At 68.5% G+C, this 55,827-nt stretch carries 53 protein-coding genes and 1 tRNA gene (2 of these 54 running past the window's edge); 25 read left to right on the forward strand and 29 right to left on the reverse strand.

Annotated elements, in window-relative coordinates; genetic code table 11:
* A protein-coding gene (locus tag AZOLI_RS11860) for an ABCB family ABC transporter ATP-binding protein/permease (protein WP_014248890.1) crosses the window boundary here: on the reverse strand, positions 1-575 show its start. Its footprint begins 1,300 nt before the window's first position; 575 of the gene's 1,875 nt are visible here — the first part of the coding sequence; its start codon is at positions 573-575; its stop codon lies off the left edge, out of view.
* Positions 576-850: 275 nt separating this feature from the next.
* Here AZOLI_RS11860 and AZOLI_RS11865 point away from each other — a divergent pair, with 275 nt between their 5' ends.
* Together AZOLI_RS11865 and AZOLI_RS11870 are read left to right on the forward strand one after the other, a co-directional pair.
* On the forward strand, positions 851-3,385 hold the full coding sequence (locus AZOLI_RS11865; RefSeq protein WP_014248891.1) for a methyl-accepting chemotaxis protein: 2,535 nt from the start codon (positions 851-853) through the stop codon (positions 3,383-3,385).
* Between the two features lie 114 nt (positions 3,386-3,499).
* On the forward strand, positions 3,500-3,688 hold the full coding sequence (locus tag AZOLI_RS11870; RefSeq protein ID WP_014248892.1) for a hypothetical protein: 189 nt from the start codon (positions 3,500-3,502) through the stop codon (positions 3,686-3,688).
* Between the two features lie 9 nt (positions 3,689-3,697).
* On the opposite strand, the gene AZOLI_RS31110 is transcribed toward AZOLI_RS11870, so the two are convergent.
* The 3 genes from AZOLI_RS31110 to AZOLI_RS11885 form a co-directional block, all read right to left on the reverse strand.
* A complete protein-coding gene (locus AZOLI_RS31110; RefSeq protein WP_162488066.1) occupies positions 3,698-7,060 on the reverse strand; it encodes a leucine-rich repeat domain-containing protein in 3,363 nt (1,120 codons plus the stop codon).
* Positions 7,061-7,219: 159 nt separating this feature from the next.
* Complete coding sequence (locus AZOLI_RS11880) at positions 7,220-7,801, reverse strand: tyrosine phosphatase family protein (RefSeq protein WP_244442477.1); 582 nt, start codon at positions 7,799-7,801, stop codon at positions 7,220-7,222.
* Between the two features lie 334 nt (positions 7,802-8,135).
* On the reverse strand, positions 8,136-8,783 hold the full coding sequence (locus AZOLI_RS11885) for a DTW domain-containing protein (protein ID WP_014248896.1): 648 nt from the start codon (positions 8,781-8,783) through the stop codon (positions 8,136-8,138).
* Positions 8,784-9,216: 433 nt separating this feature from the next.
* Here AZOLI_RS11885 and AZOLI_RS11890 point away from each other — a divergent pair, with 433 nt between their 5' ends.
* A complete protein-coding gene (locus AZOLI_RS11890; protein WP_014248898.1) occupies positions 9,217-9,399 on the forward strand; it encodes a hypothetical protein in 183 nt (60 codons plus the stop codon).
* A gap of 20 nt (positions 9,400-9,419) precedes the next feature.
* On the opposite strand, the gene AZOLI_RS11895 is transcribed toward AZOLI_RS11890, so the two are convergent.
* Positions 9,420-10,283, reverse strand: coding sequence for an ImuA family protein (locus tag AZOLI_RS11895; protein WP_014248899.1), 864 nt, complete (start codon positions 10,281-10,283; stop codon positions 9,420-9,422).
* Between the two features lie 123 nt (positions 10,284-10,406).
* The gene (locus AZOLI_RS11900; RefSeq protein WP_244442478.1) at positions 10,407-10,847 is read right to left on the reverse strand and encodes an SH3 domain-containing protein; all 441 of its coding nucleotides are present in this window, start codon (positions 10,845-10,847) and stop codon (positions 10,407-10,409) included.
* A 351-nt stretch (positions 10,848-11,198) separates the two neighbouring features.
* Between AZOLI_RS11900 and AZOLI_RS30360 the strand changes: the two genes are divergently transcribed.
* Entirely contained in the window at positions 11,199-12,008 is an 810-nt protein-coding gene (locus AZOLI_RS30360; RefSeq protein WP_014248901.1) for an EF-hand domain-containing protein, read from the forward strand.
* Positions 12,009-12,139: 131 nt separating this feature from the next.
* Here the strand turns inward: AZOLI_RS30360 and hemN are convergent, their stop codons facing one another.
* From hemN to nhaA, 3 genes are all read right to left on the reverse strand, one after another.
* Positions 12,140-13,567, reverse strand: coding sequence for an oxygen-independent coproporphyrinogen III oxidase (gene hemN, locus AZOLI_RS11910; protein ID WP_014248902.1), 1,428 nt, complete (start codon positions 13,565-13,567; stop codon positions 12,140-12,142).
* Between the two features lie 68 nt (positions 13,568-13,635).
* The gene (locus AZOLI_RS11915) at positions 13,636-14,073 is read right to left on the reverse strand and encodes a DUF4112 domain-containing protein (protein ID WP_014248903.1); all 438 of its coding nucleotides are present in this window, start codon (positions 14,071-14,073) and stop codon (positions 13,636-13,638) included.
* 209 nt (positions 14,074-14,282) lie between these two features.
* Positions 14,283-15,482 (reverse strand): Na+/H+ antiporter NhaA, encoded by a 1,200-nt coding sequence (gene nhaA, locus AZOLI_RS11920; RefSeq protein ID WP_014248904.1) that lies wholly within the window; start codon positions 15,480-15,482, stop codon positions 14,283-14,285.
* Between the two features lie 331 nt (positions 15,483-15,813).
* Between nhaA and AZOLI_RS11925 the strand changes: the two genes are divergently transcribed.
* Positions 15,814-16,032 carry a hypothetical protein gene (locus AZOLI_RS11925; protein WP_014248905.1) on the forward strand — a complete coding sequence of 73 codons (219 nt, stop codon included), beginning with the start codon at positions 15,814-15,816 and terminating at the stop codon, positions 16,030-16,032.
* A gap of 210 nt (positions 16,033-16,242) precedes the next feature.
* A complete protein-coding gene (locus tag AZOLI_RS11930; RefSeq protein ID WP_014248906.1) occupies positions 16,243-16,962 on the forward strand; it encodes a TerC family protein in 720 nt (239 codons plus the stop codon).
* A gap of 61 nt (positions 16,963-17,023) precedes the next feature.
* Here AZOLI_RS11930 and AZOLI_RS11935 read toward each other — a convergent pair whose 3' ends face one another.
* Entirely contained in the window at positions 17,024-17,434 is a 411-nt protein-coding gene (locus tag AZOLI_RS11935; RefSeq protein ID WP_044550860.1) for a CBS domain-containing protein, read from the reverse strand.
* A 133-nt stretch (positions 17,435-17,567) separates the two neighbouring features.
* A complete protein-coding gene (locus AZOLI_RS11940; RefSeq protein WP_014248908.1) occupies positions 17,568-18,782 on the reverse strand; it encodes a YbfB/YjiJ family MFS transporter in 1,215 nt (404 codons plus the stop codon).
* Positions 18,783-18,975: 193 nt separating this feature from the next.
* Here AZOLI_RS11940 and AZOLI_RS11945 point away from each other — a divergent pair, with 193 nt between their 5' ends.
* The 5 genes from AZOLI_RS11945 to AZOLI_RS11965 all read left to right on the forward strand — a co-directional run bounded on the left by AZOLI_RS11945 (position 18,976) and on the right by AZOLI_RS11965 (position 23,588).
* Positions 18,976-19,896: a LysR family transcriptional regulator gene (locus AZOLI_RS11945; RefSeq protein ID WP_014248909.1), complete on the forward strand. Its 921-nt coding sequence runs from the start codon at positions 18,976-18,978 to the stop codon at positions 19,894-19,896.
* A gap of 135 nt (positions 19,897-20,031) precedes the next feature.
* Complete coding sequence (gene fdxA, locus AZOLI_RS11950) at positions 20,032-20,361, forward strand: ferredoxin FdxA (RefSeq protein ID WP_014248910.1); 330 nt, start codon at positions 20,032-20,034, stop codon at positions 20,359-20,361.
* A gap of 385 nt (positions 20,362-20,746) precedes the next feature.
* Complete coding sequence (locus tag AZOLI_RS11955) at positions 20,747-21,247, forward strand: CarD family transcriptional regulator (protein WP_014248912.1); 501 nt, start codon at positions 20,747-20,749, stop codon at positions 21,245-21,247.
* Positions 21,248-21,457: 210 nt separating this feature from the next.
* The gene (locus AZOLI_RS11960) at positions 21,458-22,408 is read left to right on the forward strand and encodes a hypothetical protein (protein ID WP_014248913.1); all 951 of its coding nucleotides are present in this window, start codon (positions 21,458-21,460) and stop codon (positions 22,406-22,408) included.
* Positions 22,409-22,691: 283 nt separating this feature from the next.
* Complete coding sequence (locus AZOLI_RS11965; RefSeq protein WP_014248914.1) at positions 22,692-23,588, forward strand: RNA polymerase factor sigma-32; 897 nt, start codon at positions 22,692-22,694, stop codon at positions 23,586-23,588.
* A gap of 139 nt (positions 23,589-23,727) precedes the next feature.
* Here AZOLI_RS11965 and purH read toward each other — a convergent pair whose 3' ends face one another.
* The 4 genes from purH to AZOLI_RS11985 form a co-directional block, all read right to left on the reverse strand.
* On the reverse strand, positions 23,728-25,332 hold the full coding sequence (gene purH / locus AZOLI_RS11970) for a bifunctional phosphoribosylaminoimidazolecarboxamide formyltransferase/IMP cyclohydrolase (protein ID WP_014248915.1): 1,605 nt from the start codon (positions 25,330-25,332) through the stop codon (positions 23,728-23,730).
* Between the two features lie 272 nt (positions 25,333-25,604).
* Positions 25,605-27,272, reverse strand: coding sequence for a heparinase II/III family protein (locus tag AZOLI_RS11975; RefSeq protein ID WP_014248916.1), 1,668 nt, complete (start codon positions 27,270-27,272; stop codon positions 25,605-25,607).
* A 195-nt stretch (positions 27,273-27,467) separates the two neighbouring features.
* Positions 27,468-28,763, reverse strand: a complete 1,296-nt coding sequence (gene rsmB, locus AZOLI_RS11980; protein ID WP_014248917.1) for a 16S rRNA (cytosine(967)-C(5))-methyltransferase RsmB — start codon at positions 28,761-28,763, stop codon at positions 27,468-27,470.
* A gap of 162 nt (positions 28,764-28,925) precedes the next feature.
* Positions 28,926-29,000, reverse strand: a tRNA-Gly gene (locus AZOLI_RS11985).
* Positions 29,001-29,200: 200 nt separating this feature from the next.
* On the opposite strand from AZOLI_RS11985, the gene AZOLI_RS11990 reads away from it, so the two are divergent.
* The 3 genes from AZOLI_RS11990 (at position 29,201) to AZOLI_RS12000 (ending at position 32,718) form a co-directional block, all read left to right on the forward strand.
* Positions 29,201-29,992, forward strand: a complete 792-nt coding sequence (locus AZOLI_RS11990) for an enoyl-CoA hydratase/isomerase family protein (RefSeq protein WP_014248918.1) — start codon at positions 29,201-29,203, stop codon at positions 29,990-29,992.
* 123 nt (positions 29,993-30,115) lie between these two features.
* Positions 30,116-31,573, forward strand: a complete 1,458-nt coding sequence (locus tag AZOLI_RS11995; RefSeq protein WP_014248919.1) for a DHA2 family efflux MFS transporter permease subunit — start codon at positions 30,116-30,118, stop codon at positions 31,571-31,573.
* Between the two features lie 254 nt (positions 31,574-31,827).
* Positions 31,828-32,718, forward strand: a complete 891-nt coding sequence (locus AZOLI_RS12000) for a LysR family transcriptional regulator (protein ID WP_044550099.1) — start codon at positions 31,828-31,830, stop codon at positions 32,716-32,718.
* A gap of 334 nt (positions 32,719-33,052) precedes the next feature.
* Here AZOLI_RS12000 and AZOLI_RS12005 read toward each other — a convergent pair whose 3' ends face one another.
* Positions 33,053-33,241: a hypothetical protein gene (locus AZOLI_RS12005; RefSeq protein WP_014248921.1), complete on the reverse strand. Its 189-nt coding sequence runs from the start codon at positions 33,239-33,241 to the stop codon at positions 33,053-33,055.
* Between the two features lie 159 nt (positions 33,242-33,400).
* On the opposite strand from AZOLI_RS12005, the gene AZOLI_RS12010 reads away from it, so the two are divergent.
* The 4 genes from AZOLI_RS12010 to AZOLI_RS12025 all read left to right on the forward strand — a co-directional run bounded on the left by AZOLI_RS12010 (position 33,401) and on the right by AZOLI_RS12025 (position 36,709).
* A complete protein-coding gene (locus AZOLI_RS12010; protein WP_014248922.1) occupies positions 33,401-33,670 on the forward strand; it encodes a ribbon-helix-helix domain-containing protein in 270 nt (89 codons plus the stop codon).
* Between the two features lie 184 nt (positions 33,671-33,854).
* Complete coding sequence (gene trhA, locus AZOLI_RS12015; protein WP_014248923.1) at positions 33,855-34,505, forward strand: PAQR family membrane homeostasis protein TrhA; 651 nt, start codon at positions 33,855-33,857, stop codon at positions 34,503-34,505.
* 73 nt (positions 34,506-34,578) lie between these two features.
* The gene (locus AZOLI_RS12020; protein WP_244442479.1) at positions 34,579-36,129 is read left to right on the forward strand and encodes a lysozyme inhibitor LprI family protein; all 1,551 of its coding nucleotides are present in this window, start codon (positions 34,579-34,581) and stop codon (positions 36,127-36,129) included.
* Positions 36,130-36,265: 136 nt separating this feature from the next.
* Positions 36,266-36,709 carry a MarR family transcriptional regulator gene (locus AZOLI_RS12025; protein ID WP_014248925.1) on the forward strand — a complete coding sequence of 148 codons (444 nt, stop codon included), beginning with the start codon at positions 36,266-36,268 and terminating at the stop codon, positions 36,707-36,709.
* 90 nt (positions 36,710-36,799) lie between these two features.
* On the opposite strand, the gene AZOLI_RS12030 is transcribed toward AZOLI_RS12025, so the two are convergent.
* A complete protein-coding gene (locus tag AZOLI_RS12030) occupies positions 36,800-37,789 on the reverse strand; it encodes a 2-hydroxyacid dehydrogenase (RefSeq protein ID WP_014248926.1) in 990 nt (329 codons plus the stop codon).
* Between the two features lie 206 nt (positions 37,790-37,995).
* Between AZOLI_RS12030 and AZOLI_RS12035 the strand changes: the two genes are divergently transcribed.
* The 4 genes from AZOLI_RS12035 to AZOLI_RS12050 all read left to right on the forward strand — a co-directional run bounded on the left by AZOLI_RS12035 (position 37,996) and on the right by AZOLI_RS12050 (position 42,623).
* On the forward strand, positions 37,996-38,607 hold the full coding sequence (locus AZOLI_RS12035) for an SH3 domain-containing protein (RefSeq protein ID WP_014248927.1): 612 nt from the start codon (positions 37,996-37,998) through the stop codon (positions 38,605-38,607).
* 135 nt (positions 38,608-38,742) lie between these two features.
* On the forward strand, positions 38,743-40,119 hold the full coding sequence (locus tag AZOLI_RS12040) for an HdeD family acid-resistance protein (protein ID WP_014248928.1): 1,377 nt from the start codon (positions 38,743-38,745) through the stop codon (positions 40,117-40,119).
* 34 nt (positions 40,120-40,153) lie between these two features.
* Entirely contained in the window at positions 40,154-41,326 is a 1,173-nt protein-coding gene (locus AZOLI_RS12045; RefSeq protein ID WP_014248929.1) for an MFS transporter, read from the forward strand.
* Between the two features lie 61 nt (positions 41,327-41,387).
* Positions 41,388-42,623 (forward strand): argininosuccinate synthase, encoded by a 1,236-nt coding sequence (locus AZOLI_RS12050; RefSeq protein WP_014248930.1) that lies wholly within the window; start codon positions 41,388-41,390, stop codon positions 42,621-42,623.
* 71 nt (positions 42,624-42,694) lie between these two features.
* On the opposite strand, the gene AZOLI_RS12055 is transcribed toward AZOLI_RS12050, so the two are convergent.
* From AZOLI_RS12055 to AZOLI_RS12070, 4 genes are all read right to left on the reverse strand, one after another.
* On the reverse strand, positions 42,695-43,438 hold the full coding sequence (locus tag AZOLI_RS12055; RefSeq protein ID WP_014248931.1) for an RES family NAD+ phosphorylase: 744 nt from the start codon (positions 43,436-43,438) through the stop codon (positions 42,695-42,697).
* Complete coding sequence (locus AZOLI_RS12060; protein WP_014248932.1) at positions 43,398-43,778, reverse strand: antitoxin Xre/MbcA/ParS toxin-binding domain-containing protein; 381 nt, start codon at positions 43,776-43,778, stop codon at positions 43,398-43,400. The genes AZOLI_RS12055 and AZOLI_RS12060 overlap by 41 nt, the downstream gene beginning before the upstream one ends.
* Before the next feature lie 339 nt (positions 43,779-44,117).
* Positions 44,118-44,672, reverse strand: a complete 555-nt coding sequence (locus AZOLI_RS12065; protein WP_014248934.1) for an NADPH-dependent FMN reductase — start codon at positions 44,670-44,672, stop codon at positions 44,118-44,120.
* 40 nt (positions 44,673-44,712) lie between these two features.
* Positions 44,713-45,753 (reverse strand): aldo/keto reductase, encoded by a 1,041-nt coding sequence (locus AZOLI_RS12070; protein WP_044550873.1) that lies wholly within the window; start codon positions 45,751-45,753, stop codon positions 44,713-44,715.
* Between the two features lie 246 nt (positions 45,754-45,999).
* On the opposite strand from AZOLI_RS12070, the gene AZOLI_RS12075 reads away from it, so the two are divergent.
* Positions 46,000-46,197, forward strand: a complete 198-nt coding sequence (locus AZOLI_RS12075; protein WP_014248936.1) for a hypothetical protein — start codon at positions 46,000-46,002, stop codon at positions 46,195-46,197.
* Between the two features lie 87 nt (positions 46,198-46,284).
* Here AZOLI_RS12075 and AZOLI_RS12080 read toward each other — a convergent pair whose 3' ends face one another.
* The gene (locus AZOLI_RS12080) at positions 46,285-47,046 is read right to left on the reverse strand and encodes an SDR family NAD(P)-dependent oxidoreductase (RefSeq protein ID WP_014248937.1); all 762 of its coding nucleotides are present in this window, start codon (positions 47,044-47,046) and stop codon (positions 46,285-46,287) included.
* A gap of 221 nt (positions 47,047-47,267) precedes the next feature.
* On the opposite strand from AZOLI_RS12080, the gene AZOLI_RS12085 reads away from it, so the two are divergent.
* Positions 47,268-47,666 carry a YkvA family protein gene (locus tag AZOLI_RS12085; protein WP_014248938.1) on the forward strand — a complete coding sequence of 133 codons (399 nt, stop codon included), beginning with the start codon at positions 47,268-47,270 and terminating at the stop codon, positions 47,664-47,666.
* On the opposite strand, the gene AZOLI_RS12090 is transcribed toward AZOLI_RS12085, so the two are convergent.
* The 7 genes from AZOLI_RS12090 to AZOLI_RS32975 all read right to left on the reverse strand — a co-directional run bounded on the left by AZOLI_RS12090 (position 47,663) and on the right by AZOLI_RS32975 (position 55,154).
* Positions 47,663-48,607, reverse strand: coding sequence for a DMT family transporter (locus AZOLI_RS12090; protein ID WP_244442480.1), 945 nt, complete (start codon positions 48,605-48,607; stop codon positions 47,663-47,665). The two genes, AZOLI_RS12085 and AZOLI_RS12090, sit on opposite strands and share 4 nt — an antisense overlap.
* Positions 48,608-48,847: 240 nt before the next feature.
* Entirely contained in the window at positions 48,848-50,647 is a 1,800-nt protein-coding gene (locus AZOLI_RS30365; protein WP_014248940.1) for a sensor histidine kinase, read from the reverse strand.
* Between the two features lie 163 nt (positions 50,648-50,810).
* Positions 50,811-51,770 carry an ornithine cyclodeaminase family protein gene (locus tag AZOLI_RS12100; RefSeq protein ID WP_014248941.1) on the reverse strand — a complete coding sequence of 320 codons (960 nt, stop codon included), beginning with the start codon at positions 51,768-51,770 and terminating at the stop codon, positions 50,811-50,813.
* Positions 51,771-51,870: 100 nt separating this feature from the next.
* The gene (locus AZOLI_RS12105; protein ID WP_014248942.1) at positions 51,871-52,266 is read right to left on the reverse strand and encodes a lipopolysaccharide assembly protein LapA domain-containing protein; all 396 of its coding nucleotides are present in this window, start codon (positions 52,264-52,266) and stop codon (positions 51,871-51,873) included.
* A 49-nt stretch (positions 52,267-52,315) separates the two neighbouring features.
* Positions 52,316-52,597, reverse strand: coding sequence for an integration host factor subunit beta (ihfB, locus tag AZOLI_RS12110; protein WP_012972825.1), 282 nt, complete (start codon positions 52,595-52,597; stop codon positions 52,316-52,318).
* Between the two features lie 295 nt (positions 52,598-52,892).
* Positions 52,893-54,170 carry a pentapeptide repeat-containing protein gene (locus AZOLI_RS12115; RefSeq protein WP_014248943.1) on the reverse strand — a complete coding sequence of 426 codons (1,278 nt, stop codon included), beginning with the start codon at positions 54,168-54,170 and terminating at the stop codon, positions 52,893-52,895.
* Between the two features lie 6 nt (positions 54,171-54,176).
* Positions 54,177-55,154: a hypothetical protein gene (locus tag AZOLI_RS32975; protein WP_014248944.1), complete on the reverse strand. Its 978-nt coding sequence runs from the start codon at positions 55,152-55,154 to the stop codon at positions 54,177-54,179.
* 261 nt (positions 55,155-55,415) lie between these two features.
* Between AZOLI_RS32975 and AZOLI_RS12125 the strand changes: the two genes are divergently transcribed.
* Positions 55,416-55,827 carry the 5' portion of a Do family serine endopeptidase gene (locus AZOLI_RS12125; protein ID WP_014248945.1) on the forward strand. Its footprint extends 734 nt past the window's final position, so the window shows 412 of its 1,146 coding nt (coding positions 1-412); it begins with the start codon at positions 55,416-55,418; the stop codon falls past the right edge of the window.

Here is a 55,827-nt window from a genome sequence, read left to right on the forward strand (position 1 = left end):
CTGAACAGCTTCCACAGGATGGCGCAGACCAGCGCGATCTCCACCAGCGTCGGCACGATGGAGAACAGGGTGTAGCGCAGCAGCGACTCGATGGCCCGGGTCCCGCGCTCCAGCGAGCGGGTCAGGCCGCCGGTCTGGCGTTCCAGATGGAAGCGCAGCGACAGCGCGTGCAGGTGCCGAAACACCGACAGCGCCACCTTGCGGATGGTCCGCTGCGCCACCGTGGCGAAGACGGCGTCGCGCAGCTCGGCGAAGATCAGCGAAGTGACGCGGGCAAGGCCGTATGCGACGATCAGTCCCAGGGGGATGGCGACGGCCGCTCCCACCCCCGCCCCGCCGGCCGGGGTCAGGGCGTCCACCGCATGCTTGTAGAAGATCGGCACATAGACGTTGGCGACCTTCGCCCCCACCAGCAGGAGCATCGCCAGCACCACCCGCACCCGCGTTTCCACGGACTCTTGCGGCCAGATGTAGGGGGCAAGCGAGCGGATCGCCGCGCGCAGATCGCCGGAAGGACGGGAGAAGGCGCTGGAATCGGGGCTGGCCGGGGGGCTTGGCGGAAGACTGCGGCGCATCGGTCTGTTCAGGTCTCGGGGACTGTTCGGGAAAATGTGCCGGGGATGGCGCCCTTCCGAAGAGCCGTCGCGAATGGTTGGGATCAGGCGACCTAACCTAGGGATCCGTGCAGCGTCGTCAAAGGGGCATGTCACCTCTTTGGCACGTTTTTGGCGCGGCATTGGGCAGCCTGCGGTGCATTTCCTATCGCCATGGCAACGGACTGGAAACCATCTTCCTCTACCCTGCCGGGCGTATCGCGTTCGATCCGCACCGCAGACCAAGGCATTTGACCATGCAGAACGCCAGTTTCGCCGGCCGCTTCAAGGTGGGTACCCGCATCCAGGTGGGTTTCCTTCTGATCCTTGCCCTCCTCGTCCTGGTGGCCGCGCTGGGAGTCCGGTCACTGTCGACGGTGGAGGCGGGCTTCACCCGCTACGCGTCGATTTCGGACAACTCGCTCACGATCTCCGACATCGACGGCTCGGTCGCCAACATGCGCCGGAACGTGGTCAACTATTCCTTCTCCGGCAACAACGCCCTGATCGCACCGATCCAGGCGCAGCAGAAGAAGCTTGCCGAATCGCTGCGCATCGCGCGCGATGCCACGCTGGACCCCGGCCGCCGCGCCAACATCGAGCGGATGATCCAGCAGTTCGACGCTTACAGTGTCGATTTCGGCAAGCTGGTGAAGCTGCGCGAACAGCGCGACCGGCTGGTGTCCGAAGAACTGATGCCGCTGGGCATCAAGGCGCGTGAGGGGCTGAGCCAGGTCACCGCCACCGCCATCGCCGCCGGCGACTTCGAATCCGCCGCCTATGCCGGGCAGGCGCAGGAAACCCTGATTCTCGCCCGCCTCAGCGCACAACGCTACCTGACCGACCCGAATGCGAAGTGGGAAGGGGAGGTGCACACCCGCTTGGACGGCTTCATCAAGACCGCCACCGCGCTGGCCGCCCGCCTGACCGATCCGGCGCAAAAGCGCGCCGCCGAGGATTCGGCGCAGACCGCGAGCCGCTATCTGGACAGTTTCAAGCGCGTGGTCACCGCCCTCGGCGACGCCCAGACGCTGGCCTTCAGCACCATGGCGAAGGAGGCGGAGGAATTCGCCGATCTGGTCGAGAAGACCGTCGCCTTGCAGTCCGATGTGCGCAAGACGGTGCTGACCGGCGCGCAGGCCGACATGGAGAAGACCTCCACCCTGCTGATCGGCATGGCGGTCGGCGCCGTCGCCCTCGGCATCCTGATCGCGCTGGTCACCGCGCGTTCCATCGTCCGCCCGGTGGTCCAGATGACCGGCACGATGACCGAACTGGCCGCCGGCAACCTCGCCGTCGACGTTCCCGCCCTTGAGAACCGCGACGAGATCGGCCGCATGGCCAAGGCGGTCCTGGTGTTCAAGGAGAACGCCATCGAGAAGAAGCGGATGGACGAGGCCGAGCGCGAACGGCTGGAGGCCGAACGCCGCACCGCCGAGGCCCAGCGCGCCCGCGAACAGGCCATCGGCGAGGAGATCGCCGGCCTGATCGACGCCGTGTCGAAGGGCGACCTGGAACGCCGCATCGATCTGGCCGGCAAGGACGGCTTCTACAGGACCATGTCGGAGGGCATCAACCGCCTGACCGACACGGTGGAGGCGGTCATCGCCGACCTGGGCGAGGTGCTGAGCGCGCTGGCCCAGGGCGACCTGAACCGCCGCGTCACCCGCGACTATCAGGGTGCCTTCGAGCGGGTGAAGACCGACGTCAACGCCACCTCCACCCGGCTGGCCGAGATCGTCGGGCAGATCACCCAGGCGGCCGAGACCATCGCCGCCGCCGCCGCCGAGGTGTCGCTCGGCTCCTCCGACCTCGCCGACCGCACCGAGCAGCAGGCTTCTTCGCTGGAGGAGACCGCGGCCAGCATGGAGGAACTGGGGGCGACCGTGCGCTCCAACGCCGACAACGCCCAGCGTGCCAACGTGATGGCGACCCAGGCCCGCAGCTCCGCCGAATCGGGCGGCGGCGTCGCCGGCTCCGCCATCGAGGCGATGCGCCGGATCGAGGAATCGAGCCGCAAGATCACCGACATCATCGGGGTGATCGACGAGATCGCCTTCCAGACCAACCTGCTGGCGCTGAACGCGGCGGTCGAGGCGGCCCGTGCCGGCGATGCCGGACGCGGCTTCGCCGTGGTGGCGCAGGAGGTGCGGCAGCTCGCCCAGCGTTCCGCCCAGGCGTCGAAGGAGATCAAGGGCCTGATCCTGGACAGCGACGCCCAGGTCAAGGACGGCGTCGATCTGGTCAGCAAGGCCGGCGAGGCGCTGCAGGGCATCGTGTCGGGCGTGCAGCAGGTGGCGACCCTGATCGCCGAGATGGCCTCGGCCTCGGCCGAGCAGGCGACGGCGCTGGACGAGATCAACTCGACCGTCGCCAACATGGACGAGATGACGCAGAAGAACGCCGCCCTGGTGGAGGAGACCACCGCCGCCGCCCAGGCGATGAGCGGTCAGGCCGGCGACCTGAAGGCGCTGGTCGGCTTCTTCAAGTTCGATCAGGCCGTCGGTTCCGGCTATGCCGCGGCACCCCACGCCATGACCGGCGCCTACTCCGCCCCGGCCACCCGCCGCGCCCCGGCCCATACCTCCACTCAGGCCTCCACCCAGGCCCCGGCGCGCGCTACGGCCGCCAAGCCGGCGGCGAAGCCTGCCGCCCGCGGCGCCGGCACCGCCCACGGCCATGTCGCGGCCAAGCCCGCGGCCCGCACCGACGCCCCGGCGCGCGGCACGGCGACGGCGGTCCCGGTGCTGAAGCACAGCGTCAGCGACGACGACGACTGGAAGGAGTTCTGAGCGGCGGGGACAAGCCGGCCTTTGCGCTAAAAGCCTGAATTAACGAATCGGTGGGGATTGCGTGCTGCAATTCCCACCGATTTCGTTTTTAGGCTCTCGTTCCTGGAGGACGCCATGTCCCGCCGCCCCATCAGGCACCGCCTTCTCCCCCTCGCCGCCCTGCTGCTGGGCGGTTCGCTGGCTGGCTGCGGTGCCGTCACCGGCGTGGCCGGCGGCGCCGTAAGCCTCGCCGGCACCGCCGCGGACATCGCCGGCACGGTGGCCGAAACCTCGGTCGACGTGGTGACCTACCCGCTGCGGTGAGGCGGAGCGTCAGGCCGGCGGATCGTCGAAGCCATAGGCCAGCAGCTCCTCAAGATTGCCCGGCCGCAGGATGCTGTTCATCGTCGCCAGGATGTCGGCGACGTAGAGGTAGTAGGCCTGCATCCGGCGCAGTTCATTCATACCGTCCTGCCCCAGCTTTGTTGCCCCATCTTGGGTAAAGCTGTTCAGTTCCTTGAACTCAGCCTGCCAGTAAGCCCCCCATTTGACACGATCCACTGCTTTTCTTATCGAGAAGCCCGGCACGATGTAGACGCGGACGCGCTTCAGGAAATCGCCACTGTCCTGACAACTGGTCCGCCATATCTCGCTGAGTTCGAACATACAGTTCGGCGATTCCAGATATCCTTTGCTGAGAATGACAAAGATACGGTCGCCCGCACCGATCCGGCGCATGAAGTCGGTGATGCTGTCGCCGATCTTCAACTCGTTCTTGTCGCGCCGGATGATGTGCCCGCGCTCTTTCGCCTTCGCGCACAGATCGTCGATGAGCTTTGTGTGTTCCCTGCCTTCCGGACTGTCATCGCCCCAGGAATAGGACACGAAGCATTCCGGCCCCTGCGGCGGCTTATCGAAAACCAAGGGTGTTTCCTCCCGTTCGGGTTTGCTGCGCTTGGGATGGTCCACATTCTCGGCCCGCAGGCCGATGCGGCTTTGCGCCCGCTCGACGATCCCGATCAGGCGGTCGAGCAGCAGGGCGGCCTGCCCCTTCTGGGTCCGCACCCGGATTTCGCCCTGCCAGGACTCGGGACCGGTCGGCACCTGTTCGATGCGCAGGCGGCTGCCGCAGGTCTTCTCATAGCCGCAGAGCCCGCCCTTCCAGTAGAGCGCGCGGTCGCCGGCCTTTTCGCCGATCTCCGCCATGATGGTGCGGATCAGGCCGTCATGCAGCAGGGGATAGCGGAAGACCGCCTGCTCCGTCGGCAACTCCTCGTCCCACAGCCCGCCGAGATCGTCGCGGACGCTGTCCTCCGCCGGCAACAGGTCGGGGGCGATGTATTCCACCACCCGCTCCCGGCCGTCCGGGATCTCGCGGTGTTTGAAACAGATGCCGCAGGACAGCATCATGCTGACGAACAGCGCCCGGTCGGCCGGCAGATGATCCGCCCACACCAGCCGGTCGAGCAGGTCGCGGGTGAAGCGGCCGTTGTTGTGGCGGATCTGCTGCAAGGCGCCGCGGTCGCGGTCGAAGACGGCATAGATCGCCTCCAGCGCCCAATTCTGGTCCAGCACGACATGGTTGTGGAACAGGCCGGGCCGATGGAACACGGTGCCTTCGGCGTCCAGCCAGACCAGCAGAGCCTCCGGCGAGGACACGTCGTCCTTTTCGGCACAGATCGCCGTGAACGCCTCCATGGTCAGCAGGCGGTGGCGCCGTTCGGCTGGCGGGCGGGCTTCGTCCTCGTCCCGCATCTGCTCCAGCCGGCGCTGGACCCGCAGACGGCCGGCACCGACCTTCGCCACCCCCAGCCGTTCCGAATCGCGCATCCACTCGACGGCATCGCGCAGGCAGTCCCTGAGGGCGTCGAAACGCCGTCCGGTCTCGGCGCTGACCCTCAGGATGTCGCAGTAGCGGTCCGGGGCGTTCAGCAACCCGTCCGGGGCGGGGGGACGGGCCTCCTCCTGGTCCTTGCGTTCGCACCGGGTCTGGATCACCAGACGCGGGCTGTAGCGGTGCCCCTGGTGATGCGCCACAGCCAGCCAATAGGGCAGCGGCTGGTTGCGGAACTCCAGCCCGCCATACGTATGGGTCGGCTCGTTTTCGACCTTGCGCGCCCACACCACCGCCAGCAGGGCCGGGCTGCTCAGGAACAGGGCATGCGCGCCGTGATAGATGTCCTGGCCGCCGAAATCCCAGACATGCAGACGGATCTGCGACTCCCCATCCAGATCGATCCGCCCGATCCGGATGCCGTGGGTCGAGACCGACTCGGACTCGAACGGCAAGCCGGCCAGTTTGCGGGCGATCTGCGTCTTGCCGACCCGGCCATTGCCGAGCAATAGCAGCTTCACCGTTGGGACGGCCTCCTCACCGGCCGCAAGGTCCGCCCAATGGGCACGCAGCCGATCCAGGCAGTTGTCATCAGGTTCCTGAGACAAGACCCCTGCCGTGGGAATGCCCGGGATTTCGACATTGTAAAGATACAACTCCTGCAAACTGCTCAGACCGCTGAGCGGGAACAGGTCGCTCACAGACGTGTCGGAACAGGATAGCTCCTGCAAGCCGCTCAGACCGCTGAGCGGGGATAGGTCACTCACCGACGTGACGGAACAGTACAACTGCTGCAAGCCGCTCAGACCGCTGAGCGGGGACAGGTCATTCACCGACGTGCCGGAGCAGGACAACTGCTGCAAGCCGCTCAGACCGCTGAGCGGGGACAGGTCGCTCACTGACGTACCGGAACAGTACAACTGCTGCAAGCCGCTCAGACCGCTGAGCGGGGACAGGTCGCTCACAGACGTGCCGGAGCAGGACAACTCCTGCAAGCCGCTCAGACCGCTGAGCGGGGACAGGTCGCTCACAGACGTGCCGGAGCAGGACAACTCCTGCAAGCCGCTCAGACCGCTGAGCGGGGACAGGTCGCTCACAGACGTGAGGGAACAGTCCAACTGCTGCAAACCATTCAGACCGCTGAGAGGGGACAGGTCGCTCACCGACGTGCCGGAACAGGACAACTCCTGCAAGCCGCTCAGACCGCTGAGCGGGAACAGGTCGCTCACAGACGTGCTGGAGCAGGACAACTGCTGCAAGCCGCTCAGACCGCTGAGCGGGAACAGGTCGCTCACAGACGTGCTGGAACAGTCCAACTGCTGCAAGCCGCTCAGACCGCTGAGCGGGGACAGGTCGCTCACAGACGTGCTGGAACAGGATAACTGCTGCAAGTCGCTCAGACCGCTGAGCGGGGACAGGTCGCTCACAGACGTGAGGGAACAGTCCAACTGCTGCAAGCCCCTCAAACCATTGAGCGGGGACAGGTCGCTCACCGACGTGCCGGAACAGTTCAACTGCTGCAAGCTGTTCAGGCCGTTGAGCGGGGACAGGTCGCTAACCGACGTGAGGGAACAGTCCAACTGCTGCAAACCATTCAGACCATCGAGCAGGACTAAATCGGCGATGTCCGACGCATCAATTATTAAAGTTCGGAGAAGTCCAAAAGATGAAAATCTATGTTGCTGGGCGCAAATTTTGTTCCCAGCAAAATCACTCCACCAATCCGCCCCCAAATCCAATTCTTGGAGATGCTTTAGGGCGAACAATTCCTCCGGCAGCCATTCCAGTTCCAGGTTCCGCAGGCTCAGCCGTCCGGTCCGCTGCTCCGCTTCCTCGGCGATGCGCTCCAGTGCGATCGCCATGCCGTCCTGCTTCGGAGTCTTCTCAGTTACCATAAGTTTCACTGCCCGGACCTTCGACGCCGCCGCCGTTCGATCCGGTCAGTTTAGCACAATCCCCGCATACCCCACATGGGCGGATCATCGTCTTGAGGTGATCCGCCCCTGCGGCGGTTGCAGCCGTCAGTCGATCAAATCCTCGACCTCGCGGATGCGGCCGTTGTCGATCATGAACTGGACCAGTTCGGGGCGCTGCTTGCCCAGCGTGACATGGCGCTGGCGCACGGCGGCGACCAGTTCGCCCCGGCGGCCGAGGATGTCGTCGGCGAATTCGGTCATGCGCAGGTTGGGCCAGGTCTGGGCGCGGATGGCGACCACGGCGGCGACGGCGTCGGCGGCCGGGCGGTCGGGCTGGGCCTGGGCCAGGATCATGGTCAGGGCGGCGGTGGAGCGCGACACGCCGGCATGGCAGTGGACCAGCAGATGGCGGCAGTCCACCGGCTCGGCCAGCAGGTCGCGGCCGAAGGCCAGGATGCGCTCCACGTCCGCGCGTTCCGGCGCGATCTGGCCGCGGGCCGGCTCGATGATGTCGTGGAAGCGCAGTTCCAGCCGCTCATGCTCGCCGTAATCGCCGAAGTCGCTCGGCTCCGTCATCTCGGGGTCGAGGATGGACAGCACATGGCTGACCTTGCCGCCGCCGAAATTGCAAAGCTCGCTGAGACCGCAGACGGTCAGGCCGAAGGGAACGAAATCGCTGGCCATCATTCTCTCGTTCGATTGCGGATAAGGGGGGAAGCGCGGGGTCGGGGCCTGCATTTGGCACCCCGCGCCGCGCCCCCGTCAACCCGGCAACCCTTCGCATGTGGGCCACTTCGCCCGGATAAGCCCGATCAGAACACGTTGAACAGGTACAGCAGGATGATGATCGGGATCGGAATGCCGACCAGCCACAGCAGGATGCCTCGCACGGCGCGTCTCCTTCCTTCGGTCCGATGGATGTTCCGGCCGGCTCGGTCCCGGCCCAGCAACCATCGTCAACGGCCGAGTCGCCGGTTCGTTGCAGCGGCACGACCGAGCGAAGGAGATGCGCCGAAGGAGATCAGTCCTCCCCGCCGCCCTCCCCTCCGTCCTCGCCATCCGCAGCTCCGCCGGCATCGTCGCGCGGGGGCTGCGCGGCAGGGCGCGGGCGGGGCTGGCGCAGCTTCTTCAGCAGCAGGGAGAAGGGCTTCAGCGCGGTGTCGAGGATCGCCTGATCGCCCTCCAGCCGCGACAGCAGGAAGGCGCCGGCCTCCAGGGTGGAGACGCTGTCGCGCCGCGGCTCCTTGCGCGCCTGCCCGTAGAGCGAGCGGAACTGCGGGTTCAGCACGATGCGGCGGCACTTCAGCAGCCAGGCATTGCGCCACCACAGGGTCTTGGCCTGGCTCCAGGTGCCGTCCAGGACGATGACGCCCTCCAGCTCCTCCAGGATCTCGGCGCTGTCGCGCAGCGGCTGGCCGTTCTTGTCGACCACCGCCACCTCGGCCCGCGGAGCGCCGCCCTCCTGCACCGGGCCGAGATACAGCACGCCCCAGCGCTTGGGATCGACCTCGCGCCCCAGGATGCGCTTCAGCCCCGGCCAGCTCAGCCCGACCTTCACCATCGAATTGGCGAACTGCAGATGGGCGATCTGGGCGGTGCCGAGATTCTCGCGCTTTTCCTGCGGGTGCTGCAGGATCAGCAGGAACACGCCGTTGTCGATCGGCTGCACTGCCTCGCAAATGCACAGGTGATTAGGCTTTAGGCAGGTGGGGCAGGATTCGGGTACGGGGGCGCTGTGCATGGGAGGTACGCATTCCTTGAAGAGGATTGGCCGCGAATATGGGTTGGAATGGCCAAGAAGGAAACACATCTCACTCGCAGAGCGGCGGCTGCCGACCGAACGGTGACCGCCGCCACGGCATGTACGACAGATCCCCCCACCAACACCCCCGTGTCATACCGGTTCATCTGGGTTCAAAGTGGCTTCGTATAAACCGTTTGTAGAGACTTATTCGTGTGTCATGGACCTCGTGTGACGCGCTTAACAGCTGGCCTGGAACTTGCGTAGTTAGTATCCAGGCAAACAGGACGACGGGTGGGCCAGGACCGGCCTTTGTCAGGCTGATCCGCGGTGCCATCCGGCGCTCAGAAGGAGACCTGCCATGCTGCCCGCCCACCTTGCCGACCGCCTGCTGAAGCAGCGCCGCGATGCCGAAAGCGCGGAATTCGCCCGCCAGCTGCCGCTCTACGCGCCGCTGGACGCTGACGATCCCCGCTGGATGACCGAGCCGGACGACTCGGAACAGGCCGCCCGCCGCGAGCCCGATTGGGCGACCGACTACTGAGCGGCACCTCCTGACGGCACTCACCGGCCGGCGGCAGCCGGGCGGTGATCCGACAGGCCGCTTTCCCGGCTTGACTGTCGGGTGTCGGACATCTGCCACCGGTTTCCGGCCCTGGGCTCTCCAGCATCGCGCCAGCCCTCCTCCTCGCGGATGAGGGTCCAGCGGCCCGGACGGCCGCCACGGCAGCGTTCCAGCGCGACGGACCAGCGCGGCGCTCCCAATCCCGGCAAGCCTCCGGCCGGGCGCGGAGCCGCATCCTCTTCCTCATCCCGGCTGGGTGCCGCATCCAGCCGCCAGCGCGTCACCGCGGCGCTGAGCCCTTCCGGCCTTCCGCCCCTGCGGCCCGGCATGCCTGCGCCAAGATCCAGCAGGAAGCCGGTCACCCCCGACGACTCGGCGGCCAGCTGCAGCCGCCGGCTGGCGGTGAGGTCCAGCCCCTCCAACTCGCCCAGCACCGCCGACAGGGCGGAGCAGCGCAGCGCCTCCTCCATCGCCCACAGCGCATCGACCGCCCGCACCGCCCGCACCGCCACCAGCCGGTCCGGCGTCAGCCCATAGGCCGCCAGACCCGGCGCATAAAGGTCGCGCCCGCGCAGGATCCACAATGCCGGAGCCTTCGGCGTCGCCAGCCGGCCCAGCAGAGTCGCGGCGAAGCCGGTGCCCGCACCCGGATCCTCCGCCGTCACCGCATGCAGGCAGCCCAGCGGCAGCCCGCCATCGGGCAGATGCGCGTCGATGGCCTCCACCCCGAAGGGCAGGGTCCGCCCGCCCTCCCCGCCCGCCCCCTCGATCCGCCGGATGCGCGCGCGCAGCTCGGCCAGCACGCCGGCACGGTCGCGCGGCGCAGACTCCGCGGGCATGGAGGGGGACGGCAGGGTGGACATGACTCGGCTCCGCTCGACAGGCATATGTTCCTGATATGTTCTATCACGGAGCCTTGTCGAGGGGGAGTCTGCGACTCCTGTCTTGTTCTGGGACCGGATGTGCCGGGCCTCGGATCGCCCGGTTCAGTTGGCGATGGGGGTGGCGCCGATCTTGCCGCGCGGTGCCGCCTTGATGGTCGGGCCGGCATTGTCGACGGGCTTTTCCAGGGTGGTGGAGGTGCCGCGGCTGCCGCGTGGCGTGTTGCCCTTCAGGCTCAGCAGGTGCAGCCGGACATAGGCGGTGGAGCCGCCGGCCTTCACCGCGACCCAATCGCTGTTGCGCACCCGGCCCAGCGTGCTGACCGCCTGCCCGGCGCCCAGCGTGGCGACGACGCCCGACCCGGCGGCGGGCTTTGCATAGACCGGTGTCGGTCTGTCCACCTGCCATTCCCCATACATGGGCTCCAGCCCGGCCCCGCTGTCCGGTGCGGTGCGCACGGTCGGCGGGTTGGGGATGCGCTGGTACGGCATGCAGCCGGGAACCGTCAGCGTGACCAGGGCCACCATCAGCGGAAGGGTACGCACGCGCCGGATCATCGCTCACCTTGAACGGGGCAGAGTGAAGGCAGGAAGGCCATCGGCCTTCGGCGCGACCATACAGGAGGCGGGCTCCTCTTCGCCACCGCAGCGCAACCGGGATCGCTATGCGCTTTTTGGGACGGCCGGATCGAAGAAGCGGGGCCGGCATCGAAAATTTTAGTGAAATCGCCTGTTTCGCCGCAGCCCCCCTGCGCAGGAGTCCCCGCCGGCCCGCGTATCTTGATCGTCGAGACGCCCGAGACGAGCCCGCCGGCCCGTGTCAGAGGACGTCCGCGCCAAATACGGCAGTCCTTCACGACGGCGGATTACGCCGGCAAATCAAGGGGGCATCGGGCCATGATTTCCTCCCTCGGCAGTTCCGGCAGCGCCGCGACGCTGCAGAAATTCTTCTCGAAGGCCGACGCCAACAGCGACTCGTCGCTGACGACGGACGAACTGCTGAGCACGCTCGGCGAGACCTCCGCCGCGTCCGACAGTTCCAAGCTGTCCTCGGCGGTCGACAGCCTGGTCAAGAGCCTGGACAGCGACAGCGACGGATCGCTCAGCGCGACGGAGTTCAGCTCCTTCTCCAGCCAGTTCGACTATGGCAGCGGCAGCGCCCTGCTGGCGGCACAGGAGCAGGCGGGCGCGATGCGGCAGCAGTTCGCGCAGAACCTCTATTCCAGCCTGGACAGCGACAGCAGCGGCGGTGTCAGCGCCGATGAGCTTTCCTCCGCCCTGACCTCCGCCGGCCAGACCGACACCGACGCGTCGCAGCTGTTCAGCAGCCTCGACAGCGACGAGGACGGCACGATCTCGGAAGACGAACTGACCAGCGCCCTGGACGAGGCGGAGGCCAACCGTCCGCCGCCACCGCCGCCGCCCGCGAACGACAGCAGCGCTGCCAGCGGCACCAGCACGACATCCGCCACATCCGCGGCCTCATCGTCGTCCTCGGCCTCGTCGGGCGGCACCGCCTCGGCGTCTGCGGGCGGCACGACCAGCTACGATCCGCTGGACACCAACCAGGACGGCTATGTCTCGGAAGAAGAGAAGATGGCCGCCTATGGCGGGACCGCGCAGCAAAAGAGCGGCGTGACCTCCAACCGCCTCAGCGGCGACATGCTGCGGACTTTGATGCAGGGCATCAACGAGGTTGCCGCGTAAACGTGTGGGTTCGGATGCGCGGCACGGGAGAAGGCGGTCGGCGGGTGGCGCCGGCCGCCTTTTCTTTTTTGAAGCGCGCTCCCCGGAACGCGGGCCGCCTCAGCCCGCCCGGCCCTCAAACCGCCCGGCCCTCAAACCGCCCGACTATGCCGGCCGGCGCCCTTGGACAGGTGGGTGTCGAAGCGGGCGGCGACGATGCGCATCAGCGGGCGGGCGCTCTCCGGCACATGGATACGCCGCCCCTCCACCACCGCGACGCCGTCGGCGACCAGATCGGCCATGCCCTCCAGCTCGGCGTCGAAGGCGGACTCGGCCAACCCGTGGGCACGGGCGATGGCGGCGGTGTCGACCGACAGGTCGCACATCAGCCGCATGATCAGGTCGCGCCGCACCTTGTCGTCGTGGGTCAGCGCGATGCCCTTGCCTGTGGGCAGGCGGCCCTCCTCGACGGCGGCGGCATAGTGGTCGAAGGGCACGGCGTTCTGCACATAGCCCTGCGGCAGCGCGCCGATGGAGGAGGAGCCGAAGCCCAGCAGAACCTCGGCATCGTCGGTGGTGTAGCCCTGGAAGTTGCGGCCCAGCCGCCCTTCCTCCTGCTGCACCGCCAGCTCGTCGCCGGGGCGGGCGAAATGGTCGAGACCGATGGCGCTGTAGCCGGCGGCGGCCAGCGTGTCGCCGATGGCGGCGAACTGCTCCCACCGGCCGAGCGAGCCGGCCAGCACGGATTCGTCGATCTTCTTCTGGTGGGTCTTCATCCACGGCACATGGGCGTAGCCGAAGACCGACAGACGGTCGGGCGCCATCTCCAGCGCGATCTCGGCGGAGCGGGTGACGCTTTCCACCGACTGGTGCGGCAGACCATACATCAGGTCGAGGTTGACGCTGGCAATGCCGGCCTCCTTCAGCCAGGCCAGCGCCTGTTCGGTCACGGCGCGCGGCTGGACGCGGTTGATCGCCTCCTGCACCGTCCCGTCGAAATCCTGCACGCCCAGCGAGGCGCGGTTGACCCCGGCGCGGCCCAGCGCCGCCGCCATCTCCGCCGTCAGGGTGCGGGGGTCGATCTCCACCGCCAGCTCGGCATCGGCGGCGACGTCGAAGCGGCTGCGCAGCAGCGCGATCATCGATTCGAAATCGTCGGGCGCCATCATGGTCGGGGTGCCGCCGCCGAAATGGATGTGGCGCACCGCCAGCCGGCCGGGAATGCGGTCGGCCACCATGGCGATCTCGCGCCGCATATGGCCGAGATACTCGGAGATCGGCTCATAGCGCGCGACGATCTTGGTGTGGCAGCCGCAATACCAGCACATCTTCTGGCAGAAGGGCACATGCAGGTAGAGCGATCCGGAGCGCGCGGGATCGATGGCTTCCAGCCAGCCGCCATAGACCTCGCCGTTCACCTCGGGCGTGAAGTGCGGCGCGGTCGGGTAGCTGGTGTAGCGCGGCACCCGCAGCCCGTCATACTTGGCGAGCAGCGCGGCATCCACTCCGTGGGCGACACCATGGGAATGGGACGGATTGGCGGGGGCCGGCTGTACGGCCAGGGCGGTGATGGCGTTCATGAGCGACAGAGTGCCGCAGCCACCCCACCCCCGCCTTGATCCACGTCAAGATTGCAGGGGCGGGCTTTTCAGCGCTTCGCCCCGGCTGCGGCCAGACGCTGCTCCAGATGCTCGTGCAGCAGGTTCAGGTTGGCCCGGTTGGCCTTGAAGGCGATGTCGAAGACGGTCCCCACCACCGGGATCGACCCGGCCGCCCAGTCCAGCGCGACGTTGAAGGCCATGCGGGCCAGCAGCGCCTTGGGCAGGTCGAAGCGGGCCGCTTCCATGATGATGTAGGCCGAGACCGCGGCGGTCGCGGTATCGCCCGCCACCGGCACGATGCTGGCGATGCCGTCCAGCCCGATGGGGATGCGGGTGAAGGGAATGCGCCAGCGGCTGTCCATCAGCCGGGACAGGCGGCGAAGCCGCTCCAGCCGCTGGAAATCGATGGGGACGCTGCTGCCGGAACCGCCCGGCGGGAGGTCTTCGGCAAGGTTGCGCCGGCGTGTGCGGATGGCGTCGATCATCGCAAGTCCCCCCGATCTGTCGGTTCCCGCGCATGACGCGCGAATGCCCGCAAGGGAAGAACCCGCCACCGCCCCCGCGGGTTCCGCGCCCGGCGCGCAAAGTTCGCGCCCCCAACAAATACCATGACCGGACATCCATGCCGACAATCTCAACCGCATAGGCCTCGGCACGGCGGCCGGGAAGCGGAGGCTTGAGGGCAAAGACCGGTTCAGGCCACGCGGGCAGAGGCCCGCGCCCGTCCGCCCGCCGCATGGAGCAGCGCATAGCCGACCAGGGCCGAGGCGAGCGAACCGGTCAGCACGCCCAGCCGCACCGCCACCGCATGATGCGGGTCGGCGAAGGCCAGCGTGCCGATGAACAGGCTCATGGTGAATCCGATGCCGGTCAGCACGGCGACGCCGTAGATCTGGCTCCAGCTGGCGCGTGCGGGCCGGTCGACGACGCCGATGTGCACGGAGACCCACACCGCCAGGAACACGCCCACCTGCTTGCCCAGGAACAGGCCCAGCGCGATGCCCAGCGGCACCGGCTCCAGCAGGGTGGCGGGGGTGATGCCGTCCAGCGGCACGCCGGCATTGGCCAGCGCGAAGATCGGCATGATCAGGAAGGCGACCCAGGGATGCAGCGCATGCTCCAGGCAATAGAGCGGCGCGTCCTGCGTCCGCTTGCCGTCCGGATCGGTGACGCGCAGCGGGATGGCGAAGGCCAGCACCACGCCGGCCAGCGTGGCATGGATGCCAGACTTCAGCACGCACACCCACAGGACCAGTCCCAGCAACAGATAGGGCGTCAGCGACCGCACCCCCGCCCGGTTCATCAGCCACAGGCCGGCCGTCGCCGCCGCCGCCAGAGCCAGCGCCATCGGCACCAGCCCGTGGCTGTAGAAGACGGCGATGATCACGATGGCGCCCAGATCGTCCATGATCGCCAGCGCCAGCAGGAAGACGCGCAGGCTGCCCGGCACGCGATTGCCCAGCAGGGCGAGCACGCCGAGCGCGAAGGCGATGTCGGTGGCCGCCGGGATCGCCCAACCCTGCAGGGCTCCCGGCTCGGCCTGGGCGAACAGGCAATAGACCAGCGCCGGAACGGCCATGCCGCCCATGGCGGCGATGCCCGGCAGCATCGCCTTGGCCGGGGTCGACAACTCGCCCTCCAGCACCTCGCGCTTGATCTCCAGCCCGACCAGCAGGAAGAAGATCGCCATCAGCCCGTCGTTGATCCACAGGATCAGCGGCTTGTCCACGCCGACGCCGCCGGCCGTCACCACCACCTTCGTCGCCAGGATCGCGTCATAGAGCGGGGCCGCCGGCGAATTCGCCCACAGCAGGGCGAGAACCGCCGCGATCATCAGGACCACGCCGCTGGCGCTTTCGGTTCTCAGGAAGATGGCGAGGCGTCTCAGCATCATCGCATCTCGTCTTTCCGTGCGGTTGATCGGGCAGAATACATAGGTCTGTCAGGCTTCCGTTGGAAGTCGCTGAAAGTGAAAAGCGCCGATGCCACCGTCGACAGACACAACGCGGCGAATTGACGCGCACGATCCTCTAAGCTGCTGCCTCTGCTCGGGTTTTCCAAGCCGAATACTTTCCGGCCCCGCGGCTTATGCCTTTTGAACGCTGGCAGCGCCTGCAACCTCTGGACACAATACAGCCAACGCATCAGCAAGGCCGCGGGGATCTTCACCCCCGCGGCGCGGGGGCAAGGCCGGCAAACGGCCGCCCGTTTCGGAGGAAGCGCCCATGACCACTCTCTATTGCGCCTGCTGCGGCAGGCCGTTCATCCGCACGTCCGCACGCGGCCCGGCGCCGCGCTACTGCTCGCAGGACTGCCGCCTGCAGATGGCGGTGCGCCGCCGCGCCTGGGCTCCCCGCATGGAAACCGACAGGACCGACAACGGGCGGATGGAAACCAGCCGGACGGATGCCGCAGCCTGGCGGCACCGGGCCTTCGGATCCTGATCCGTCCCCAAATCCGCCCTCTTGCATCCCCTTTCCGGCATTCCATCGCTGCCGGACCGGCTATAATCGAATTCCTGCGGCGAAATCGCTCCCGCTCCTCTTGCAGAGGGCGGGACGGGACCTCATCTGCGCGCCGTCACGTTGGCGCCTTGCGGTGCCGGCGCACAGCCCCCTGACTGCGTCAACCGACCGCCGGAGCCCCGCTTCTTCATGCTCGACCTGCTTGCAGACCCGAATATCTGGGCCAGCCTTCTGACGTTGACCGCGTTGGAGATCGTGCTGGGCATCGACAACATCATCTTCATCTCGATCATGGCGTCGAAGCTGCCGCCCGAACAGCAGCAACGCGCCCGCCAGATCGGTCTGGCGCTGGCGCTGCTGACGCGCCTGGCCCTGCTCGCCTCCATCGCCTGGGTGGCGCAGCTGACCCAGCCACTGTTCACCGTCGCCGGATGGGAGGTGTCGGGGCGCGACCTGATCCTGGTCCTGGGCGGCCTGTTCCTGCTGGCCAAGGGCACGCTGGAGATCCACCACACCGTCGAAGGCCATGAGGAGGGGGGCACGGCGCCGAAGCACGCCACCTTCACCTCGGTGGTGGTCCAGATCATGTTCCTGGACATCGTCTTCTCGCTCGACAGCGTCATCACCGCCGTCGGCATGTCCGACCATCTGCCGGTGATGGTCGCGGCCGTCGTCATCGCCATGGCGGTGATGCTGTTCGCCTCCGGCCCGGTCGGCGACTTCGTCAACCGTCACGTCACGGTGAAGATGCTGGCGCTGTCCTTCCTGCTGCTGGTCGGCGTGGCGCTGGTGGCCGACGGCCTGGGCTTCCACATCCCCAAGGGCTACCTGTACTTCGCCATCGCCTTCTCCACCCTGGTGGAGGCGCTGAACCTGCTGGCCAAGCGCAAGGCGACCCCCAGGCATTGAGAGTGCATGGGGGACAAGGGGGCGCCCGCCGGGACGCCCCCCTTTTTTCGTCACGCCCCCATCACGCTTCGGCGCGTTCGGCCATCATGTGCTCGTAGGCGACCTTGAACAGGTCGCGGATCGACACGATGCCGACCGCGCGCTTGCCCTGGGTGATGGGCAGGTGGCGGTAATGCTTGTCGTGCATCAGCTTCAGCGCATCGACCGCGTCGGCGTCGGGCGGCAGGCTGTCGGGGTTGCGGGTCATCACCGCCCCCACCTCCACCGCCGACGGGTCGAGGTCCTTCGACAGCACCTTGTTGTTCAGGTCGCGCTCGGTGACGATGCCGATCAGCGCCCCATGATCCACCACCAGCACCGCGCCGATGTTCTTGTCGGCCATCATCTTCGACACGGTGGCGACGGAGGTATCCTCCGGCACCAGGATCAGTTCCTGCGCCTTCACGACGTCCGGAACCAGCTTGCGTTTCATCGAATCCCCCGGGGTCTGGTTGTTGTGGGCCAGACTGTAGCCAATGCGGACGATCCGGGAGAACAACGGCATTGCTGCGGGTGCGGCGCCGATTGTCGCAGGCAAACCTTACGAATACTTACGAATTATTGTGTCAGGCGTTGGGAGAGGCCAGCGCCGGCCCTGCCGACGACCGGCGCCCGGCGATCGCCATGCCGACCGCCAGCAGCAGCGCGCCGAGAAGAACGGCGGCGGCGGCCCCCAGCAGCGCGGCGTTGAAGCTGCCGGTGTGCGTCACCACCAGCCCGGCCGGCAGCGGCCCGATGATCTGGCCCAGCCCATAGGCGGCGGTCAGCGCCCCCACCACCTTGGCCGATGCGCCGGCCGACAGCTGCCGTCCCAGCGCGAAGGCCTGCGACACGATGCCGACGAAGGTGCCGCCGAACAGCAGGGCGGAAATGACGGCGACCGTCGGCGAACCGGTCATCGGCAGCAGGATGGTGACGGCCTGCGTCAGGTGCGCCAGGATCAGCGACCACCAGCTGCCGGTCCGCCGGGCGACCGCGGCCCAGAACACCCCGGCGCCGATCGCCCCCAGCCCGGCCACCATCCAGGCGGCCTCGCCCACCGCGGCGGTGCCGGGATCGGTCTTCAGGATCGACACCAGGAAGGTGGCCGACACGATATAGCCGCCGCCCTCCAGGAAATAGGCCAGCGTCAGCAGCAGAAGCGGCGCCGACAGCCCGCCCGCCCACGCCGCGGCGGCGTTCCCCGCCGTCCCGGCCGCGGCGGCTTGCGGCTGCGGCGCCGGATCGCTCACCCAGAGGCCGGGCAGCAGCCCCAGCACCGCGCAGATCGCCCCCAGCACCAGCCAGTCGCCGGCCCAGCCCAGCCGCCCGCCGAACAGCGCCACGAACAGCCCGGACGAGGCGATGCCGAGCCCGACCCCGGTGTAGAGCCAGCCGGCGAAGCGTTCCCCACCCTGGCGTGCCAGCGTGTCCAGCACCATGGCCACGCCCAGGATGAAGATGCCCGCGCTCGACACCCCCGACAGGAAGCGCAGGACCAGCCAGACGGGCATCGCCTGTCCGGCATCGCCCAGGTCGAGCCCCATCGCCGCGGTGGTAACGATGCTGAGCAGCAGCGACAGCCGGAACACGGCGGTGCGCGTGGCGCCGTGCGGCACGAGCCCCATCCCCAGCGCGCCGACGAAATATCCCAGATAGTTCAGCGAGGCGAGCAGCCCGGCGCCGTCGGCCCCCAGCCCGGTGGCCGCCTGCATCGCCGGCAGGATCGGGGTGAAGGCGAAGCGCGCAACCCCCATCGCGATGGCAAGCCCGATGACGCCGCCGACCAGCACCCGAACCATGATCCACGCCCTCTCGGTTTTCGGCCGGCTCATTTGGAAGAAAAGGTTCGGCTGGCCGATTGATTCGATCATCCATCATGGCTGCGGCCCCACCCTCATTTCCAATGAATTGTTCTGATGCTAAGCTCCACTTCCAGTGATGGGTGCCATGCGTTGAACTGGGGCGTGGCGGCAGTGGGCAGGAGGCGTCGCGATGGATCTCGCCGGTTTGCGGGTGGTGAAGGCAGTGGCCGATACCGGCAGCGTCAGCCGGGCTGCCGAGGCGCTGAACTGCGTGCAGTCCAACGTCACCGCGCGGGTCAAGCGGCTGGAGGAGGATTTGGGCGTCGACCTGTTCCTGCGCCTCAGCCGCGGGATGGAGCCGACGCCGGCCGGACGCGTGCTGGCCGGCTATGCCGACCGGGTGCTGCGGCTGGTCGCCCAGGCCCGCGACGCGGTGGCGGAGGCCGCCGGGCGCGGCGGGCGGCTGGCGGTGGGCAGCATGGAATCGACCGCCGCGGTGCGGCTGCCGCCGATCCTGGCCCGCTTCCACCGCGACCATCCCGATGTGGAGCTGACCATCGCCCCCGGCCCGACCGAGACCCTGCTGGCCGAGGTTCTGGCCGGGCGGCTGGACGGCGCCTTCGTCGGCGGCGCGGTGGAACATCCCGACCTGACCGCCCGGCGCATCTTCGACGAGGATCTGGTGCTGGCCGAACCCGCCGCCGGCCTGACCACCGACAGCGCGCGCCGCACCCTGATCGTCTTCGGCCGCGCCTGCGCCTATCGCGGCCGGGCCGAGATGGCGATGCGCGAGGCCGGGCGCGTGCCCTTCCGCGTCATGGAATTCGGCGCGCTCGACGCCATCCTGGGCTGCGTCGGCGCCGGCATGGGGGTGACGGTGATGCCGCGGTCGGTGGTGGAGCGCGATCCCTGGCGCGAGCTGCTGGCGGCCCGGCCGCTGCCCGACGCGCTGGCCCGCATGCCCACACAATTCGTCCGCCGCGCCGACTCCATCGAGACGGGCAGCCTGCGCGCCTTCCTGGCGGCGGTGTCGGACGACGCCCCGGCAAAAGCTGCGACAGGGTCGCCCACATCACACGCAGGGTTGAATGGCTTGTCGGCGGCGTGCTAGGCAGGCGCGGGTTGGCCATCCGGCCCGGTGCCATGCGCGCGACCTTTTGGAAACGGCCTCGATCCGCCCTGATGGGCGATGCCGGAACAGCGATGCGCGACCGACACCGCAGGCCGGAACAGCGGAGAAGAGATCATGCCCTACGTCGTCACCGACGGCTGCATCAAGTGCAAGTACACCGACTGCGTCGAAGTCTGCCCCGTGGATTGCTTCTACGAGGGTGAGAACATGCTGGTCATCCACCCCGACGAGTGCATCGACTGCGGCGTGTGCGAGCCGGAATGCCCGGCCGAGGCGATCGTCCCAGACACCGACGACCGCGCGACCAAGTGGCTGGAGCTGAACCGCGACTATTCGGGCCAGTGGCCGAACATCACCCGCAAGAAGGACGCGCCGGCGGACGCCGACGAGTTCAAGGGCGTCGACGGCAAGTTCGAGAAGTACTTCTCCCCCAAGGCGGGCTGAGACCGAACCGCCGGATGCGGCCCGGCTTGCCGGGCATCCCCAAGGGGAAGAAACCGCGACTCTTCCGAGTCGGGCCGCATCAACCGATTGCACCCGCGTATGTTGCCATGCAAAATCGACGGGGCGGCCATGGCCGGGCGATGACGATTTCCGCCCGGGTGCTTGCGCGTTCCCTTTGTAACTCGGACGTAACATCGCTATAATGCGCGACCGGAGCCGGCCTCCGCGCCATTGCCGGTTTTCCCTTCGCTCAAGGACTCGTGGCTTTTGTGATCGTCGTGGATGGGCCCCATCCCCACGGCGCCATAATCGTCCGGGGTCCTTTTTCGTCCCTTCCACCGGGACGGCAAAATGGCGTGATCGCGAGAAGTGAGAGCCAATCCAAATGTCGAACAAGCTTGACTTCGAAGCCGGTGACTTCGTCGTTTATCCGGCTCATGGCGTCGGTCGGGTCGAAGGGATCGAGACCCACAGCATCGCCGGACTCGAGGTTCAACTCTACGCGATCACGTTCGAGAAAGAGCGCATGACGCTCAAGGTTCCCGTCACCAAGGCCCGCAACGCCGGCCTGCGCCGCCTGTCCTCCAAGGACCGCATCAAGGTCGCGCTGGAGACCCTGCAGGGCCGTTCGCGCGTCCGCCGCACGATGTGGAGCCGCCGCGCCCAGGAGTATGAGGCCAAGATCAACTCCGGCGACCCGGTGTCCATCGCCGAGGTGGTGCGCGACCTGTACCGCGGCGCCGACCAGTCCGACCAGTCCTACAGCGAGCGCCAGATCTATCAGGCCGCCCTGGAGCGTCTGGCCCGCGAACTGGCCGCCGTCGAGAAGATCGACGAAACCAAGGCGACGGAGCGTCTGGAGTCGGTGCTGTCCAAGGCGGCGTAAGGCCAGGCCGGGATACATCCCAAAAATCCGTCAGTGACACGAACGGGCGCGCGGCTGCTACCACAAGCCGCGCGCCCGTCTCGTTTTTTCACCTTTGTTTCGGCGGCATGGCACGCCTAAACTCCCCGCCGCCTTCCGGTCCGGCATCCGCCGGCACGCCGGACAGGCCGCTGACACCGGCTTCGCGAACGACGTCGAAGGGGATCGAGTTTGGGTCTGCCGCCGCGCCTTGGTCATGCCGCCCGCCATGCCGGGACCATCGTCGCCGCCGTCGAGGACGACAGCCGCTTCGCGTCGCTCGGCCGTCCGCGCCGCGTCTGGGCCATCGGCGCGATCCATGCCCAGCCCGACCGGCTGGACGTGATCCACCATGCCATCGCCCAGCGCTTCCGCCCCGGCGACCGGCTGGTCTATCTCGGCAACATGATCGGCTTCGGCGACCGGGTGGTGGAAACCATCGACCGGCTGCTGGCCTTCCGCATCGGGCTGCTGGCGATGCCGGGCATGATCGCGTCGGACATCGTCTATCTCCGCGGCCAGCAGGAGGAGATGTGGCAGAAGTTGCAGCAACTCCACTTCGCTCCCGATCCCCGCACCGTGCTGGACTGGATGCTGCGCCAGGGCGTGGCGCCGACGCTGGCGGCCTACGGCGGCAACCTGGAGGCGGGCATGGCGGCGGCGCGCGGCGGCGCCGTGATGCTCGGCCGCTGGACGCGCGAACTGCGCCAGTCCATGGCCGCCCATCCCGGACACGAGGCTCTGTTCAACGCCCTGCGCCGCGCCGCCTACACCGGCGGCCCGGTCGGAAGCCCGGTTGGAAGTTTGGGCGGCGACGGGGCGGATGACGGACCTCCCGGCGCCAGCAGCCGCGGCGGCGGCAGTCTGCTTCTGGTCAGCGCCGGCATCGACCCGCGGCGTCCGCTGACCGGCCAGGGCGATGCCTTCTGGTGGGGCGGCGCCGCCTTCGCCCGGCTGGACCGGCCCTATGGCAATTTCCGCCGCCTCGTGCGCGGCTACAACCCTCTCTGGTCGCCCGAATCCCCCAATGTGGATGTGGGTCCGGTGACGGTAACGCTGGACGGCGGCTGCGGCCGCGGCGGGCATCTCGTCTGCGCCTGTTTCGATTCTTTCGGCGAGATGCTGGACCTTTTCCAGGTGTGATCCACCCTTAGGTCCAGCCCGGACCTTACGCCCGCCCATCCTGCCCGCGCATACCGCTCCCGCCATCTTTCGGAAGGCCATGGAATAGGCGTCCGGTAAAAAACGTCCATCCCTTGTGATCCGCTGCCCCTACACCTGCGTATGATTCCGCAACAGGGCGCGCTCATGCTTGTTGTCTAACCCGACGGCATCGACCGGGGGCAGGCGGCAAAGCGGCGAAGACCCGATAGTACGGGGATATGCAAAGGAACACGATGCCGCCCAGACGGGAAGGAAGGGACGGATGGCTTACATCGACGATCCGGAGACTCAGCGTGCGAATCTGAGCTTCATCAAGGCATCCATGCGCGAACCGTTGCTGTCGCGCGACCATGAATTCGACCTCGCCCGAAAATGGCGCGAGGGCAACGACGAACGCGCGCTGCATCAGCTGGTCCGGGCCTATACCCGTCTGGTGGTGGCCACCGCGTCGCGCTTCCGCAACTACGGCCTGCCGATGGGCGATCTCGTCCAGGAGGGCAATGTCGGCCTGATGCAGGCGGCCAGCCGCTTCGAGCCCGACCGCGAGGTGCGTTTTTCCACCTACGCCGCCTGGTGGATCCGCTCGGCCATGCAGGACTATATCCTGCGCAACTGGTCGATCGTGCGGACCGGCACCACTGCCGCGCAGAAATCGCTGTTCTTCAACCTGCGCCGCCTGCGCGCCAAGATCGACAGCGCCACCCGGAACGGCAGCGGCGCGCCTTTGACCAGGGAAGGCCGCGAGTGGATCGCGGGCGAACTGAATGTCGATGTCGCCGAGGTCGAGGCGATGGAGATGCGGCTGTCCGGCTCCGACCAGTCGCTGAACACGCCGGTGGCCGACGGCTCCGACGACGACTGGCAGGATTTCCTGGCCGACCAGCGCCCCTCGCCGGAGGATGTGGTGATCGGAATGCGCGACGCCAACACGCGCTCGCAATGGCTGGCGGAGGCGTTGGGCGAGTTGAGCCCGCGCGAACGCACCATCATCCGCGAACGCCGCCTGCGCGAGGAAGGCGCCACGCTGGAGGAACTCGGCCGCGAACTGGGCGTCAGCAAGGAACGCGTGCGCCAGTTGGAGCATCGGGCGCTGCTGAAACTGCGGCAGTCGATGCTGAAGCGGGTCGAGGATTCGGACGACCTGCTGGCGGAGGCGTGAAACTTACGGCCCCCTCCCCATCCCTCCCCCGCTGATGCGGGAGAGGGGGTAGGAGCTTTGCGGGAGTGCAGCGGCAGTCCCCTCTCCCGCGAAGCGGGGGAGGGTTAGGGAGGGGGCAACGACCAAGCCCCCCACCCACTCAATGCCGGAAGTGCCGCATTCCGGTCAGCACCATCGCCAGACCCTTCTCGTCCGCGGCGGCGATCACGTCGTTGTCGCGGATCGAGCCGCCCGGCTGGATCACCGCCGTCACACCCGCCTCGGCAGCGGCCAGCAGGCCGTCGGCAAACGGGAAGAAGGCGTCCGACGCGACGACCGAGCCCTTGGTCAGCGGCTCCGACAGGCCGGCGGCCTTGGCGGCTTCGGCCGACTTGATCGCGGCGATGCGGGCAGAGTCGACGCGGCTCATCTGGCCGGCGCCGACGCCCACCGTGGCGCCGTTCTTGGCATAGACGATGGCGTTCGACTTGACGTGCTTGGCGACGCGGAAGGCGAACAGCAGGTCGGCCAGTTCCTGTTCGGTCGGCGCGCGCTTGGTGACGACCTTCAGCTCGGCCGGGCTGATGCGGCCGTTGTCGCGGTTCTGCAGCAGGAAGCCGCCCGACAGCTGCTTGATCATCATGCCGGGCTCGGCCGGGTTCGGCACGTCCTTGGTCAACAGCACGCGCAGGTTCTTCTTGGTCGCCAGCAGCGCGCGGGCGGCCTCGTCGGCGTCCGGGGCGATCACCACCTCGGCGAACAGCTTGGAGATCTCCTCGGCCGTCTCGGCGTCCAGGCTGCGGTTGACGGCGATGATGCCGCCGAAAGCACTGACCGGGTCGCACAGCAGGGCCGACTTGTAGGCCTCCAGCAGGTTGGACCCTTGCGCCACGCCGCAGGGGTTGGCGTGCTTGATGATGGCGACGGCCGGCTGCTCGAACTCCGCCACCAGCTCGAAGGCGGCGTCGGTGTCGTTCAGGTTGTTGTAGGACAGCTCCTTGCCCTGAAGCTGCACGGCGGTGGCGACGCCCGGACGCTTCTCGCCGGTGACGTAGAAGGCCGCCTGCTGGTGCGGGTTCTCGCCATAGCGCAGGGTCTGGGCCAGCGCGCCCGACAGGGTGGCGCGCGGCGGGAAGGTCTCGCCCAGCTGGCCGGCCAGCCAGGTGGAGATGGCGGCGTCATAGGCGGCGGTGCGGGCATAGGCGCGCTGGGCCAGCTTGCGGCGCAGGGCCAGCGTGACGCAGCCGTCATGGGTCGCCAGCTCGTCCATCACCGCCTCGTAATCGGACGGCTCGGTGACGATGGCGACGAAATCATGGTTCTTGGCAGCGGCGCGGATCATCGCCGGCCCGCCGATGTCGATGTTCTCGACGCAGTCGTCATAGGCCGCGCCCTTGGCGACCGTCGCCTCGAACGGATAGAGGTTGACCACCACCAGATCGATGCCGGGGATGTCGTGCTGGGCCATCGCGTCGGCGTGGATGTCGCGGCGGGCCAGGATGCCGCCATGGACGCGCGGGTGCAGCGTCTTGACGCGGCCGTCCATGATCTCCGGGAAGCCGGTGTGGTCGGAGACCTCCTTCACCGGCACGCCGGCCTCGGCCAGACGCTGGGCCGAGCCGCCGGTCGACAGGATCTCGACGCCGCGGGCGGCGAGCGCCTTGCCCAGTTCCACCAGACCGGCCTTGTCGGACACGGAGATCAGGGCGCGGGCGATGCGGACCTTGTCGGGGGCGGGGGCGTGGTTGGCTTTGGGCGGGCTCATGGCGTCATCCTGATCGCTGCGGGCGTTGCATTGGGACCGCAGGCAACCGGGGAGACCCGGACAAGCACGGAAGAAGAAAAGCACGGACGGCCACGGAAATGCCGCTCGGCTGTGCTTATCCCCGTCCGCCCCCGGCGATACCGGCCCGGACCGACATGGATAAGCACGGCGAGACGAGTCCCGTGGTCGTCCGTGCCCCAAATCCCGTGTTCATCCGTGTTTCCACGCCCCTCCCGAAGGGAATAGGCCCGGCCACCGCGGATGGGCGCGATTTACGCCGCCTTGCGCTCGCGGCGCAAGGCCCATTTCACCGTCAGGCCCTCGGGTCCGCATTGTCCCTGCATCATGATCTGCCGGGTGCGGCGCGGCTCGTCCCCGCTGCCGAGATAGACGCTCTCCGCCACCTCCAGCACGGCGCCGGTCACCCGCATGCGCCAGGCATTGCCGCTGGGCAGGCGCAGAAGCACCTGGTCATTGCTTCCATTCCCCTGCGCCTGGACCGGCACCACCTCGACATTCGGATGCAGGTGGAAGCGGATGGCGTAGGGCTGCGGCTGCGGCGTGGCGCCGATCACCGGTTCCAGCGTGTCCTCGCCGCGCAGGTCCTCGCCATTGTCGGCAAGGTAGACGCGGCGGCGGTGCAGCAGGCCGAAGCCCTTGCTGTAGCCGTTGTGGCTGGCGACCACCAGCATGGCGCCATCCGATTCCTGCCGCTCGCAACTGACATTCGTCGGCCGGCGGCCCAGCCCGCCCTTCTCCAGAACTTCCGACGAGTTGGTGTCGGCGACCACCATGGTCGAATGCGCCGATGTCCCGGCCAGCGCCGCGCGCCAGGGACCGCGCTGGGACGGGTGGCTGCCGCAATTGACGATCAGCCGCTCCTTGTTGACGGAGACCTCCATCGACAGGGTGCCGGCATGGGCGGTGCGGTCCAGCCCCGCCGACGGCGGCGCCCCGGTGTCGAGCAGCACCAGGGTGCGCCCGGCGAGCAGCCGCTCGAACCCGGTGTGCGGCGCGCTTTTCAGCGGACGGCCGCGGGCGTCGGCCTGGGCCAGCACCGTGTCGATCAGCCCCGGGTCCTCCTCCCGCCCGCCGTTGAACAGGGCGAGCCCGCCATCGACATGGCGGAAGAAGCGGAGCGCCGGCGTCATGCGGTCGATGGCGTGCTGGAGGCTTTCCGGCACCTCTTCCTTCGCGACGCGCAGAACGGCGCGCATGTCGATCAGGTCGCGCAGCACCCGCATCTGGATCGACGGGTTGCGCTCCACATGGCCGCCGTCGGGCAGGATCTGGCGCGGCAGCTCCTTGTCGAGCAGGCGCAGGGCCTCCCGCGCCGCCTTGTCCTGGTCGGGCAGGCAATAGCCGCCATAGAGCAGCCCCTTGATCGCGCCGACCAGCCGCTCGCCGTCCAGCCTGGCCGGTGCCACGCGCAGCAGGTGGCGAAGCTGGCGCGCCATGCTCTCGAACACCCGGGCGCGGAACTCGTCATCGGCCGAGGCGCAGTAGAAGTCATGCAGGCCGATCCAGCTGGCCAGCCGCGTGCCCAGCACGTCGGGCGCCCAGCTCTGCGCATGCCAGCCGCCATTCTGGTCCAGCCACGACCACACCAGCACCCGCGCCCGGCGCCGCGCCGTGTCGCCGCCGACCGCGCGCAGGTCGCGCAGCCATTCGAAGCCATGGGCGGCGCGCAGCCAGCCGGGGCTGGCGCCCTGGGGCCGCCAGTTGGGCGCGCCATTGGGATCCACCATGATGGGCTGGCCGGCGAAGCCCATGCGTCCGGCCAAAATGGCGTTGCCGTTGCCGGTGTCGCCCGGCCAGGGATCGGGCGGGACCACCGCCAGCGCTCCCGGCGCCTTGCCGCCCAGCATCAGGGCGTAGAGGGGGTTCCCATAGGCAAGGCGCGCCATGCCGCTGCGAAACCGTCCGTTCCCGTCGCCCATCAGCGCCGACTCCTTCAGGACCGCGAGCGGCGTCGGCGGCCGGCGGATGGTGATGATGCGGTGCGGGAGAACACGGACGAAAGCATAGGTCGTGTCGTATCAATTCGCCGCCCGCACCGCAAGACGGGCCTGGGATTTATCCCTCGCTACGGAACGGATACGGCCTTAGTCCCGGCGCCGCTATTCCCGGCGCCTTTAGTTTGGGCGCCGGCGCAGCCGTGCGATGAAGAAGCCGTCGATCCCGCCGAGATCGGCCAGCATGCCCGGAAGGCTGCGGACCTCGCCGGCCTCGTTGATCGGCTCCGACAGGCCGCCCAGTTCCTCGGCGGTGACCGGCCAGCGCTCCATCCGCTTGTCCTGCTCCAGCAGGCGGGCGATCTGCGCCTCCCCTTCCTCCGGCTGGATGGAGCAGGTGCAGTAGACCAGCGTGCCGCCGGGCTTGACCAGCTCGACCGAGCGGGCGAGCAGCCGCGACTGGGCACGGGCCAGCTTGGCGATGTCGTCGGGCGTCTTGACGCGCAGGATGTCGGGATGGCGCCGGATCGCGCCGGTGGCCGAGCAGGGCGCATCGAGCAGCACGGCGTCGGCCGGCTCCTCCGGCTCCCAGGTGGCGGCATCGGCCGCCAGCACCTCGGCCTCCAGTCGCAGGCGCTTCAGGTTCTCCGTCACCCGCTCCAGACGGCGGGCCGAGCGGTCGATGGCGGTGACCTGCGCCCCCTGCACCACCAGCTGCGCCGTCTTGCCGCCGGGGGCGGCGCACAGGTCGAACACCCGCTTGGCCCGAAGATCGCCGAACAGCTTGGCCGGCAGCGAGGCGGCGAGGTCCTGGATCCACCACTCCCCGTCCTCGAAGCCGGGCAGCTCGATCACCGATCCGCCGGGCGGGCGGCGCAGCGATCCGGTCGGCAGCAGGGTGGCGCCCAGCCGCTCGGCCCAGCCCTCGGGGTCGGACTTCACCGTGATGTCCAGCGGCGCCTCGTGCAGGTGCGCCTCGACGATGCCGCGGGTGCGGGCGGTGCCATAGGCGGAGCGCCAGGACAGCCACAGCCAGTCCGGCGTGTTCAGCCGTCCGGCATCCTGCCGCGCCGCCATCTCCGCCCCCTCGCGCCCGATGCGGCGCAGCACGGCGTTGATCAGCCCCTTGTAGGGAGCGGCATTGCGCGCCGCCGCCAGTTCCACCGCGGTATCGACCGCGGCATGGGCGGGGGTGTTCAGGAACACCAGCTGCGCCGTTCCCAGCCGCAGCATGTCGTGGATGGCCGCCTTGGGCAGGCCCGGCTTGGCGAGGCTGGCCTGGATCATCTCGTCGATCTGGCCCAGCCGGCGCAGGACGGTGGCGACCAGCAGGCGGACGAAGCCGCGGTCGCGCGGCTGCAGCGCCGCCAGTTCGGGATGCGCGTCGAACGCGTCGTCGAAGGGAACGGACTTGCGCAGCACGTCGCGCAGCAAGTCGAGCGCAACGCCGCGGGCGGCGAGGGAAGTGTCGGTCATGGATATGGATCTAGCGCGCCGGACGTCCAGTGTCGATACGGGATGCCCGGTGTTTCCAAACAACGCGTTTCCGGACAATGGAGACCAAAAAAGCGGAGGCCGAAAAAGCGAAGGGCCGGTGCGTTGCCGCCCGGCCCTTTGGTCTTCGCTTTACCGGAGAACTGGAGCGGGCGAAGGGATTCGAACCCTCGACCCCAACCTTGGCAAGGTTGTGCTCTACCCCTGAGCTACGCCCGCGCTCCCGTCGTCCGGGAGCCGCTTTCTACGGAAACACGGCCGCGGCCGCAAGAGGAAAATTCACGGCTCCGTCACTTTTTTCGCCGACGCCCCGGCCGGCTCTGCCGCGCTGCGGCACCGGGCGTCTTGCGTCCCATCTTGTATCCGGGCGGCGGGGCGCTATGGTGTGCGGCCATACGGCAACGGATGGAGAGTGCGGCATGGCCGGCACCATCACCCTCGGCCGCGATGGAGCCGTCGCGACCCTGACCCTGTCCAACCCGGACAAGCTGAACGCCTTCGACAAGCCGATGTGGCACGCCCTGATCGGCCATCTGAGGGATCTGGAGGCCGACGAGGAAACCCGCGTCGTGGTGATGCGCGGCGGCCCCGGTTCCAATGGGTCCCGCACCTTCTCCCCCGGCGCCGACATCTCGGAGTTCGAGAGCGAGCGCAACAGCCCCGAACAGGGCGCCGACTACGGCGACCTGATGGACGAGGGGCTGGACGGCCTGCGCGCCTTGCGCCACCCGGTGCTGGCCGCCATCGACGGCCCCTGCTGCGGCATCGGGTTGGCGGTGGCGCTGGCCTGCGACCTCAGGGTCTGTTCGGAGAGCAGCCGCTTCGGGGTGCCGGTCAGCCGGCTCGGCATCTCGATGGGACCGACGGAGCTGAAGCTGGTCGCCGACGTGGCCGGCGGCCCGGCGGCGCTGGAAATCCTGCTGGAAGGCCGCGTCTTCGGGGCGGCGGAGGCCAAGGACAAGAACCTCGTCCACCGAGTCGTTCCCGACGAGGGTTTCGAGGCGGAGATCGCCGCGACCGTCCAGCGCATAACCGCCGGCGCACCGCTGGCCGCGACCCTGCACAAGCGCTATGTCCGCCGCCTGTCCGACCCGGCGCCGCTGACCGAGGCCGAGATAGCCGAATGCTACCGCTGCTTCGGCACCGAGGATTTTCGCGAGGGCTATCGCGCCTTCCTGGAGAAGCGCAAGCCGGTGTTCACGGGGCGCTGACTCCGACTGCCGATCCGGCGGTAAGTTCCGGCTTACGCATGGCAGGGCTTTCGCATGCGCGATGGTCAAGGCGGCGGAACGCCTCACATTCGTGAGATTCCGCTTCCTGCCTGACGGTCCGTCATGTCGCGTGTCACCCCGCTGATCATCGCCTGCGCCCTGTTCATGGAGAATCTCGACGCGACGGTGATCGCCACCGCGCTGCCGGAGATCGCGCGGTCGATGGGCGAGGATCCCCTGCGGCTCAGTCTGGCGATGACCTCCTACATGCTGGCGCTGGCGGTGTTCCTGCCGGTCAGCGGCTGGGCGGCGGACCGTTACGGCGCGCGGACCGTCTTCGCCAGCGCCATCGGCGTCTTCACGCTGGGCTCCATCGCCTGCGGCCTGTCGAACGGGCTGGCGGAGCTGGTCGCCGCCCGCATCGTCCAGGGCATCGGCGGGGCGATGATGGTGCCGGTCGGACGGCTGATCCTGCTGCGCACGGTGCCCAAGGACCAGCTGGTGACGGCCATGGCGCGGATGACCCTGCCGGCGCTGATCGGCCCGGCGCTGGGTCCGCTGGTGGGCGGCGCCATCACCACCTACGCCTCCTGGCGCTGGATCTTCTTCATCAACGTGCCGATCGGGCTGATCGGCATCGCGCTGGTTCTGGCGCTGATCCCCAACCTGAAGGAGGAGCAGCGCGACCCCTTCGACGCCCGCGGCTTCCTGTGGAGCTCCGTCGCGCTCGCCGCCTTCATGTTCGGCTTCGAGAATGTCGGGCGCGACCTGCTGCCGGCCTATGCCGTGGCGGGGCTGCTGGGGGCGGCGCTGCTGGCGTCGCTGGCATATCTGCGCCATGCCCGGCGGGTGGCGCGGCCGGTGCTGGACCCGTCGCTGTTCCGGCTGCCGACCTACCGCGCCTCGGTGTTGGGCGGCACGCTGTTCCGCATCGGCATCGGCGCCGTGCCCTTCCTGATGCCGGTGATGCTGCAGATCGGCTTCGGCCTGACCGCCTTCGAGTCGGGCGCCCTGACCTTCGCCGGGGCGGCGGGCGCGCTGACGATGAAGGCGCTGGCCGGCCCGATCCTGCGCCGCTTCGGCTTCCGTCCGGTGCTGACGGTGAACTCCCTGGTCAGTGGCGTGATCCTGATGGGCTACGGCGCCTTCCGGCCCGACACGCCGCATCTGGTGATCCTGGGCGCGCTGCTGCTGGGCGGCTTCTTCCGTTCGCTGCAATTCACCGGCATGAACACGCTGAGCTATGCCGAGGTGCCGCAGGCGATGACCAGCCGCGCCAACACGCTGGCCAGCGTGATGCAGCAGCTGTCGCTGAGCCTGGGCGTCGCCGTCGGCGCCACGGCGCTGCACCTGACCGTGCAGTGGAGCGGCGGCGCGCTCACCCCCGCCTCCTTCGTTCCGGCCTTCCTGACGGTGGGGCTGCTGGCCTGCGCCTCCAGCCTGCCCTTCTGGCGCCTGCCCGCCGATGCCGGCGACGAGATCAGCGGGCATATCGGCGGCGGCCGCAAGACGGCCGAAACGGACGGCGACCCGCGCAGCGCAACGGTCAAGGCTGCCGCATTGACCGACGCGGCGGATTAGCAAAATTGGGTCTAACCGCCGGCCGGCCGTTTCCGAGCATCGGCAACAGCCCTATCCATTCTGCGGATATCCCTGGATCGCTGAGACTTCGGATGAGAATAATTCCGGCGATCATGATTAATTTTCGTGCGAGTCAGGGTTGGTAGCGCGTGCGTTCCGGGCGCGTTCCCGCTATAAACATGCATGGCGGCCATGCGCCGTCCTCAAGATAATGGGAGGCTCCGGGCGGCTGCGCACCGGGGCGGGACAGCATGATGGATTGGGACAAGCTGCGGGTTTTCCACGCGGTGGCCGAAGCCGGCAGCTTCACGCATGCCGGCGAGACGTTGAACCTCAGCCAATCGGCGGTCAGCCGCCAGATCAGCGCGCTTGAGGAAAGCCTGGGCGTTCCGCTGTTTCACCGCCACGCCCGCGGGCTGATCCTGACCGAACAGGGCGAGCTGCTTCACCGCACCGCCCGCGACGTCTTCGCCAAGCTGTCGATGACCGAGGCGATGCTGACCGAAAGCCGGGAGCATCCCAAGGGGCCGCTGCGGGTGACGACGACGGTGGCCTTCGGATCGACCTGGCTGACGCCGCGCATCAACGAGTTCATGTCGATCTACCCCGACATCCAGCTGACTCTGCTGATCGACGACGACGAGTTGGACCTGGCGATGCGGGAGGCGGACATCGCCATCCGCATGAACACGCCGCGCCAGCCGGACCTGATCCAGCGGCACCTGATGTCGATCCGCTTTCATCTCTATGCCAGCCAGAGCTACCTGAAGAAGAAGGGTGCGCCCAAGACGCTGGCCGATCTGGACAGTCACGACCTGATCACCTACCCGCCCGACGTGCGGGCGCCGATCCCCAACGTCAACTGGATCATGGAGATGGGCGATCCCTCGCCCAGCCGGAAGCCGATCCTGCAGGTCAACAGCGTCTACGCCATCTACCGCGCGGTGGAGAGCGGGCTGGGCATCGGCGCACTGCCCGACTTCCTGGTCGACAGCTTCTCCAAGGACGTGACCCGCGTCCTGCCCGATGTCGACGGCCCGAAGGTCGACGCCTACTTCGTTTATGCCGAAGAATTGCGCCATTCCAAGCGCATCGCGGTATTCCGCGACTTCCTGGTCAAAAAAGTGGCAGAAACCCCGTTCTGATCCGGGGCACTTTCCGACAGTTTGCAAGAGAGTTGCCGAAATTGACCGCGCTGCACCATCTTTCGGGGGCAGCCCGGCCGATTTCGGCATTTTTATTAGCCTTCTAAGCGTTCTTTCAAGCCATGCGTGGCTTGCATGGTAGATTTATTCATTTGTGCCTGGAAAGTTGGCAGCAGAATGGTCAAATTTTGACCGTTGGATGCTGCGACGCAGCACCCGATGTTTCGTCCCGGAGGTCTCCCCTCCGGGGTTGGGTCTTCGGACCCAGCGTCTCCCAGACGTGAAGCCTCCCTGTTCAACTCGCCGCTAATCCATCGGATTAGCGGCGGTTTTTTTATGGGCGGAGAGTCCGGCGGATGTCCTGGGAAGACTGCGGCATTTCGTCCCCCTCACCCTCCTCCAGCGCCGCGCGCGCGATGGCCAGGATGTTGTCCAGGCGGATGACCAGTTCGTTCTCGCACAGGGCCGAACGCGCTGCGGCGGCTTCTGCCATGATGGAACGCAAGGCATCGCTTCGGGTCATCGCCACCTCCGGTCCGATTGAACGAGCCCCCGGCCGGCCGGGCGCTGCTCCTAAAACGTGTCCAGCCCCACCGTCATTTTCTCGCCTGTGAAAAACTTCACAGCAAGGTTGCAGCGGTTTCACATACCTGTTTATGCACCAGCAACGGAGGGCTCCCACATGCAGATGCGCAACATCAGGGTGAACGGCAAGCGGACCAGCATGAAGCTGATGCCGGTGGAGTGGGAATCGCTGGAGGAAATCTGCACCCGCGAGCACATGACGATGAGCGAACTGGTGTCGAAGATCGATGCCGAGCGCCAGGACAGCGACAATCTCACCGGCTGCGTCCGCGTCTTTGCGCTCTGCTACTTCCGCAAGGCCGCCGGTTTGTCGGAGCCGATGCCGCGCCACCGCGCGCCGGAAACCATCGCCTACGCCGCCGAATAACGACACCGAACAAGAACGCTGGGAGGCCAACCGCTTCTTCCCGCATAAGCGGTTGGCCCGAACCCACCACGCCCGCATCCCACCATCGGACGGTGGCGCGGGTGCGGCGGCCACACCATTTCCGACGCAAGGCCCCTTTCCGGCGGCCGCCTTCCCTCCCAGCGTCGATAGAGGTGGTGTGCCGATGCCGCCGGATGCCCACCAGTTTCCCGTCTACAGCGTCGGCGAGCGTCGGGCGGATGCGGTCGTCCATGCCGTCGGCGTCACGGCCGGGATCGCGGGATTCGTCTGGCTGCTGAATGCCGCGGTCCTCTCCGACACACTGCCCACCCGGACGGCCCTGGCCCTGGCGATCTACGGGCTGGGGCTGGTCGGCATGCTCACCGCGTCGGCCGCCTACAACCTCGCCCCGCCCGGTTTCGGCAAGGCCCTGCTGCGGCGGGTCGACCATGCCATGATCTTCGTGATGATCGCCGGCACCTACACCCCCTTCACGCTGGGGCTGGGCCAGGGCATCGTGCTGGGCGGCGCCGTCTGGGGCGGGGCTGCCTTCGGGGCGGCGTTGAAGCTGCGCTTTCCGGGGCGGTTCCACCGGCTGGGGCTGGCGCTGTATCTCGGGCTGGGCTGGGCGATCGTCACCGCGCTGGAGCCGTTGGGGTCGGTGCTGTCGGCGCCTGCGCTGTGGCTGCTGGTGGCCGGCGGGCTGCTCTACACCGTCGGCGTCGTCTTCCACCTGATGGAGCGGATGCCCTACAACAACGCGGTCTGGCACCTGCTGGTGCTGGCCGCCGCCAGCTGCCATTTCGCCGCCGTCTCGGTTGCCTTCCTGCCCTGATATCTTCCTGCCCTGGGACGGGACAAAGGACGCCAGATTCCGTATCTTCCCCGGGCCACAATCCCAGGGAGACATGATGGGCCAGCTGGACCTTACGGGACCGTCGATCCGCCTGACGCTGCCGCCGCCCGGACGGATGGCGCTTGCCGGCGCGGCGCTGGCCCTGTCGGTCATGGTCGCGGCCGGTACGGCCGGGGCACAGCCGTCCTTCGACTGCAAGGCAGCCTCCACGCCGGTGGAAAAGGCGATCTGCGCCGATCCCAAGCTGGCCGATGCCGACAGCGAGATTGCCAACGCCTACAAGACGCTTCAGGCCCTGTCCGGCGCCGCCGACCGCGAACGGCTGCGGGCGGAGCAGAAGGCGTGGCTGGCCCAGCGCAACCAGTGCGCCACGGCGGGCTCGTCCATTACGGCTTGCCTCGGTCCGGTCCTCGACGCCCGCCGCACCGCGTTGGCCGAGTCGGTGCCCAAGGCGGTCACCGCGCTGGCGGCCATCGTCGACGGGATCGCCGCCGACCCGGCCGGCGCCGGGAAGCGGCTGGCCGAGATCCGCGGCGGGCTGGGCAAGGGGTGGACCGCCTATGTGCTGCGCTTCGGCCCCTCCCCCGACCGCGCCAAGGCCGACGCCCTGCTGCGCGAGGCCGTCGAGGGCATCGAGGATTCCTATGCGCGCGAAACCGCGGCGGGCGTCGACCTGACGACCGACGAGGGCTTCCTCACCGCCTTGCGCGTGGTCAGCGACGATGTCGAGATGGCGTGGCCCTGTTCGGTGATGGAGCGGCGCGGCGCGGCGGCCTGGAAGGCGATGGAGCCGCTCTATGGCAGCAACCGCGACAATTTCGGCGCCCATCCCGCCTGCCCGGACGACAACGCCCTGCTCGCCTCCCCCGCCTGGACGGCGGTGGACGACCTGCTGGCCCCGATGCTGGAGGCCGCGTCCAACCGCACCGGCACCATCCGCTTCGCCACCTACCGCCAGATGGCGATCGACCGCATGAAGTCGGCGGTCGACCCGCGCCTGTTCCTCGCCGACGCGCCGGAACTGGCGGCGCTGGTCAAGGATGCCGCCGGCTGGAGCAACCCGCGCTGGATCGCGCCGGGCTGGGGCGAGCGTCTCCGCGCCGCGGTGGATGGGGCGGTGGCGGCCTGGACGCCGCAGATCGCCGGCCGCTATTCCATCGGCACCGCCGAGGCCCGCCGCATCGCCGAGGCGGTGGCCGCCCAGGGCTTGGGCGGCGGCATCGGGCTGATCGCCGACAATCTGGAACTCCAGAAGGACACCCGCCTTCCCGATTGGCTGCGCGGCAGCTGGAGCTGGACCGGCGGTGCGGAGGACACGCCCTTCAACGCTCCCGCCGGCAAGGCCCGCATCGACGCCACCGGCATCTGCGTCGGCAGCGAGTGCGGCGGCTATGATGTCGCCGGCCAGGGCGAGGACGCCCCCTTCGACCCGAAGGAGGTCAAGGCGGCCGGTGTTGTCGCCGCCCCCAACGCGGCGAAGCAGGCGGTCAGCCTCGCGCCCGTGTCGGCCGGCTTCAGCCTGACCATCGTCCCGCTGGCCGGCGGCAACCTGCTGGTCACCGGCACGGCGAAGCCGCTGCTGTTGAAGCGCGAGGGCAAATAGAGGCGATGCAGGCTGCCGGCCGCGCCGCTTCTCCTGTCCGGTGAACGCGAATCTCTTGCCTGCATCGTTCGGGTAGGCGACACTTCGCGGCGCGTGCTCCGGTTGCGGAGCCAGGCGCGGCTTTCCGGGGGGAGGCATGGCACGGAACCTGAAGGCGCTGGGGTTGTGGCGCACGGCGCTGGTCGCCAGCGTCCGCCGGGACGGGCCTGACCTGTCGGCGCGACAGCTGGCGATCCTGCTCCAGGTCTATCTGACCGATCCGCCGCACACCGTGCGCGGCCTCGCATCCCTGCTGAACATTTCCAAGCCCGCCGTGACCCGCGCGCTCGACCGGCTGTCGGTGCTGGGTTTCGTCAAGCGCAAGCGCGATGCGGAGGACAAGCGCAACGTGCTGGTCCAGCGCACGGTGAAGGGCAGCGTCTATCTGTCGGACTTCGCCGAGCTGGTGATCGCCGCCGGCGCCGTCACGCCGGAGGACATGAGCCGCATCCAGGCCGACGAGGCCCTGGCCGCCGCCGCAAAGGCCCGGCTGCAGGCGGAGTTGCAGGACCTGCCGGCGCTGGAAACCTCCGCATCCTGACGGAGCCTTCGCCGCGCGACGGCTGCAGGCACGCCTGCGCCGTCGCGGGGAATGACGGCCGACAAAGCGCCGCTTGCCCCTTCCCTCCCCTTACAGCAGCGCTTCCAGCACGCGGTCGGGCGGGGTGTGGCCGTCGATGAAGGTCTTGATGTTGATCACCACCTTCTCGCCCATGTCGATGCGGCCCTCGATGGTGGCGGAGCCCATGTGCGGCAGCAGGACGACATTGTCCAGCCGCAGAAGCTTCGGGTTGACGGCCGGCTCATGCTCGAACACGTCCAGGCCAGCGCCGGCGATCTCGCCCTTCGACAGCATGCGGGTCAGCGCCACCTCGTCGATCACCTCGCCGCGCGAGGTGTTGACGATGTAGCAGTGCGGCCGCAGCAGCTTCAGCCGGCGCTCCGACAGCAGATGATAAGTGGCCGGCGTGTGCGGGCAGTTGATCGACACGATGTCCATCCGCGCCAGCATCTGGTCCAGGCTGGACCAGTAGGTCGCCTCCAGCTCCTGCTCCAGTTCGGGATGGACGCGGCGGCGGTTGTGGTAGTGGATCGACATGCCGAAGGCGCGCGCCCGGCGCGCCAGGGCCGAGCCGATGCGGCCCATGCCCAGGATGCCCAGCCGCTTGCCGCTGATGCGGTGGCCCAGCATGGTGGTCGGTCCCCAGCCGGTCCACTGGCCGGAGCGGACCAGCCGCTCGCCTTCCGCCACGCGCCGCGCGGTGGCCAGCAGCAGCGCCATGGTCATGTCGGCGGTGTCCTCGGTCAGGACGCCGGGGGTGTTGGTGACGATGATGCCGCGCTCGCGCGCCGCCTTCAGGTCGATGTGGTCGACGCCGGTGCCGAAGGAGGCGATCAGCCGCAGCTGCGGGCCGGCGGACTCGATCAGCGCGCGGTCGATGCGGTCGGTGACGGTGGGCACCAGCACCTCGGCGACGGCCATCGCCTCCTGCATCTGGGCAGGGGTCAGCGGAACGTCGTCCGGATTGAGCCGGGTGTCGAACAGCTCCATCATCCGCGTCTCGATGACGTCCGGCAGCTTGCGGGTGACGACAACGAGCGGCTTCTTCTTGTCGGTCATCGGTGCTGGTCCTCCCTTGCCCCGGCCTGCCCGCATCCGATGGTCCTGCGTGGCTGTTCCGGTCCACGGTTGCCATACCAACTGGCCGTTGGACTGTCCAGAAGTCCGTCGCGAATGCCCGTCCCGCGGCAGGACGTCCGGCGGGCCGACCGCAGCCTCCGATTGGGGATGGCGGCGCTTGCCCTATCGAACGGGTGGTCTCTATAGTGCGGCCCGATTTCGCCGCCCCCTTCGCCAACACCGGTGCCGCCATGCTCGTCCGCCGCTCCGTCCTCGCCATGCTGGCCCTGATGCTGGGGCTGGGCGCGGCCTGCGGCAGCACGGCCCTTGGCGGAATGGCCCTTGGCGGCACGGCCTGGGCCGCGGAGAAAGGCACGGAGAACCGTAAGGACCCCACCCATGCGTCGGGCCTGCCGATCCCCCGCTTCGTCACCGTGCGCGTCGGCGAGGTGAACCTGCGCTCCGGCCCCAACGGCAGCTACCCCATCGAATGGGTGTTCCGCCGCAAGGACATGCCGGTGGAGATCGTCCAGGAATTCGACACCTGGCGCCGCATCCGCGACTGGGAGGGGGCGGAAGGCTGGGTTCACCAGAGCGCACTGTCCGGCCGCCGCGGCGTCCTGATCGTCGGCCAGACCCGCAGCGTGCACGAGGCGCCGCGCGGCGACAGCGCGGTGGTGGCGCGGGCCGAGCCGGGCGTCATCGGATCGCTGAAGAAGTGCCGCGACGACTGGTGCGAGGTGGAACTGAAAGGCTATCGCGGCTGGATGAGGCGCGCCGATTTCTGGGGCACCTACGCAGGCGAGAAGATCGAGTGATCCGCTTGCAGTCTCCGGTAAACATCGCCTTTACGGACTGACGCCCTGCGCCGCCGCCATCGTTGACAGCGGCCGATTGCGGGATCACCAGTCGGGGATGCACAAATCCGTGTCACTCCCGATTCCGGCGAAGCAATGCTGAAACTCGCGTTTCTGCTGATCGGTCCCCGCGCCTTCCGGTCCCACTGGCATGTCGTCGCCGTGCTCGGCCTGCTGTTGATGGCGGTGGGCCTCGCGCTCGCGGTGGGCATGTCGGACGGGCTGACCCAAGCCATCTATGCCGCCCTGGGGCTGACCTTCACCGCCGCCGGCCTCGTCACCCTGCTGGTGGCCCTGTCCGCCGCGCCGGGAGCGGACCGGCGTTTCGCCCTGGCGCGCGCGATCCTGGCGATCCTGGCCGGTGGGGTGATGCTGGCCTCCCCGCTGCTGAGCGGCTGGGCCCTGGCGCTTCCCCTCGCCGCCGTCCTGGCGCTCGACGGGGCGAACCGCGCCAGTGCCGCGGTGGTGTTCCGCGTGCGGTCCTGGCGGTTCCTGGTCCTGTGCGGGGTGGCGGAACTGGCGCTGGCGGCGATGATGCTGACGGAATGGCCGCTGCCGTCGGACCGCAACATGCCGCTGTGCATCGGGCTGTTCCTCACCCTGTCGGGCTGGCTTCTGCTGCGCCTGGGGGTGTTGCTGCGCAACCTGGAGGACGAGGCGGCGATCCTCAACCTGCCGATCTTTTCCGGCCGGGGCTGGTACGACAACGCCCCCGTTCTGGTGGGCGACAGTCCGGAGCCGGCAGGCCGGCAGGACCGGCCGCTGGTGGTGCGGGTGTGGACCCCGGTCGGCTCAGCCACCGCGCCGCTGGACAGGCGGCTGGTGATCGATCGCTACGTCGCCGCCATCGACCGCAACGGCGTGGTGTCCACCGGCCACTCCGCCCTGGAATTGGCGCCCGACCTGTATATCAGCCACTATCCGGCCAACGAGATCGACCAGTCCGGCGTCAGCTTCGTCACCGCCTTGCGCAGCGGAGCAGAGAACGACGTTCCCGGCCGCTTCCTGCCGTCCTACGAGGAAGAGATCGCCGACTGGTGCCCCGCCGATGCGACCGTGGAGCTGTGGACCTACGATCCCTGGCGTCTGCGGGCCTTTTGGGCCGGATACCGGCAGGACAACACCTACAATCTCTCAAACCGGAACTGTTCGGTCGTCGTCGCCGCGGCGCTGGACGCAACGCTGGAAGGCGCCTTGACCAGCCGCTTCCCTTGGGTGCGTCTGCTGCGCCTGCTGATGGATCCCGATATCTGGGTCGCCTCCCTGATCCGCAGCCGTGCCGATGCGATGAGTTGGACGCCGGGGTTCGTACTGGATTACGCGGCGGCCCTGGCCCGCGTCGTCGACCGCCCCGACCGGTCCTGGCACCGCCGACTCGGCGGCTTTCTCGGCCAGCTGCGCGGCACCCCCCGTCCTTCACAAGGCGGCATGGAGGGCAGTATGGACGGCCGGCCGGATACGCAGCCGTCGTGACGGATACCCGATCGCCTTTGGAACAGGAGCAGGCATGACATCGGAGCCGAGACCGGATGACGGCGGCCTTCTGTCGCGCGCCGCCGTCATCGCCACCGCGATGATGTTCGGCCTGACCTACAGCCTCAGCGCCGCCCTGATCGCGCTGGACCTGTCGCGCCGCAACCTGGACGACCTGACCATCGGGACCAACGCGGCGATGCACGCGCTGGGCGTTCTGGCGATGGCGGTGCTGCTGCCGCGGATCGTCGCCCGGCTGGGTATCCGCCGGCTGGTGATGCTGGCGCTGGTGGGATCGGCGCTGCTGCTCGCCCTGTTCCCCGCCACCCCGGTCTGGATGTGGTTCCCGCTGCGCATCCTGCTGGGCGCGGCGTCGGAGACCCTGTTCGTCCTGTCGGAGACCTGGACCAACAGCCTGAGCAGCGAGGCCACCCGCGCCCGCGCCATGGCGGTCTACACCGCGGCGCTGTCGTCGGGCTTCGCGCTGGGACCGCTGATGCTGTCGGTGCTGGGCTCCACCGGGGCGCTGCCCTATCTGGCCGGCGCCGGCGTAGCCGCCGCGGCGGCGCTGCTGGTCGCCTCCCCGCGCATCCGGGCGCCGGAGTTCGAGCGGCCGTCGCGCCAGGGGCCGCTGCATTTCATGCGGCTGGCTCCGGTCGCCATCGGCGCCATCGTGCTGAACGCAGCCATCGAGACCGCCGGCCTGTCCTTCCTGGCGATCTACGCCACCAAGCTCGGTTGGTCGGAGACCGGGGCCACCAGCCTGATGTCCTGCATGATGATCGGCGCCATCCTGCTGCAGCTGCCCATCGGCTGGCTGGGCGACAAGATGGACCGGCTGACTCTGGTGATCGCGCTTGCCGCCTGCGCCGCGCTGGGGGCGCTCGCCTGGCCCTTCGCGCTGCGCAGCGAGATCGCGACCTACGCCCTTCTGTTCGTCTGGGGCGGCGCCTTCGTCGGCGTCTACACCATCATGCTGGCCATCGTCGGCAGCCGCTTCCAGGGGGCGGAGCTGGTCGGCATCTATGCCGCCATGGGGCTGATGTGGGGCGTCGGCGCGCTGGCCGGGCCGGTGCTGGCCGGGGCGGCGATGGAGCTGACCCGGCATGGACTGGCCTTCTTCGCGGCGGCCGCCTGCCTGCTGTTCGCGGCGTCGGCGCTGCGGGAAAGGGCGGCGGCACGGGCCGGGGCGGGTACGGGGGCTTGAAGGCGGGCGGGAAAGGCCGTACGGTCGCGGCCTTACCTTTCTCTACTGCAAGAGCAGTCCCATGAGCGGCGCGTCCGGCAAACAGATCAAGAAAGTGGTGCTCGCCTATTCGGGCGGCCTCGACACCTCGGTCATTCTGAAGTGGCTGCAGGAGACCTACTCCTGCGAGGTGGTGACCTTCACCGCCGACCTCGGCCAGGGCGAGGAGCTGGAGCCCGCCCGCAAGAAGGCCGAGCTTCTGGGCATCAAGCCGGAAAACATCTTCATCGACGACCTGCGCGAGGAATTCGTGCGGGACTTCGTCTTCCCGATGTTCCGCGCCAACACGCTCTATGAGGGAACCTACCTGCTCGGCACCTCGATCGCCCGGCCGCTGATCGCCAAGCGCCAGATCGAGATCGCCAACATGGTCGGCGCCGATGCCGTCGCCCATGGCGCCACCGGCAAGGGCAACGACCAGGTCCGCTTCGAGCTGGGCTATTACGCCCTGCGCCCGGACATCACGGTCATCGCGCCGTGGCGCGAGTGGACCCTGAACAGCCGCACCACGCTGCTGGACTACGCCGAGAAGAACCAGATTCCGATCGCGAAGGACAAGCGCGGCGAGGCCCCCTACTCCACCGATGCCAACCTCCTGCACATCTCCTACGAGGGCAAGGCGCTGGAGGACCCGTGGGTCGAGCCGGACGAGGACATGTATACCCGTTCCGTCGCCCCGGAAAAGGCGCCGGACACCCCGACCTACATCGAGGTCGAGTTCAAGAACGGTGACGCGGTCGCCATCGACGGCAAGGCGCTGTCCCCGGCGGCCCTGCTGACCGAGCTGAACCGGCTGGGCGGCGAGAACGGCATCGGCCGCCTCGATCTGGTCGAGAACCGCTATGTCGGCATGAAGTCGCGCGGCGTCTACGAGACCCCGGGCGGCAGCATCCTGCTGGTGGCGCACCGCGCCATGGAGAGCATCACCCTCGACCGCGGTGCCGCGCACCTGAAGGACGAGCTGATGCCGCGCTACGCCGAGCTGATCTATTGCGGCTATTGGTGGAGCCCGGAGCGTCTGGCCATCCAGGCGCTGATCGACCAGACCCAGTCGCTGGTCAACGGCACGGTCCGCCTGAAGCTGTTCAAGGGCAACGTCACGGTCGTCGGCCGCAAGTCGCCCAACTCGCTGTACCGCATGGATTATGTGACCTTCGAGCAGGACAGCGTCTACAACCAGAAGGACGCCGAAGGCTTCATCAAGCTGAACGCGCTCCGCCTGCGCCTGGGCTCGATGGCCAAGCAGAAGATCGGGTAAGTCATGGGAGTTGCGGGAGGGCCGGCGGCTCTCCCGCATCCACCTGATCTTGGTATGACCGACCCCGCGGCTTACAAGCGCGGGTCGTTGAAGCCGGATTTCTCGAAATGCAGGGTCTGGTGCGGAAATTCGCATAGGGCCTGCACGCTGTCGCGGCGCAGGAACAGCCGCCAACTCTGCCAAGCCGTCGGTTCCGGCTTGCGGAACACCGCACAGTCCAGCAGCGCCAGATTGGCGCCTCCCCGCGGATCGCGGATCGACTGATAACGGATGGCCTGAATTCCGGCCGACCGCGCCGCCTCGGCCAGATCCTGACAGGCGACATAATCGGTGGGGTGGGTCCAGCGGGCGCCGTCCCCGTTCAGCGGCTCCGCCGTCAGGTCCAGCCCGCCATCGGTTCCATAGAGGACGCAGAAGGCCGTGTACTCGCCCGGATTGGCCGGCAACGGCGTATCGGGAGAGTCGGCGAAGAACAGCAGCCGGTAGAAGGCCAGTTCGGCCACCGCGCTCGCCACCGCCTCCGCGGCATAGAACACGCCGGGCGTCCGCCCGGCCCGGCGGAAGCGCGATCCGACCGGATATTCGGCATCGTAGCGGAACGGCGACGACAGCAGGAAATGCAGCCCCCGGCAACCGGCGGGCACCGGCGGCTTGGTCTGCTCCAGCAACTCTTCCAGAAGCCCCTGCTCCTCCCAGTCGTCGACCAGCTTGAGGGTGGAGACCCTGTGCTGCGCCTCGACCAGCCGCCACGCCTCGCCGGCCAGCGGACGCCGCTCAGACGACAGCGCGTCGGCTGTCCAGATACGCGATGACATTCATCAGTCCGGGGATGGTCTGGATCTGCTCCAGCGGTTTGCCGCCCAGCGCCCGGTTGTCGTTGCGCAGCCACGCCGCAGCGACCTCCGCCTCGCCGCCGACGATGCTGTCGAGCGAGCGGTAGAGCCGGATGAACAGAAGCGCCAGTTCGAATTCCTTGCTGCGCTCGGACAAGGGCAAATCCTTGGTCCGCATGCGCGACAGGGTCGGTTCGGATACGCCGATGACCTTGCCAAGCACGCTGTTGGAAACGCGCAACTGCTCCGCCGCCCGCAGCACCGCCTTGGTGACGACGGACGCCGCCGCGGGAGCCCTGGTCGCCTGAACTTGCGAGGTCATGGCAAGCCTCCTTCTCCTGAAAGAAATACTTACATTCCTTTCAGGGGAATGCAACGGCGTATGAGGCTCTGTGTTTCGAAGACGTGATCCGCGCCCACCTCATCGCCTGCCATCCCCACGAAGGCGCTACGGGATGCACAGATCTTGGAGCGACATCAAGTCTCTGGAACCAAAGCAACTTTGCGTCATCCCCGCGAAGGCGGGGATCCAGGAAACTCCGCATCCAAGCGGCTGAAACGGATGGATTCCCGCCTTCGCGGGAATGACGGTCGAATTGGAAAAACTCCAGCTTACGGTGATGAAAGGGGGCAATCCTGCAGCAGGTTGCCCCCGGCTCCGTCACTTCCCCGCCGCCGCAACCACCTTGTCGATGGCGCCCAGCGCGAACTTCAGCACCGCCTCGTCGGCCAGCTTGCCGTCCCTGATCTTCTCGCCGACGGTGCCGATGACCACCTGGGCGCCGCCGATCAGCTTGGCCGGGATCGCCAGCAGCGTGTCGTTCACCTGCTGATGCGCGCGCACGCCGCCGGTGAAGGCGGGGGAGTTGCTGATGACCAGCACCGGCTTGCCGATCAGCGCCGACTTGCCGTAGGGGCGCGATGCCCAGTCGAGCGCGTTCTTCAGCACGCCCGGCATGCCGTAATTATACTCCGGCGTGACGATGACCACGCCGTCGGCCTCGGCGATGGCCTGACGGAAGGCCTGGACCTCCGCCGGGGCATCGGGGGTGTCGATGTCCTGGTCGTAGAGCGGCAGGCGCAGGTCGCGGATGTCCATGCTGACGCCGGCCGGCAGGGCGTCCTGCAGCCCGCGCAGAACGGCCAGCGAGTTGGAATTGCTGCGCAGGCTGCCGGGAAGGCCCAGCAGTTTGGCACGCACCGTTGCATCGGTCATGAAGCGGTTGCCTTTCCTCTTATGGTCGAACCTGTCGTAATCAGGCGCGGTTGGGATGCGACGGGCCGCTGCCCGCCCCGGTCCGGCCGATGGAGTCGGCGATCTCGTCGAGATCCTCCGGCGTCAGGGTCAGGGTGGCGGCGTCCAGCCAGCCATCAACCTGGGCCGGCGTGCGGGCGCCGACAATGGCCCCGGTGATCGCCGGCCAGGACAGCACCCAGGCCACCGCGACCGCCGCGATGGTGGTGCCATGCCGCTCGGCGATCGGGCCGAAGGACTGGGCCAGCGCCAGATTGCGCTCCAACGCCTCTCCGGTGAAGTTGGCGTTGCTGGACCGCCAGTCGTCGGCCGGCAGGGCCTTCGCCCGCTCCACGGTGAAACGCCCGGTCAGCAGGCCGGCCTGCATCGGGCTGTAGACGATGACGCCGGTCCGGTGCGACAGGCACCAGGGCAGTTCCGACGCGGCGACGTCGCGCCGGATCGCCGAGAAGGGCGGCTGCAGCGTGTCGACATGGCCCAGCCGCTCCGCCGCCTCCAGCTGGGCGGCGGTGTGGTTGGACAGGCCGACGGCGCGGACCTTGCCTTCCGCCTTCAGGTCCAGCAGGGTCTGCCAATACTCCTCGACCGCCTCATGTTCGGCCGGCCAGTGCATCTGGTAGAGGTCGATGCGCTCGACGCCCAGCCGCTTCAGCGACGCTTCCAGTTCGCGGCGGATGCTGTCGGGCTTGCCGATCCGGCGGGGCATCGCCTTGCGGTCGGCCTCGTCCCACACCAGACCGCATTTGGTGAAGACATAGGGCCGCTCGGCTTCCGGGATGTCGGCCAGGGCGCGGCGCACGATCTCCTCGGAATGGCCAAGGCCATAGACGGCGGCGGTATCGATCCAGTTGATGCCGCGCTCCACTGCATGGCGGATGGCGGTGACCGACTGGCTGTCGTCCTGCGCGCCCCAGCCGGCGGCCCAATCCGGCCCGCCGATCGCCCAGGCGCCAAAGCCGACGCGGGTGATCGCCATGTCGGTGGTGCCGAAGCGGCGGGTCGGCAATCCCGTCCTGCTGACGCCGTTGCTTGTGGTGCTCATGGTTGCCTCCTCGATGATGGCGCTGACATGGGCTTGGCAGCCCCAGCTTTCCAACAATTCATAGGCGGATTGCACGCCGGCCCCTCGCGCGGACGATGCCGGTCCGGCTGTGACCATCTTGGGCTCCGACTGTTGATCGAGGCGACGGCTACCTAATTTGAGATTACACGAAGGGTGCCCCGCCGACGCCGGCGGGCACCGAATGGATCGACGGCAGGTTCGACCGGAGCGGAGACGGGAGGCGACATGGCGACGCGGCGACTGGATCGGGAAGACCACGTCCGGAAACATCTGGCGCTGATGCTGCAGGATTGGCAGGAGCAGACCGGCCGCGACATGGCGACCGCGACCGCCGACCAGCGGCTCCAGCACTGCACGACCCTGCTGATCGACCTGCTGGGCGAAGCGGAGCGGGCGGACGAAGCCGCCATGGCCGAAAGCTGAGCTTTCAAAAGGCGCGAAAGCTGAGCTTTCAAAAAGCAAAGGAACGGCCCCGATGCGGGACCGCTCCTTGGACTGCGCCTCCGGTCCTTACTGCGGTGCCATGCGGATGGCGCCGTCCAGGCGGATGACGTCGCCGTTCAGCATCTCGTTCTCCAGGATGTGCTGGACGAGACGGGCATATTCCTCCGGCTTGCCGAAGCGCTTGGGGAAGGGGACGGTGGCCGCGAGGCTGTCCTGCACCTCCTGCGGCATGTTCAGCAACATCGGCGTGCCGATCAGGCCGGGGGCCACCGTCATCACGCGGATGCCGTTGCGGGCGAGGTCGCGCGCCGCGCAGATGGTCAGGGCGACGATGCCGCCCTTCGACGCGGCATAGGCCGCCTGCCCGATCTGCCCCTCATAGGCGGCGACGGAGGCGGTGTTGACGATCACGCCGCGCTCGCCGCTCTCCAGCGGCTCCAGCTTCGCCATGTCGGCCGCCGCCAGCCGCAGGATGTTGAAGCTGCCGATCAGGTTCACCTCGATCACCGTGCGGAAACTCTCCAGCGGCATCGGGCCGTCGCGGCCGACGATGCGCTGGGCCGGGGCGATGCCGGCGCAATTCACCGCGATGCGGGCCGGCCCATGGGCGGAGCGCGCCTGATCGAGCGCCCGCTCGGCCGACGCGCCGTCGGTGACGTCGCAGACCAGGCCCAGCCCGCCGATCTCGTGCGCGGTCTTCAGCACCGCGTCCTCGTTGACGTCCAGCACGGTCACCTTGGCGCCGAGCCCGGCCAGATGACGCGCCGTCGCCGCCCCCATGCCCGAGGCGCCGCCGGTGACGATGGCGGACAGACCCTGGATGTTCATGGCATCTCCTCCTTAATTGCGGCCGGTCCTTGCGGGGCGCCGGCCTTGTGTCCAACAGGCTGCGATCGCACTTGTTGTTTGCCGAATGGCATTGTCTACCAGATGGCCGCTCCACCATACCACACCGTATGGTCGGGGTGCATCAGCGTGGCGATCCGCGCCGGCCATGACGCTGGCGGATTTCTCAAGAAGGGTCCAGATCCCGGAGGGTTTCAGCGTCCATGACAGCATCCGTTCCCACCGGCACCGAGCTGGCGATCCCCGATCCCGAGCGGGTCGAGCAGGACGAGCGGCTGGTCCGCGGCCGCTTCTGGCCGAAGCTGCGCGCCAACCTGCACCGCATTCCTTTCCTGGAAGAGCTGCTGGCCGCCTATTTCTGCGCGACCGATCCGGCGACGCCCTACCGGGCGAAGGGGATCCTGCTGGGAGCGCTGGCCTATTTCGTGCTGCCGGTGGACGCCCTGCCCGATTGGCTGCTGATCGCCGGCTTCACCGACGATGCAGCGGTACTGGCCGCCGCCATCCAGACGGTGCGTGCCAACCTGACCCCTGCACACTGGACGCGCGCAAAGGAGACGCTGCGCGCCGAGGCGGCCGAAGAGGCCGGCCGGGCCGGCTAACCGGCCGCCTCGCTTGCCGCCTTGCGCCCGTCCGCCGCGTCGCGGTGCATGGTGTAGAGCGCCGACCCGGCGATCACCAGCGCGCCCACCCACCCCCAAACATCCATCGTCTGGCCGAAGGCGAGCCACGCCACGAACGCGGTGAAGGGCAGCCGGGCGTAATCGTAGGGCATCATCGCCGAGGACTCGGCCAGAGACAGCGCCTTGGTCATCGCCAGCTGGCCCAGGGTCAACACCCCGCCCAGAAGCGCCAGCGCACCCAGCACGCTCCAGCTCGGCCAAGTCCAGACGAACAGCGCCGGCACCAGTGCCATCGGAGTGACCAGCAGGCCAAGGAAGGTGACGATGACCAAGGCGCTGTCCCTGCGGCTGAGCATCCGCATCTGCAGCACGGTGGCCGCCGCGGCGACGCAATGGACGAACAGCGCCAGGAAAGCCAGATCGACCGGCGTAGCGCCCGGCCGCAGCACGATCACCACACCGACGAAGCCCGCACACACAGCCGCCCAGCGCCGCAACCGCACCCGCTCGCCCAGGATCAGTGCCGCCCCCGCCGTGACGAACAGCGGAATGGCGAAGCTGACCGAGGTCGCCGTCGGCAACGGGATATGGGCGATGGCGTAGAACCAGCCGGCCATCGCGCACAAGCTGGTCAGCGCCCGCGTCACATAGGGCAGCAGCCGCCGTTCCGCCAGCACCGACCGGCAGGCCGGCACCCCCGCCGTCAGCGCCCAGGGCAGCATCCACAGCAGGCTGAACAGGTTGCGGAAGAACACGACCTCCAGCGGGTCCATGACGGTGGACGCCCAGCGAACCGCCGAATTGCCGATCCCGAACAGCAGCGCCGACAGCAGCATGAAGCCGGCGCCCAGCAACAGCCGGTTGGCCGGCGCCCGCAGACCGGGCCCCGCATCCATGGGGGGAGAGGCAGAGACGGTCACGGTCAATCGTCCATGGAGTGCCGTTTCGGTGGAAGCCGTTCGGTGGAAGCTGTTTGGGGCCGGTTGCGACGGCAGGGTCCGATCCGGGCCGCCGCCTGACGCGTTAGCGCAAACACGGGCTGCACGAAACACCTTCCGTCACCGGCACCTAAGCGATGATCCTCCGACGATAACCGGGGTGACGCAAGCGAAATGCAATCGACCCTTACGGTCATACTCCCGTATGACGTGTGGCGGTCTTCACGATATGGAGCCCGATTGGACGGGCCGGTGCGGCAGGCGGATGGTGAACCGCACACCGGGGCTGGTGTTCTCGACCGTCAGGGTGGCGCCCAATTGCTTGGACAGGGTGTGGATCAGGCGCATGCCCAGGCTGCGGCTGCGGCGCCAGTCGAAGTCGGGCGGCAACCCGACGCCGCGGTCGCCGACGATCAGGTGCAGCGCGTCGCCGTCCGGCCGCAGGCCTACGGAAATGACATTGGCGCCGTCACGGCCGCTTCCGCCCGGCCGGTCATTACCGTTGCCATCACCGTCGCCCGCCTCGGCGGATACCGGGGTGGCGAGCGGCCGATAGGCATGCTTGATGGCGTTCATCACCAGCTCGTTGGCGAGCAGGCCCAGCGGCACGGCATGATCGGTCGGCACCTCCGCCGGCTCCACCGCCAGTTCCAGCCGCCAGTCGCCGCCTTCGGACCGGGCCGAACGCTCCAGCTCCCGGCACAGCTCGGTCAGATAGTCGTGGAAGGGGATGAAATGGACGTCGTCGACGCGGTAGAGCAACCGATGGATGTCGGCGATGGCCTGAACGCGCCGCCCCGCCTCCAGCAGATGGTCGCTCAAGCGCGGGTCGTCCACCGCCTGCCCCTGCAGGGCCAGCAGGCTGGACACCACCTGCAGGCTGTTCTTGATACGGTGGTTGACCTCGCGCATCAGCAGGTCCTTCTGCGCCAGCGCCGCGTCGCGCTCGCCGATGGTGCGCTGGAGCGACGCGGTCCGCTCGACCACCCGGCGCTCCAGCTCGCGCTGCACCTGCCGGGCGGCGCCGGCCTGCCGGAAGCCGAAGACCGACAGCGCCGCCAGCGCCAGCGCCGCCGCCGCACCCAGCCCGGCATAGGGCGCGATCAGCCGGTGCCACGATGCCAGGACCGGAGCCGTATCAAGCCGGACGACCACATGCACCGGCCAGCTGTCGACCCGGCGATGGGCGACGATGGCCGTGTCGTCCCGCGCCGCCCCGCCCTCCGGCTGCGCCTGGATCGCACGGCGGGTCAGGACCGACAGCGGCGCCGGATCGGCGGCAGTGTCGGGCTCGCGCACCAGCACGTCGAGATCGCCGGACCGCGCCAGGATGGTCACCGGCCGATGGGGAACGTCCAACTCCTTGTAGAAGCCCGACAGATAGGAGGGATCGATGGTGACCGAGGCCATGCCGCGGAAACGGCCGTCCGGTTCCGACAGCCGGCGGCTGAGCAGGAAGGTCGCCTTGTTGGTCACCCGGCCGATGATGCGCGGCCCGATATGGGGCTGGTCCAGCGCATCGCCCGCTCCGGTCGCCCGGCTGTGGAACAGGAAGACATCGCGGTCGGACGCATCCGAGAAGGGCGCCGGAAAGGCCAGCGTCGTCAGCCGCAGCAGCCCCGCCCCGTCGTTCAGCCAGATCGCATCCAGGAAAGGCAGCCGGGCGCGCTGGCCGTTCAGCTTGTCCCACAGGGCACGCGACCGGGCGATCTCGTCCCACGGGCGCCCGGCGGTTTCCTGGGCGGCATATTCCACCAGAAGGTCGGCGGCGTCGAACAGACGGGCCGCATGTTCCGCCAGCACCCGGACGGCGGCCTGGGCGCGCTCCTGCGCACCGTTCAGCGCCCGCTCGCGCGATTGCACCCCGACCACCACGGTGACCATCGCAAGGAACAGGAAGCCGCAGGCCGCCAGCCAGCCGATGGCCGCCTCCAGCCGCGGCTTGCGGAATGGATGGACGATGTCCGCGGCCGGAGCCGGGCTCCCGGCGGGCTCGTCAGATGACTTGGCAGGCGGAACCATGCTAGCGGCCGTTCCTTTTCCGCAGCTGCGGACCGCCGCGCCGGATGGCGGACAAGCGGCAAGAATCGCGGAATAGTAGCGCAGGACGGACCGCCGGTAACCCTGTCTTTCGGAGACGCAGGTCACGACGCCGGGCAATCCTGTCCAGAAGGCCCGGCGGCCCCTAACGGATGGAGTCGTTGTGCAGAACCATCTCCACCGCCATCTGGGCGGCGCAGAGGTCGGCCAGCGCCGTGCCCACGGACTTGAACAGGGTGATCTGGTCGTAGAAGCGCCGTCCCGCCCGCTCGCCGCGGCTGAGGTCGAACAGGTCGCCGGCGATGTCGTCCGCGGTCAGCAGGCCGGAGGCCACCGGCTGGGCGATGTCGCCGGCCTCCACCGGTGTGCGGTCGCGGCAATCGACGAACACGCGGGCACGGCGGATGCAGCCGTCGTCGGCCTCGCGCATCTCCGGCGTCACCCCGCCCAGCAGGTCCAGATGCTGGCCCGGCCGCAGCCAGTCGCCGTGGATCAGCGGCTCGCGCGCCGTGGTGGCGCAGGCGACGATGTCTGCGCCGCGGACCGCCCCCTCCAGGTCGCCGGTCGCCTCGATCCGGAACTTCGGCCGGTGGAAGCGGGCGGCGAGGCGCTTGGCCTTCTGCAGGTCGCGGCCCCAGACCAGCACATGGCGGATCGTCCGCACGGCGGTGTGGGCCTCCACCAACTCGAGCGCGAGGGGGCCGGTGCCGACCACCAGCAGGCGTTCCGCATCCGGCCGCGCCAGATAGGAGGCGGCGAGCGCCGAGGCCGCGGCACCGCTGCGCCGGCCAAGCGCCGCGGAGGAGTCCAGCAGAGCCTGCGGCACCCCGGTCTTGCCGTCGGCCAGCAGATAGACGCCCTGGGTGGTCGGCAGGTCTCCGCCGGCATTGTCGGGAAAGACGGTGTCGATCCGCAAGCCGACCGACTGGTTCACCTGCCAGGCCGGCGCCAGCAGCAGGGTGGCGTCGCTGGACCCGTAGGTCTCCACCCGGTGGCGATGCGCCGGCGGAGCCTCCACGCCGGCGCGGAAACTCTGCCGCAGCCGTTCGATCAGCATGCGGTGGTGCAGGACGGACCGAAGCTCGGCGGCGCTGACCGTGCGCATGGGACCTCCTCCCGCCGACCGGCACCCTCCCCCGCCCCTTCGTATGAGGACGGACCGGAAGAGGGGAAAACGACGTCCGGTTACGCCGGACCCGCCGGACTCAATGCACCGTCGGCGCGCTGGTCTCGGCGGCCGGGACCGGCAGCCCGCCGCTGGAGCCCGGCAGCGGGCCGGAGAGCGGACGGGTGCTCTCGGCCAGCCGCTTCTCGGCGGCGGCGGCGCGGGCCTGCGCCTCCTTCAGTTCGCGTTCCAGATACAGCACGCGGTTGCTCTCGCGCCGGGCGCGGCGGCGGTGGCGGCGCTGGCTGTTCCAGACGATGAAGCCGCCGGCCAGGAAGCCCAGCAGCAGCGCCACCAGCGCGGCCAGATAGACCGGGGTGTCGAGCGTGAAGGGCAGAGGCCACAGCGACAGGGTCACGATGCCGCGGTTGGAGATCGCGAACAGGATCGCGACAAGGGCCACCGGCAGGGTGACGATCCAGGAGATATGGCGCAAAGCGATGGTTCCTCAGAAATGCGGCGGGGAGAGACGGCCGGCCCGGCGCTCAGTCCGTGTTCAGACGTTCCCGGAGCTGCTTGCCGGTCTTGAAGAAAGGAATGCATTTCTCGCCGACGTCAACCGATTCTCCGGTCCGGGGGTTGCGACCCGTGCGCGCGTCCCGCTTCTTGATGGAGAAGGCGCCGAAGCCGCGCAGTTCCACCCGGTCGCCGCGCGCCAGCGCTTCCGTGATCTCATCGAAGATGGTGCCGACGATCTTCTCGATGTCGCGCTGGTACAGGTGCGGATTGCGCTCCGCCAGCCGTTGGATCAGTTCCGACTTGGTCATGACCGATGACGTTCCCCCATTCGGTGCGGGCGCTTATGGTCGCGATGCGCCGCGCTTGAGCATCAGCGTGCCACCGGCCCGCCAAGGCGTCAAGCCCCACCCGTGGCGCTAAACCGTTACGGTACAACCCTTTTTCAGTCCTCCATCCGCCCGGTCAGGGAAGAAATCGGCTCTTGCGGACAGTGCCGTCCGCGGCAGCGGCGGCAATCTCCGGCACGGATCGTGACGGAAATTTGAAAGCAATCAACGGCTTCGCGAAAGAAATCCCGCCAGTCGGAACGCTCCGCCGAAGGGATCAGGCTCCGCCCAGCCGCGTCCCCTCCAGGATGGCGCCCTCCAGCACCGCCGAGGAGCGGTCGCAGCCGGTCAGGTCGGCCAGCGTCAGGTCGCTGCCCTTCAGGTTGGTCTGGGCCAGCGAGGCGCCGGCCAACCGCGCCCGCACCAGCGAGGCCCGCATCACCTTGGCCCCGGCGCTGACCAGCAGCATGCCCAGGTTGGCGCCGTCCAGCCGGCTGTCGATCAGGATGGCGCGGTCCAGCTTCACCCCGCGCAGGTCGGCGGAGCGCAGGTCGGCGGAGCGCAGATCGGCGCCGTCGAACTGGGCGGCCTGCAGCTGGGCGCCGTTCAGCCGGGCATGGCGCAGCCGGGCGCCGGTGCCCTTGGCCAGCGTCAGGATCTTGCCCGCCAGATCGGCCCCCTCCAGGTTCAGCCCCGTCAGGTCGAGCTGGCATCCCTGCTTGCCGCTGGTGCCCAGCCAGATCATGTGCTGGCGCAGCATGCCGTCCAGCTGCTCGGCCGGCAGAGCCGGCAGTTCGGCCGCCGCGGCGGTCTCCACCGGCTCCGGTTCGGGTGCCGGTGCCTGCGGCGGCGCCTGCCGGGCGGCCTTGGCCTGCTCGTCGGTGCGGATCGCCCGATCGAGCCCGGCCGCGTCCAGGCTGGCCCCGTCCAGGATGGCGCCGCGCAGGTCGGAGCCGTTGAGGTCCGCCCCGCGCAGGTCGGCGCCGGAGAAGTTGGCGTCGCGCAGGTCGGTGCGGTCCAGCCGGGCGCCGGCCAGCCGGGTGTTGGTGAAGTCGGCCGCCCGCGCGAAGCTGCCCGACAGCTTGGCCCGCGCCATGTCGGCGTTGGTCAGCCGGGCGGACGCCATGTCGGCCGGGCCGGGGTCGAAGCCCACCACCTTCAGCTCGCCGGCGCTGTTGCGGTTGACCATGCTGCCGTCGCGCAGGTCGACCTCGACCATGGTGGCGCCGTCCAGCCGGGCGCCGCGCACGTTGGCGCCGCGCATGTCGGTGCGGAACAGCCGCGCCTCCGACAGGTCGGCCCCGCGCAGGTCGGCGCCATAGAGGTCGGCATGGTCGAGGATGGTGCCGCGCAGGTCGGCATCGCGCAGGATGGCGCCGGCCAGATGCGCGCCGGTCAGGTTGCGGCCGGCCAGCGACAGGCCCGACAGGTCGAAGAAGGGCAGGTTGGCGCGGGCACCGTTCGGCCGTCCCTCGGCGAATCGGACATGGCGCTCGCACACGCGGTCGAGCTGGTCCTGGGTCAGGCGGATTCGGGATTTGCCGTCTTGCGCCATGGCCGGTCACGCGAACAGGGCGTCGATGTCGGCCTGGGAGATCGCACCGCCGCCATCGCCGCCGCCGGTATCGGCAGGCGGCGGGGGCGGCGGCGGGGCCGGCTTCGCAACGGGTGGAGGCGGGGGAGGGGGAGGAGGTGGTGGTGGTGGAGGCGGGGGTGGCGGCGGAGAGGGCTCCACGCCGGCCGGCAGCGGCTCCGCCCGTTCCGCCACCTCGGGCACGCTGGCGAACAGCGCGTCGATGGCGTCCTGGCTGACCTCCGGCCCGCCCAGCTGCGGGCCGTTCAGCAGATGCGCGTCGGGACGGGTGTCGCCCATCTTGCGGTGGGAGGCGACCTCGCCGGGGGCATGCTGTTCGGCCACCGCCAGACGCTCTACACCCCAGATCTCGATCATCGTGTTCACGCGCTCTTCGATGTAGCGCAGCGTGTTGACGACCTTGGTGGTGCGTTGCCCGGTGATGTCCTGGAAGGAGCAGGCGGTCATGATCTCGATGCACCACGCCTCGATCGCGTCGATCCGCTCGGCCAGATCGTCGTCGTCGCGCGGGATCGACATGGTGATTTCCTGGATCTTCTCCGTCGCGTTCAGGATATCGGTGGTGGCGCGTTCGGTGGCGGCGACGATCTCGTCCAACTCGCCGGTCGCCGCCTCGATCCGGTTGGAACCGGTGTCGGTGGCCTTCAGCGCGGCGATGTCGCTGCGCGCCTCGCGCACCACCTGGGTGATGGCGGTCAGTTCCTGCTGGATGCGCGGATCCTCGCCCGGCGCCAGGGCGGCGAATGCGCTGGGAGAAGCGCCGCTCAGCCGGTCGACCTGGGTTTCCAGCTTATCCACCAGCCGCTGGAAATCGTCGGAGGCGACGACGCGGCTGCGCCGGTCGCGCATGCGCAGGAAGGCGCGACCCCGCGCCGTCTGCGACAGGGCCTCCTCCATCTGCAGATACTCTTGCTCGGTCAGTTCGAGCAGTGACCCGCCGCTCATTGCGCTCAACCCGCCTTGTCCAGCAGCCACGCCTTCCCGCCATGCCGGGGACTGCGCCAGCCCTGTCCTATACCACCGAATTTCTTTACCGGGAGTTTCCGCCGCCGCCACGCTATCATTCTTCCGAACGGATCGGAGTGCCGGCGGATGCCGAAGGCGCCGGGGGACGGACAGGCTTGAACCCCCTTGCTTTTTGCCCCAAATCAGCCCCGGTTCGTAACGGTCTTTGACAGAAATTCCCCTCCAAGAAAGGAAGAAGCCATGAAAGCGGTGGTGCGTCCGGTGGTGTTTGCGGCTGCGGTCGGGATGGCTGCGCTTGCCGGCGGCGCGCTGGTCGCACCGGCCGATTCGGCACTGGGCCGGGCCGGCTCCGTGCTCGGGCTGGGCACGTCGCCAGCCGCGGCGGCGCTGCCGCTGGGTGCGGTCGGCGGCGGTGGCACCATCGCCCCGATGCTGGAGCAGGTGACCCCGGCGGTGGTCAACATCTCGGTGCTGAGCCAGGCTCCCCAGGCGGAAAACCCGCTGCTGCGCGATCCCTTCTTCCGCCGCTTCTTCAACCTGCCGGACCAGATGCCGCAGGGCCGGCCGCAGGTCAGCGCCGGGTCCGGCGTGATCGTCGACGCCGCCAACGGCTATGTCGTCACCAACAGCCATGTGGTGGAGAATGCGCAGG

The organism is Azospirillum lipoferum 4B, from assembly GCF_000283655.1.
Lineage (GTDB): Bacteria > Pseudomonadota > Alphaproteobacteria > Azospirillales > Azospirillaceae > Azospirillum > Azospirillum lipoferum_C.

Coding starts and splice junctions, on each gene's coding strand:
- AZOLI_RS11865 (WP_014248891.1), top strand. CDS start 851: ATGCAGAACGCCAGTTTCGCCGGCCGCTTCAAGGTGGGTACCCGCATC.
- AZOLI_RS11870 (WP_014248892.1), top strand. CDS start 3,500: ATGTCCCGCCGCCCCATCAGGCACCGCCTTCTCCCCCTCGCCGCCCTG.
- AZOLI_RS31110 (WP_162488066.1), bottom strand. CDS start 7,060: ATGGCGATCGCACTGGAGCGCATCGCCGAGGAAGCGGAGCAGCGGACC.
- AZOLI_RS11880 (WP_244442477.1), bottom strand. CDS start 7,801: ATGATGGCCAGCGATTTCGTTCCCTTCGGCCTGACCGTCTGCGGTCTC.
- AZOLI_RS11890 (WP_014248898.1), top strand. CDS start 9,217: ATGCTGCCCGCCCACCTTGCCGACCGCCTGCTGAAGCAGCGCCGCGAT.
- AZOLI_RS11895 (WP_014248899.1), bottom strand. CDS start 10,283: ATGTCCACCCTGCCGTCCCCCTCCATGCCCGCGGAGTCTGCGCCGCGC.
- AZOLI_RS30360 (WP_014248901.1), top strand. CDS start 11,199: ATGATTTCCTCCCTCGGCAGTTCCGGCAGCGCCGCGACGCTGCAGAAA.
- hemN (WP_014248902.1), bottom strand. CDS start 13,567: ATGAACGCCATCACCGCCCTGGCCGTACAGCCGGCCCCCGCCAATCCG.
- AZOLI_RS11915 (WP_014248903.1), bottom strand. CDS start 14,073: ATGATCGACGCCATCCGCACACGCCGGCGCAACCTTGCCGAAGACCTC.
- nhaA (WP_014248904.1), bottom strand. CDS start 15,482: ATGATGCTGAGACGCCTCGCCATCTTCCTGAGAACCGAAAGCGCCAGC.
- AZOLI_RS11925 (WP_014248905.1), top strand. CDS start 15,814: ATGACCACTCTCTATTGCGCCTGCTGCGGCAGGCCGTTCATCCGCACG.
- AZOLI_RS11930 (WP_014248906.1), top strand. CDS start 16,243: ATGCTCGACCTGCTTGCAGACCCGAATATCTGGGCCAGCCTTCTGACG.
- AZOLI_RS11935 (WP_044550860.1), bottom strand. CDS start 17,434: ATGAAACGCAAGCTGGTTCCGGACGTCGTGAAGGCGCAGGAACTGATC.
- AZOLI_RS11940 (WP_014248908.1), bottom strand. CDS start 18,782: ATGGTTCGGGTGCTGGTCGGCGGCGTCATCGGGCTTGCCATCGCGATG.
- AZOLI_RS11945 (WP_014248909.1), top strand. CDS start 18,976: ATGGATCTCGCCGGTTTGCGGGTGGTGAAGGCAGTGGCCGATACCGGC.
- fdxA (WP_014248910.1), top strand. CDS start 20,032: ATGCCCTACGTCGTCACCGACGGCTGCATCAAGTGCAAGTACACCGAC.
- AZOLI_RS11955 (WP_014248912.1), top strand. CDS start 20,747: ATGTCGAACAAGCTTGACTTCGAAGCCGGTGACTTCGTCGTTTATCCG.
- AZOLI_RS11965 (WP_014248914.1), top strand. CDS start 22,692: ATGGCTTACATCGACGATCCGGAGACTCAGCGTGCGAATCTGAGCTTC.
- purH (WP_014248915.1), bottom strand. CDS start 25,332: ATGAGCCCGCCCAAAGCCAACCACGCCCCCGCCCCCGACAAGGTCCGC.
- AZOLI_RS11975 (WP_014248916.1), bottom strand. CDS start 27,272: ATGGGCGACGGGAACGGACGGTTTCGCAGCGGCATGGCGCGCCTTGCC.
- rsmB (WP_014248917.1), bottom strand. CDS start 28,763: ATGACCGACACTTCCCTCGCCGCCCGCGGCGTTGCGCTCGACTTGCTG.
- AZOLI_RS11990 (WP_014248918.1), top strand. CDS start 29,201: ATGGCCGGCACCATCACCCTCGGCCGCGATGGAGCCGTCGCGACCCTG.
- AZOLI_RS11995 (WP_014248919.1), top strand. CDS start 30,116: ATGTCGCGTGTCACCCCGCTGATCATCGCCTGCGCCCTGTTCATGGAG.
- AZOLI_RS12000 (WP_044550099.1), top strand. CDS start 31,828: ATGGATTGGGACAAGCTGCGGGTTTTCCACGCGGTGGCCGAAGCCGGC.
- AZOLI_RS12005 (WP_014248921.1), bottom strand. CDS start 33,241: ATGACCCGAAGCGATGCCTTGCGTTCCATCATGGCAGAAGCCGCCGCA.
- AZOLI_RS12010 (WP_014248922.1), top strand. CDS start 33,401: ATGCAGATGCGCAACATCAGGGTGAACGGCAAGCGGACCAGCATGAAG.
- trhA (WP_014248923.1), top strand. CDS start 33,855: ATGCCGCCGGATGCCCACCAGTTTCCCGTCTACAGCGTCGGCGAGCGT.
- AZOLI_RS12020 (WP_244442479.1), top strand. CDS start 34,579: ATGATGGGCCAGCTGGACCTTACGGGACCGTCGATCCGCCTGACGCTG.
- AZOLI_RS12025 (WP_014248925.1), top strand. CDS start 36,266: ATGGCACGGAACCTGAAGGCGCTGGGGTTGTGGCGCACGGCGCTGGTC.
- AZOLI_RS12030 (WP_014248926.1), bottom strand. CDS start 37,789: ATGACCGACAAGAAGAAGCCGCTCGTTGTCGTCACCCGCAAGCTGCCG.
- AZOLI_RS12040 (WP_014248928.1), top strand. CDS start 38,743: ATGCTGAAACTCGCGTTTCTGCTGATCGGTCCCCGCGCCTTCCGGTCC.
- AZOLI_RS12045 (WP_014248929.1), top strand. CDS start 40,154: ATGACATCGGAGCCGAGACCGGATGACGGCGGCCTTCTGTCGCGCGCC.
- AZOLI_RS12050 (WP_014248930.1), top strand. CDS start 41,388: ATGAGCGGCGCGTCCGGCAAACAGATCAAGAAAGTGGTGCTCGCCTAT.
- AZOLI_RS12055 (WP_014248931.1), bottom strand. CDS start 43,438: ATGTCATCGCGTATCTGGACAGCCGACGCGCTGTCGTCTGAGCGGCGT.
- AZOLI_RS12060 (WP_014248932.1), bottom strand. CDS start 43,778: ATGACCTCGCAAGTTCAGGCGACCAGGGCTCCCGCGGCGGCGTCCGTC.
- AZOLI_RS12065 (WP_014248934.1), bottom strand. CDS start 44,672: ATGACCGATGCAACGGTGCGTGCCAAACTGCTGGGCCTTCCCGGCAGC.
- AZOLI_RS12070 (WP_044550873.1), bottom strand. CDS start 45,753: ATGAGCACCACAAGCAACGGCGTCAGCAGGACGGGATTGCCGACCCGC.
- AZOLI_RS12075 (WP_014248936.1), top strand. CDS start 46,000: ATGGCGACGCGGCGACTGGATCGGGAAGACCACGTCCGGAAACATCTG.
- AZOLI_RS12080 (WP_014248937.1), bottom strand. CDS start 47,046: ATGAACATCCAGGGTCTGTCCGCCATCGTCACCGGCGGCGCCTCGGGC.
- AZOLI_RS12085 (WP_014248938.1), top strand. CDS start 47,268: ATGACAGCATCCGTTCCCACCGGCACCGAGCTGGCGATCCCCGATCCC.
- AZOLI_RS30365 (WP_014248940.1), bottom strand. CDS start 50,647: ATGGTTCCGCCTGCCAAGTCATCTGACGAGCCCGCCGGGAGCCCGGCT.
- AZOLI_RS12100 (WP_014248941.1), bottom strand. CDS start 51,770: ATGCGCACGGTCAGCGCCGCCGAGCTTCGGTCCGTCCTGCACCACCGC.
- ihfB (WP_012972825.1), bottom strand. CDS start 52,597: ATGACCAAGTCGGAACTGATCCAACGGCTGGCGGAGCGCAATCCGCAC.
- AZOLI_RS12115 (WP_014248943.1), bottom strand. CDS start 54,170: ATGGCGCAAGACGGCAAATCCCGAATCCGCCTGACCCAGGACCAGCTC.
- AZOLI_RS32975 (WP_014248944.1), bottom strand. CDS start 55,154: ATGAGCGGCGGGTCACTGCTCGAACTGACCGAGCAAGAGTATCTGCAG.